At 67.5% G+C, this 57,060-nt stretch carries 53 protein-coding genes and 1 tRNA gene (2 of these 54 cut by a window edge); 6 read left to right on the top strand and 48 right to left on the bottom strand.

The features are described 5' to 3' along the window. The 9 genes in view from WEA80_10535 to WEA80_10495 are tightly spaced (at most 25 nt apart) and all read right to left on the bottom strand, a layout consistent with a single transcriptional unit that may run on beyond the window. Positions 1-601, bottom strand: partial view of an FMN-binding protein gene (locus tag WEA80_10535; protein MEX1187014.1) — the 5' portion only. It extends 65 nt beyond the left edge of the window; the window shows 601 of its 666 coding nt (coding positions 1-601); it begins with the start codon at positions 599-601; its stop codon lies off the left edge, out of view. A 25-nt stretch (positions 602-626) separates the two neighbouring features. Next, entirely contained in the window at positions 627-2,030 is a 1,404-nt protein-coding gene (locus tag WEA80_10530) for a hypothetical protein (GenBank protein MEX1187013.1), read from the bottom strand. 17 nt (positions 2,031-2,047) lie between these two features. Then, the gene (locus WEA80_10525; protein ID MEX1187012.1) at positions 2,048-3,043 is read right to left on the bottom strand and encodes an RnfABCDGE type electron transport complex subunit D; all 996 of its coding nucleotides are present in this window, start codon (positions 3,041-3,043) and stop codon (positions 2,048-2,050) included. Further along, the gene (gene rsxC / locus WEA80_10520; protein ID MEX1187011.1) at positions 3,040-4,383 is read right to left on the bottom strand and encodes an electron transport complex subunit RsxC; all 1,344 of its coding nucleotides are present in this window, start codon (positions 4,381-4,383) and stop codon (positions 3,040-3,042) included. The genes WEA80_10525 and rsxC overlap by 4 nt, the downstream gene beginning before the upstream one ends. Before the next feature lie 4 nt (positions 4,384-4,387). Then, a complete protein-coding gene (locus WEA80_10515) occupies positions 4,388-9,412 on the bottom strand; it encodes a 2-oxoacid:acceptor oxidoreductase family protein (protein ID MEX1187010.1) in 5,025 nt (1,674 codons plus the stop codon). Continuing rightward, positions 9,409-10,251 (bottom strand): (Fe-S)-binding protein, encoded by an 843-nt coding sequence (locus WEA80_10510; GenBank protein MEX1187009.1) that lies wholly within the window; start codon positions 10,249-10,251, stop codon positions 9,409-9,411. The genes WEA80_10515 and WEA80_10510 overlap by 4 nt, the downstream gene beginning before the upstream one ends. 6 nt (positions 10,252-10,257) lie before the next feature. Beyond that, positions 10,258-11,241 carry a hypothetical protein gene (locus WEA80_10505; GenBank protein MEX1187008.1) on the bottom strand — a complete coding sequence of 328 codons (984 nt, stop codon included), beginning with the start codon at positions 11,239-11,241 and terminating at the stop codon, positions 10,258-10,260. Continuing rightward, on the bottom strand, positions 11,231-12,181 hold the full coding sequence (locus WEA80_10500; protein ID MEX1187007.1) for a thiamine pyrophosphate-dependent enzyme: 951 nt from the start codon (positions 12,179-12,181) through the stop codon (positions 11,231-11,233). The genes WEA80_10505 and WEA80_10500 overlap by 11 nt, the downstream gene beginning before the upstream one ends. Then, positions 12,178-14,082: a 2-oxoacid:acceptor oxidoreductase subunit alpha gene (locus tag WEA80_10495; GenBank protein ID MEX1187006.1), complete on the bottom strand. Its 1,905-nt coding sequence runs from the start codon at positions 14,080-14,082 to the stop codon at positions 12,178-12,180. The genes WEA80_10500 and WEA80_10495 overlap by 4 nt, the downstream gene beginning before the upstream one ends. Before the next feature lie 234 nt (positions 14,083-14,316). On the opposite strand from WEA80_10495, the gene WEA80_10490 reads away from it, so the two are divergent. Continuing rightward, positions 14,317-15,303, top strand: coding sequence for an alpha/beta fold hydrolase (locus WEA80_10490; protein ID MEX1187005.1), 987 nt, complete (start codon positions 14,317-14,319; stop codon positions 15,301-15,303). Positions 15,304-15,332: 29 nt separating this feature from the next. Here the strand turns inward: WEA80_10490 and WEA80_10485 are convergent, their stop codons facing one another. From WEA80_10485 to icd, 28 genes are all read right to left on the bottom strand, one after another. Beyond that, complete coding sequence (locus WEA80_10485) at positions 15,333-15,830, bottom strand: hypothetical protein (protein MEX1187004.1); 498 nt, start codon at positions 15,828-15,830, stop codon at positions 15,333-15,335. Positions 15,831-15,980: 150 nt separating this feature from the next. Beyond that, complete coding sequence (locus WEA80_10480) at positions 15,981-16,751, bottom strand: glucose 1-dehydrogenase (protein MEX1187003.1); 771 nt, start codon at positions 16,749-16,751, stop codon at positions 15,981-15,983. Positions 16,752-16,754: 3 nt separating this feature from the next. Then, on the bottom strand, positions 16,755-19,118 hold the full coding sequence (gene ppsA / locus WEA80_10475) for a phosphoenolpyruvate synthase (GenBank protein ID MEX1187002.1): 2,364 nt from the start codon (positions 19,116-19,118) through the stop codon (positions 16,755-16,757). A gap of 167 nt (positions 19,119-19,285) precedes the next feature. Then, positions 19,286-20,215, bottom strand: a complete 930-nt coding sequence (mdh, locus tag WEA80_10470; GenBank protein ID MEX1187001.1) for a malate dehydrogenase — start codon at positions 20,213-20,215, stop codon at positions 19,286-19,288. Between the two features lie 121 nt (positions 20,216-20,336). Continuing rightward, a complete protein-coding gene (gene moaA, locus WEA80_10465; GenBank protein MEX1187000.1) occupies positions 20,337-21,308 on the bottom strand; it encodes a GTP 3',8-cyclase MoaA in 972 nt (323 codons plus the stop codon). Further along, positions 21,305-21,754, bottom strand: coding sequence for a molybdenum cofactor biosynthesis protein MoaE (locus WEA80_10460; protein ID MEX1186999.1), 450 nt, complete (start codon positions 21,752-21,754; stop codon positions 21,305-21,307). Before WEA80_10460 ends, moaA begins: the two co-directional genes overlap by 4 nt. 15 nt (positions 21,755-21,769) lie before the next feature. After that, a complete protein-coding gene (locus WEA80_10455; GenBank protein MEX1186998.1) occupies positions 21,770-22,021 on the bottom strand; it encodes a MoaD/ThiS family protein in 252 nt (83 codons plus the stop codon). Positions 22,022-22,028: 7 nt separating this feature from the next. Beyond that, on the bottom strand, positions 22,029-22,355 hold the full coding sequence (locus WEA80_10450) for an HU family DNA-binding protein (protein MEX1186997.1): 327 nt from the start codon (positions 22,353-22,355) through the stop codon (positions 22,029-22,031). Positions 22,356-22,437: 82 nt separating this feature from the next. After that, positions 22,438-23,559 carry a glutamine-hydrolyzing carbamoyl-phosphate synthase small subunit gene (carA, locus tag WEA80_10445; protein MEX1186996.1) on the bottom strand — a complete coding sequence of 374 codons (1,122 nt, stop codon included), beginning with the start codon at positions 23,557-23,559 and terminating at the stop codon, positions 22,438-22,440. A 7-nt stretch (positions 23,560-23,566) separates the two neighbouring features. Beyond that, entirely contained in the window at positions 23,567-23,968 is a 402-nt protein-coding gene (gene secG / locus WEA80_10440; protein ID MEX1186995.1) for a preprotein translocase subunit SecG, read from the bottom strand. 84 nt (positions 23,969-24,052) lie between these two features. Beyond that, on the bottom strand, positions 24,053-24,844 hold the full coding sequence (tpiA, locus tag WEA80_10435) for a triose-phosphate isomerase (GenBank protein MEX1186994.1): 792 nt from the start codon (positions 24,842-24,844) through the stop codon (positions 24,053-24,055). After that, the gene (locus WEA80_10430; protein MEX1186993.1) at positions 24,841-26,040 is read right to left on the bottom strand and encodes a phosphoglycerate kinase; all 1,200 of its coding nucleotides are present in this window, start codon (positions 26,038-26,040) and stop codon (positions 24,841-24,843) included. The genes tpiA and WEA80_10430 overlap by 4 nt, the downstream gene beginning before the upstream one ends. A gap of 15 nt (positions 26,041-26,055) precedes the next feature. After that, the gene (gap, locus tag WEA80_10425; protein MEX1186992.1) at positions 26,056-27,069 is read right to left on the bottom strand and encodes a type I glyceraldehyde-3-phosphate dehydrogenase; all 1,014 of its coding nucleotides are present in this window, start codon (positions 27,067-27,069) and stop codon (positions 26,056-26,058) included. A 32-nt stretch (positions 27,070-27,101) separates the two neighbouring features. Beyond that, complete coding sequence (locus WEA80_10420; protein ID MEX1186991.1) at positions 27,102-27,812, bottom strand: phosphoribosyltransferase family protein; 711 nt, start codon at positions 27,810-27,812, stop codon at positions 27,102-27,104. A 13-nt stretch (positions 27,813-27,825) separates the two neighbouring features. Beyond that, complete coding sequence (gene aroE, locus WEA80_10415; protein MEX1186990.1) at positions 27,826-28,638, bottom strand: shikimate dehydrogenase; 813 nt, start codon at positions 28,636-28,638, stop codon at positions 27,826-27,828. Positions 28,639-28,642: 4 nt separating this feature from the next. After that, positions 28,643-29,107 (bottom strand): hypothetical protein, encoded by a 465-nt coding sequence (locus tag WEA80_10410; protein ID MEX1186989.1) that lies wholly within the window; start codon positions 29,105-29,107, stop codon positions 28,643-28,645. Beyond that, positions 29,104-29,778: an L-threonylcarbamoyladenylate synthase gene (locus WEA80_10405; GenBank protein MEX1186988.1), complete on the bottom strand. Its 675-nt coding sequence runs from the start codon at positions 29,776-29,778 to the stop codon at positions 29,104-29,106. The genes WEA80_10410 and WEA80_10405 overlap by 4 nt, the downstream gene beginning before the upstream one ends. Beyond that, complete coding sequence (gene ispD / locus WEA80_10400) at positions 29,775-30,473, bottom strand: 2-C-methyl-D-erythritol 4-phosphate cytidylyltransferase (GenBank protein MEX1186987.1); 699 nt, start codon at positions 30,471-30,473, stop codon at positions 29,775-29,777. The genes WEA80_10405 and ispD overlap by 4 nt, the downstream gene beginning before the upstream one ends. Beyond that, on the bottom strand, positions 30,470-31,843 hold the full coding sequence (radA, locus tag WEA80_10395; GenBank protein MEX1186986.1) for a DNA repair protein RadA: 1,374 nt from the start codon (positions 31,841-31,843) through the stop codon (positions 30,470-30,472). Before radA ends, ispD begins: the two co-directional genes overlap by 4 nt. 151 nt (positions 31,844-31,994) lie before the next feature. Next, the gene (gene dnaB / locus WEA80_10390; protein MEX1186985.1) at positions 31,995-33,419 is read right to left on the bottom strand and encodes a replicative DNA helicase; all 1,425 of its coding nucleotides are present in this window, start codon (positions 33,417-33,419) and stop codon (positions 31,995-31,997) included. Beyond that, positions 33,370-34,416 carry a uracil-DNA glycosylase gene (locus WEA80_10385; protein MEX1186984.1) on the bottom strand — a complete coding sequence of 349 codons (1,047 nt, stop codon included), beginning with the start codon at positions 34,414-34,416 and terminating at the stop codon, positions 33,370-33,372. The genes dnaB and WEA80_10385 overlap by 50 nt, the downstream gene beginning before the upstream one ends. Beyond that, positions 34,406-35,584 carry a bifunctional phosphopantothenoylcysteine decarboxylase/phosphopantothenate--cysteine ligase CoaBC gene (gene coaBC / locus WEA80_10380; GenBank protein ID MEX1186983.1) on the bottom strand — a complete coding sequence of 393 codons (1,179 nt, stop codon included), beginning with the start codon at positions 35,582-35,584 and terminating at the stop codon, positions 34,406-34,408. The genes WEA80_10385 and coaBC overlap by 11 nt, the downstream gene beginning before the upstream one ends. A 33-nt stretch (positions 35,585-35,617) precedes the next feature. Then, a complete protein-coding gene (locus tag WEA80_10375) occupies positions 35,618-35,821 on the bottom strand; it encodes a DNA-directed RNA polymerase subunit omega (protein MEX1186982.1) in 204 nt (67 codons plus the stop codon). Then, positions 35,822-36,472, bottom strand: a complete 651-nt coding sequence (gmk, locus tag WEA80_10370; protein ID MEX1186981.1) for a guanylate kinase — start codon at positions 36,470-36,472, stop codon at positions 35,822-35,824. Beyond that, on the bottom strand, positions 36,469-37,344 hold the full coding sequence (locus tag WEA80_10365; protein MEX1186980.1) for a YicC/YloC family endoribonuclease: 876 nt from the start codon (positions 37,342-37,344) through the stop codon (positions 36,469-36,471). The genes gmk and WEA80_10365 overlap by 4 nt, the downstream gene beginning before the upstream one ends. Positions 37,345-37,380: 36 nt before the next feature. Further along, positions 37,381-39,201: a hypothetical protein gene (locus WEA80_10360; GenBank protein MEX1186979.1), complete on the bottom strand. Its 1,821-nt coding sequence runs from the start codon at positions 39,199-39,201 to the stop codon at positions 37,381-37,383. Positions 39,202-39,211: 10 nt separating this feature from the next. Then, complete coding sequence (locus WEA80_10355) at positions 39,212-40,690, bottom strand: leucyl aminopeptidase (protein ID MEX1186978.1); 1,479 nt, start codon at positions 40,688-40,690, stop codon at positions 39,212-39,214. Next, on the bottom strand, positions 40,687-41,928 hold the full coding sequence (gene icd / locus WEA80_10350) for an isocitrate dehydrogenase (NADP(+)) (GenBank protein MEX1186977.1): 1,242 nt from the start codon (positions 41,926-41,928) through the stop codon (positions 40,687-40,689). The genes WEA80_10355 and icd overlap by 4 nt, the downstream gene beginning before the upstream one ends. A 193-nt stretch (positions 41,929-42,121) precedes the next feature. On the opposite strand from icd, the gene WEA80_10345 reads away from it, so the two are divergent. Continuing rightward, positions 42,122-42,679: a Uma2 family endonuclease gene (locus WEA80_10345; GenBank protein MEX1186976.1), complete on the top strand. Its 558-nt coding sequence runs from the start codon at positions 42,122-42,124 to the stop codon at positions 42,677-42,679. Positions 42,680-42,734: 55 nt separating this feature from the next. Here the strand turns inward: WEA80_10345 and WEA80_10340 are convergent. The 4 genes from WEA80_10340 to WEA80_10325 all read right to left on the bottom strand — a co-directional run bounded on the left by WEA80_10340 (position 42,735) and on the right by WEA80_10325 (position 44,564). Next, positions 42,735-42,818, bottom strand: a tRNA-Leu gene (locus WEA80_10340). Between the two features lie 51 nt (positions 42,819-42,869). Then, complete coding sequence (locus WEA80_10335; GenBank protein ID MEX1186975.1) at positions 42,870-43,427, bottom strand: hypothetical protein; 558 nt, start codon at positions 43,425-43,427, stop codon at positions 42,870-42,872. Next, positions 43,427-44,017 (bottom strand): zf-HC2 domain-containing protein, encoded by a 591-nt coding sequence (locus WEA80_10330; protein MEX1186974.1) that lies wholly within the window; start codon positions 44,015-44,017, stop codon positions 43,427-43,429. Before WEA80_10330 ends, WEA80_10335 begins: the two co-directional genes overlap by 1 nt. Next, positions 44,010-44,564: an RNA polymerase sigma factor gene (locus tag WEA80_10325; protein ID MEX1186973.1), complete on the bottom strand. Its 555-nt coding sequence runs from the start codon at positions 44,562-44,564 to the stop codon at positions 44,010-44,012. Before WEA80_10325 ends, WEA80_10330 begins: the two co-directional genes overlap by 8 nt. Positions 44,565-44,711: 147 nt before the next feature. Here WEA80_10325 and WEA80_10320 point away from each other — a divergent pair, with 147 nt between their 5' ends. The 3 genes from WEA80_10320 to WEA80_10310 all read left to right on the top strand — a co-directional run bounded on the left by WEA80_10320 (position 44,712) and on the right by WEA80_10310 (position 48,227). Further along, positions 44,712-45,407, top strand: coding sequence for a glycerophosphodiester phosphodiesterase family protein (locus tag WEA80_10320; GenBank protein MEX1186972.1), 696 nt, complete (start codon positions 44,712-44,714; stop codon positions 45,405-45,407). Positions 45,408-45,495: 88 nt separating this feature from the next. Continuing rightward, positions 45,496-46,929, top strand: a complete 1,434-nt coding sequence (locus WEA80_10315) for an amidohydrolase (GenBank protein MEX1186971.1) — start codon at positions 45,496-45,498, stop codon at positions 46,927-46,929. Further along, complete coding sequence (locus WEA80_10310) at positions 46,926-48,227, top strand: amidohydrolase family protein (GenBank protein MEX1186970.1); 1,302 nt, start codon at positions 46,926-46,928, stop codon at positions 48,225-48,227. Before WEA80_10315 ends, WEA80_10310 begins: the two co-directional genes overlap by 4 nt. A 71-nt stretch (positions 48,228-48,298) precedes the next feature. Here the strand turns inward: WEA80_10310 and WEA80_10305 are convergent, their stop codons facing one another. The 3 genes from WEA80_10305 to WEA80_10295 form a co-directional block, all read right to left on the bottom strand. Beyond that, on the bottom strand, positions 48,299-50,632 hold the full coding sequence (locus tag WEA80_10305; protein MEX1186969.1) for a protein kinase: 2,334 nt from the start codon (positions 50,630-50,632) through the stop codon (positions 48,299-48,301). A gap of 161 nt (positions 50,633-50,793) precedes the next feature. Continuing rightward, on the bottom strand, positions 50,794-51,135 hold the full coding sequence (locus WEA80_10300) for a hypothetical protein (GenBank protein ID MEX1186968.1): 342 nt from the start codon (positions 51,133-51,135) through the stop codon (positions 50,794-50,796). An 85-nt stretch (positions 51,136-51,220) separates the two neighbouring features. After that, positions 51,221-52,033: an energy transducer TonB gene (locus WEA80_10295; protein ID MEX1186967.1), complete on the bottom strand. Its 813-nt coding sequence runs from the start codon at positions 52,031-52,033 to the stop codon at positions 51,221-51,223. A 228-nt stretch (positions 52,034-52,261) separates the two neighbouring features. Between WEA80_10295 and WEA80_10290 the strand changes: the two genes are divergently transcribed. Then, positions 52,262-53,905, top strand: coding sequence for an alanine/glycine:cation symporter family protein (locus WEA80_10290; GenBank protein ID MEX1186966.1), 1,644 nt, complete (start codon positions 52,262-52,264; stop codon positions 53,903-53,905). 66 nt (positions 53,906-53,971) lie between these two features. Here WEA80_10290 and rpmA read toward each other — a convergent pair whose 3' ends face one another. The 4 genes from rpmA to WEA80_10270 form a co-directional block, all read right to left on the bottom strand. Further along, positions 53,972-54,241, bottom strand: coding sequence for a 50S ribosomal protein L27 (gene rpmA, locus WEA80_10285; protein MEX1186965.1), 270 nt, complete (start codon positions 54,239-54,241; stop codon positions 53,972-53,974). 12 nt (positions 54,242-54,253) lie between these two features. Then, on the bottom strand, positions 54,254-54,571 hold the full coding sequence (gene rplU, locus WEA80_10280) for a 50S ribosomal protein L21 (GenBank protein ID MEX1186964.1): 318 nt from the start codon (positions 54,569-54,571) through the stop codon (positions 54,254-54,256). Between the two features lie 219 nt (positions 54,572-54,790). Then, positions 54,791-56,068 (bottom strand): amidohydrolase family protein, encoded by a 1,278-nt coding sequence (locus tag WEA80_10275; protein ID MEX1186963.1) that lies wholly within the window; start codon positions 56,066-56,068, stop codon positions 54,791-54,793. Between the two features lie 124 nt (positions 56,069-56,192). Next, positions 56,193-57,060 carry the 3' portion of an Rne/Rng family ribonuclease gene (locus WEA80_10270; protein MEX1186962.1) on the bottom strand. 734 nt of this gene lie beyond the right edge of the window, so the window shows 868 of its 1,602 coding nt (coding positions 735-1,602); its start codon lies beyond the right edge, outside the window; its stop codon occupies positions 56,193-56,195.

Raw genomic sequence — 57,060 nt, 5'->3', positions numbered from 1 at the left:
TGATCTGGATGACCGCGCGCGAGGAGATCGTCGCGCCGGTGATCGTCCGCACCGTGCTGGCGTCGGCGGTCTCGCTCTTCGCGCCCCTGAGCGGAGCGACCTTGCCGTGGAACTGACTCACGAAAGAGCTGTCGCGCTTGATCTTGTCGCCGAGCCCCGGAGTTTCCTTTTGGCCCAGCACGACGAAGCCGGTGATGGCGCGCGTATCGGGGTTGAAGCCGACCATCAGCAGCACCAGGTCGGCGAACCCGGGCTCGGCGGCTTCGACCGCGACGCCGGTGCGAGCTCCCTTCTCGTCGAAGCCGACGAACGCCCGCGAGACGTTGCGAGCCCCGGCGCCGGGAGACGTTCTGGTGAGCTTGTCTCCGACGAGATACAGCGTATCCAGCCTGGCGGGCGCGCCCAGCACTTCGCGCACCGCGCCCGAGATCTTGGCGCCGGCGTACCGCTCGATCGAGGGCAGCGTCATCTGATACACGAGCGCGATGAGCGCGCCGGCAAAAGCTCCGGCGAGCGTCAGCGTTCCGAGTAGCCGCCACGCGGGAGTCGACGACCCCGGAGGAGCGGCGGCCGGCACCGAGATCGCGCCCTGGCCGTTCACGTGCAGGCTCCAGGCATGCGGTTCGTCACCGACGCGGGCCGGCGGTGGTGTCCGTCAGCGACACCGTAGACACTTTTGCCGGTGTGGTGACGACTGCCTCCGGCGCGGGGCGCCGGGCAGCAGCCTGGCTGTTCCTCGGCACGCTCCCCGGATTGAAGCCGAGCAGGAGCACGACGACGAAGAACCCCGCCACGTACGCCACCGGAACGTACCACGCCTGCCGCAGCCAGCGGCCCGCGTAGCGCGCATCCGGGTACATGCTCGAGAGCGCCACGCCGGCCGACGATCCGAACCAGATCATCGAGCCGCCGAAGCCGACGGCGTACGCCAGGACACCCCAGTCGTAGCCGCCCTGCTTGAGCGCGAGCGCCGTGAGCGGGATGTTGTCGAACACCGCCGACGCGAACCCGAGCCCGAGCGCCGAGAGCCAGGACGCGGCCGGCAGGCGCTCCACGGGCATCATCGACGCGATCAATACGAGGGAGAGCAGAAACGCCGAGCTCTTCAGCGCGTTCGGCACCAGGCTCCATTGGGGCGTGCGCAGTCCGGCCGTCAGCAGCAGCGCGCCCCATACGGCCGCGCCCAGGAACGGAAAACTGTCCGACAGCTCGGTGAAGCGGGTGTTGATCAGGACGTTCATCCCGACCGCGGCCGCCAGGATCGCGCCGACCGTGCCGACACGCATCCAGTCTACCCGGGCATCGGGGGAGGCGTGCTGTTGAATGGGTGAGTACCGCTGCTGCGTCAGCGATGCCGGCACGCCGAAGATCAGCAGCGCGACGATCGAGCCGGCGGCGGCATGCGCCACCTCCAGCGGCGCGATACCGGCGATCCACATCATCGTGGTGGTGGTATCTCCGATCACGCTGCCGGCGCCGCCCGCGTTCGCCGCCGCGACGAGACCGGCCAGATACGCGATATGGACCTTGCCCTTGAACACGGTGTGAGCGATGGCACCGCCGATCATCGCCGCCGCGATGTTGTCCAGGAAGCTCGACAGGACGAAGACCAACGCCAGCAGCACGAAGCAGCCCAGCCAGCCGTCGGGCAGGAACCGCGGCAGGACGGCGGGCAGCTGGCTCGCCTCGAAGTGCCTCGCGAGGAGCACGAAGCCGACCAGCAGCAGCAGCAGGTTGATGAGGATCACCCACTCGTGCGCCAGATGCAGACCGAAGCCGCCGACACCTCCCCCGGTGCCGAACGGCGACGCGATGATCTTGTACAGCGCGATGCCGATGGCGCCGAAGAGCGCGATGCGGAGCGTGTGCAGATGGAACGCGGCGACGCCCGCGAGGACGATCCCGAAGAGGATGAACTCGATCGGGACCGGACCGATGCACGCGCCGGTAAAGCCGGTGGTGCCGTCGTGGGCGGACGCCGGGCTTGGCAGGATAACGGCGAGAAGCAGTGCAATGCGCAATGAAGGCATGGGTTTGGTTGGCTTGATCATGTAGCGGTGCGAAGCCGCGTCCCGAACACGCGCGGCTGTGTTGCCCTGTTGATGAACGGCGTGAGGGCGTTCATGAAGAGAATCGCGTACATCACGCCTTCTGCGAGCCCGCCCCATAGCCGGATAACGACCACGAGGATTCCGATGCCCGCGCCGAAGACCCATCTGCCGGCATTCGTGATGGGCGCGGTGACGATGTCGGTCGCCATATACACGGCGCCGAGCATCAGCCCGCCGGAGAAGACCATGAACCACGGATCCGGCGCGCTCGCGTCGAGCAGGCGCACGACCGCGCTGACCGCGGCGACCGTGGCTATGACGCTGACCGGAATCCGCCAGTTGAGGTAGCCGCGCCAAGCGAGGTAGATGCCGCCCGCGAGAATTACCAGCGCCGCGGTCTCGCCGAGCGAGCCGCCGGTATTGCCGATGACGAGATTGCCGAGCGACGTCCCTTCGCCCTCGAACTTGAACAGTCCGAGGGGAGTCGCGGATGTCTCCGCGTACGGCTGCGGACGGGCGAACGGGAGCGCAAACAAGTCGCCGCGGAGAGTGAAGAATCCTCCGCCGGCCGACGGCCAGGTGGTTATCGCCACCGGGAATGCGCCCTGCAGGAACGCGCGGCCGACGAGCGCCGGGTTGAACGCGTTCTGTCCGAGGCCGCCCCAAACCTGCTTGCCGAACACGATGGCGAACGCGGCGCCGAGCGCCGTCATCCACAGCGGAAAACCGGCGGGCAGCGAAAGCCCGAGCAGGATCCCGGTGATGGTGGCCGATCCGTCGGCGATCGCTCCACCCTTCCCCGTCGCGCGCTCCGTCACCAGCGAGACCAGGACCGCGGTAGCGACCTGGAGCAGCGCGCTCACCCCGAAGAACCACGCTGCGGCGAGGATCACCGGGACGAGGCTCCCCACCACGTGCCACATGATGCGCGGCGTGGAATCGGCCGACCGCACGTGCGGCGAGGCGGTGACGACGAGCTTGTCGGTGCTCACGCGACAGCCGCCGCGGCGCGCCGCAGCGCGACCTTGCTCGCCTGGAAGAGCTGCGCGAGCGGGATGTTCGACGGGCAGACGTACGCGCACGAGCCGCAGAGCATGCAGTCGGCCAGGTGGAGAGCGGCCATCTCTTCGTACCGCTGCACGCGCGCGAGATCGCCGAGCAGCGACGGATTGAGAAAGACCGGGCATGCGTCCGCGCACTTCCCGCAATGCACGCACGGATACACCTTCGCGCTGCGCGTCTCGGATTTCTCCAGCACGACGACGCCGGACGTCCCTTTGACTACCGGCGCGTCGAGATTGGCCTGCGCCAGACCCATCATCGGTCCGCCGACGATCACCTCGGCGGCGTCCGCGGTCATTCCGTCGCAGAACGCGAGCACGTCGCGCAGCCTGGTGCCCACGGGAACGATGAGGTTCGCGGGCTTTCTCAGCCCGTGGCCCGATATCGTGACGATCCTCTCCACCAGCGGCAGCCCCGTCTCGAACACCTCCGCGATGGCCGCGACCGAGCCGACGTTCTGCACCACGACTCCCGCGGTGACGGGCAGCTTCCCCGACGCTACCTCGACGCCGGTCACGGCGTGGATGAGCATCTTCTCCGCGCCCTGCGGATACTTGACCGTGAGCGGGAGAATCGTCACGTCCAGGTCGGTCGGCACGGTTCGCCGGAGCGCTTCGATCGCGTCCGGCTTGTTGCGCTCGACTCCGATCACGCACCGCCGCACGCCGATCGCGTGCATCATCACCCGCACGCCGAAGTGGACCCGCTCCGGATACTCGACCATCGTCCGGTGATCGGAGGTGAGATACGGCTCGCACTCGGCGCCGTTGATGATCAGCGTGTGCACCGGAAATTCCTTGGGCGGCGCCAGCTTCACGTGCGTGGGAAACGCCGCGCCTCCGAGCCCTACCACTCCCGCCTGCTGCACCGCCGACACGACCTGCTCCGGCGTCAGTCCCTCCCAATGCGGCACGAGCCGGGGACGTGGAACGTGCGGAGCGTACTGCGCCACCTCGATGCGCACCGCCTCCGCCATCGATCCGTCGGGGTGCGGCCACAGCTCAACGCCAACCACGGTGCCCGCCGCCGACGCATGAACCGGGACCGACATGTAGCCGTCGGCTTCCGCGATCTTGTCGCCGCGCTCGACTATGTCCCCGACCTTGACGCACAGCTTCGCCGGCTTGCCCGCGTGCTGCCGCAGAGGGAGGATCAGCTCGGCCGGATAGGGCATGCGCCGGATGGGGAGATGGCTCGTGAGCCCCTTCTCCTCGGCCGGGTGCACCCCGTGCCGGAATCCAGTCCGGAGCGCGGTCCGGAAGCCGGTCATGGGCTCAGTTGAACTTCTCGGCGCGCTTCACCCACTTCGCGAGATCCTTCTCCTTCGCGTTGAGCGGCGTGCCGGGATGGATGATGGCCACGGGGCAGCGCTCGGCCGCGGTGACGAGCTGCTGGAACGTGCCGGCAGTGACGTCCTTGATGTACGCCTGCTTGTCGGCGTTGTACGCGAACAACCTGTTGTTCAGGTCCGTGCACTCGTTGCACGTCGTGCAGCTGGCGGAATCGATATACGCCTCGAGCACGAGCGGCTCGTCGTCGGCCACTGCGGCCGCGGCCGCCGCAGGCGCGGCGACTGGTGCCGGCGTGGCGACCGGCGCTGGGGCCGCGGCGACGACCGGCGCGGAGCCGTTGCCCGACGACTTACCGGGAGGTGGCAGCGAGGCAAGCAGGTCGGCCACCGCGGCCGAGCTGCCCGCGCTCCTGACCAACCCTTCCGCCATCCGGCGCGCGATCTTGGCCGGAAGGCTGCTCTGCAGCTCCGCCATCTTCGCCTCGTATTCGAGCCGCAGCGCGTCGGCGCGCCGCTCGAACTCCGATTCCATCTCGGCCACGACGGTGTCGTGCACTGTCACCGGGATCTCGAGGCCGGCGAGCTGCCGGAGCTGCGACCAGAACTGCAGCCGCTCCTGGGCGAGCCCGACCATCTCGCCCGACACCTTCAGTCGCCGGAGCTTCCGGTCCTTAGTTAGCGCCCAGATGAAGGGAGTGCGTTCGGCGCGGTCGTCCGCACCGGCGGCGAGATACTCGTGGAACGGCATCTCGTCGCCCGAGTCGGACGCGGGCAGCTCGGAGAAGTGTTGCTTGAACCGCGTCTCGGTGGCGGCCCAGTCGGCGATGGTGAGTGGAAGCTCCATCGTCTGCTCGGCGCCGGCCTCGTCCAGGTACTTGAGCGCGTACGACGGCCACTCGCCATCGGGCGACGGATTACCGTCGAGACTCAGGCAGTCGGCGAAGCTCGGGCCGCCGTCGGGGTCGTACGTGAGGAACGGGAACGCGCGGCTCTCGAGCGCGAGGCGCGCCGCGTGCTGCGCCCAGTCGTCGGCGAGTCCGTGCTCCACCGGACACGGCGTGTACACGTTGATGAGCACGGGGCGCCGCTTCTGCAGCCCGCGCAGCACCCCCGAGATGAGGTGCGAGGCCGCGGCCTGTGAACTCTGGTGCACGTACACGCCGCGATGCGCGATCGCGAGCAACGCCAGCTCCTTGCGCGTCTCGGTTTTTCCGTGCTGCGACTTGCCCCACGCCGACATGTCCGCGACCTGGCCGGTGTACCCCGACGTGCACGCCTGGCCGCCGGTGTTCGAGTACACCTGCGTGTCGAGCACCACCACGCGAATCGGCTTCCCCGATGCGAGCAGGCGCGAAAGGTTCTGGAATCCGATGTCGAGCATCGCTCCGTCGCCGCCCATGGCGACGATCGGCGGGCAGAGCGCGAACTCCTCGTCGGTGAACCGGGTCCATTCGAGATCACCGATCAACGGCTCGTCGCGCGCCGCGTCGTATTCGCCCGACGCGAGCAGCGCCGCCCGCCGGACCGCGGTGAAGTTGTCCGCCATCTTGCGCATGTGGGCGTCGAACAGGCCTATGGCGACTGACGGCGAATCCTGGAAGAGGTGGTTGACCCAGGGGAACGGATACGGGTTGTACGGATACGTGCTCCCCCACACCGAGGAGCAGCCCGTGCTGTTCGTCATTCCGAGCGACGCGCGGCCCTTGCCACTGGGTCCCTCGACGTAGCGCCACTTGATGTCGCGCAGATCGCGGAGCGCGGAATTGAGCAGGCGCAGCCGCTCGGCCCTGGCCGCGTCGATCGGAACCGCGACCGAGCCGCTCGCGGACGCCGCGGCGTCGAGATCGGCCGCCGACGACACCAGATCACGCGCCTGCTTATCCAGCGCGGCGATGAGCTCGGTGAGGCGCGCGACGTGCTTCGCCACGTGCGGCTGCATCCACGCATGGATCGCGGAGACGATGAGGTGGACGGCCGTCTTCTCGCCGCAGCCCATGCAGGCTCCGTCACCGCCGACCATGGAGCGATAGGTGGCCTTCTTGAGCAGCAGCGACGACAGCACGCCGATCCCCTCGTCCACGCTCGACACGTTCACGTACCTGTCGTCGGTGTCGGGCAGCCTGTTCCAGATGCTCCAGTTGCGGCGCAATCTCTCGAGGCCGGGCTCGTCCTGCTTCACGGTCAGCAGCGCGCCGTCGGGGCAGACCTCCACGCACAGATTGCAGCCCTTGCACGCCTCGGGGTTGACCGTGATGGAGAGCAGCCCGCCCGTGCCTTTCGCCTTTCCTTCGAGCGCGTCGTAGAACGGCTTGGTTCGGGCGAGCGGGAATTCGGCGAGCCGGGCATTGGCCGCGAGGAACTCCGGCTCTGCGGCTGCTTTCCGGTCTGCGTCCCACCCGAGCTTGTCCACGACCGTGCGGTAGGACTGCTCCCACGCGTCGGCGACCGGTGCCGCGGGATTCTGATCGATGATCTTCCGCGCTTCGCGGGCCCAGTGCTTGACGATGGGTCGAACGCGATCCATGCGCAGCCCGTTCACCGACGCGTCTATCGCGGCGACCAGCACATCCTCCACGCTGTTGACGAGTCCGGGAATCGCCGAGTCCGGACACTGCACCCAGCACTGGCCGCAGCCGCTGCATTTATCGGCGATGAACTCGGGGACCTCGAGCCGCACGCCGCTCATGTCGCGCACGGCACCCGTCACGGCCGGCACGGTGCTGATGGCCGCGAAGGGGTCGGCGATTCCGTCCTGGCCCAACTGGCACGGCGCGCACACCTGCTCCCAGAACCGGCCCTGGTTGCCGGGGCCCCGCTCGGCGCCGGGCGAATCGAGCAGCGCCGGCATCCGCGGCACCTTTCCCGGCTCGTCGGGCACGTCGCCCGCGGCGATTTCCACCGCGCGGACTTCGTCGAACCCGCGACGTATGACCCGGACGTTGTCTTCCACTACGCGCTCGCCCTTCGACCCGAACTTCTTGGTGAGCTGCTTGCGGATCCCCTCGAAGAGCGAGGCTTCGCTCGAGCCTTCGCTGGCGAGCAGCGACGAGGTCGCGAAGAACGCGCCCATGAACGCGGCGCCCTGCATCCGGAAGCGCAGATCGGCGTCGGACGCTTCCTGCCGCGCGATCACGAACGCGTCGAGGACGTACAGCTTGATGCCGCGATCGCGAATCGTGTGACGCGCCTTGGCCGGCAGCGTCTGCCAGAACGATTCGGGCGCGAGATCGCTCTGCACCACGAACACGCCGCCTTCGGCCAGCCCTTCGAGCGGATCGCTGTGGCGGAACACGTTCGGATCCGGCGAGAGCACGACGTCCACGTGGCGCAGCTCGCAGTTGAGCCGGACCGGCTCGTGCGCGAGCACCGCGTAGAACGTCGTCGGCTGTCCTTTCTTTTCCGAGCCGTACTTTGGATTCGCCTTGATGCTCAGGCCGAGCAGCTCGAACGCCGTCATCGCGAGGGTCTTGCCCATCGTGATCGCGCCCCAGCCGCCCACCGAATGGATGCGCAGCGCAGTGGAGCCGGGCGGCAGCAGGTTTACTTCGCTCGATGACTCGACCGCGAGGTCGGCGAGGAGCGGATAGCTCTCGAGCAGCTGCTCCTGCCAGATCTGCAGCTTGGGCAGTCGCGTGCGCGGCCGCACGAAGTCGATCCCGAGGTAGAACTGCCGCGTGCGCGCGCTGCCCGGGAGCATGTTCTCCACGGCCGCGATGATGTGACCAGGCTGCAGGTCGCGGCTGCCGAGCCCGAAGCACGCGGTGAAGAAATCGGGCACCAGCTCCGCGGCCAGCGGCGCGATCCCGGCGTACGGCGGCGGCGCGCCGGGAGCGGCGCGTCCGTTCTCCACCGCCTTCGACATGGCCGCGCGGATCTCGCGCAGCAGTGGAGGATCCACCGCCAGCGGCTGGTCGGTGCGCTCCATCACCACGACGCCTTTCTTGCCGGCGAGCAAATCGACCAGCAGGTCCGTGGGAAACGGCCGGAACATCGTGAGATTGACGACGCCGACTTTGAGTCCGCGCGTCGCGCGCAGGTGATCGGCGACGGCTTCGGCGTTGGACACGACCGAGCCCTGTCCGACTATCAGCCATTCGGCGTCGTCGGCCCGGTAACCGCGGGCGCGCGCGTAGCGCCGCCCGGTGAGCGCGGCAAGCTCGTCGAAGGCGCGGTCCGTCAGCTCGGCGATGTGGTCGAAGTAGAACGGCCGCTGCGCGGCCACGCCCTGCGCGTAGCTGTCCTGGTTCTGCACGACGCCGAGCATCGCCGGATAGTCGAGATCGAACGCTTCCGGTATCCGGCGGCGCGTGTCGCCGAATACCATGCGCTGAGCGGGCGTCGGTGACTCGATCAGGTCCGCGGGGTCGCCGAGATAGGTCTTGATGAGCTCGCGCTCGGGAAGCCGCAGCGACTCGATCACGTGGCTCGTGAGGAATCCGTCCTGCGCGATGATGCCCGGGTTGAGCGACAGCTCGGCCACGCGATGCGCGACGAGATTGAGGTCGGCGCATTCCTGTACGTCTTTCGCGAAGAGCTGAAAGAAGCCGGTGTCGTCCACGGCGTGGTAGTCGTCGTGGCCGGCGTGCACGTTCAGCGCGTGCTTGGTGATCGCGCGGGCGGCGATGTTCAGCACATAGGTGAGTCGCTTGCCGACCGCGGCGTACAGCGACTCGTGCATGTACACGATTCCCTGCCCACTCGAGAAGTTCGTCGCGCGCAGGCCGGCCATCGACATGCCCGCGGTGACGGCCGCCGCGGCGTGCTCGCCCTCGGGCTCGAAGAAAAGGAGGCGCCGGCCGTGCACGTTGCGCTTGCCGTCCGCGACCGCTACCGCCCACCCTTCGCCCATCTGGGTGGAGGGCGTGATCGGATAAGCGCCCGCCGCCTCGCTTGCCGCGATTTCCATCTCCACGACGGCGCTCCCGCCGTCGAGCGCCCGCAGCTCGCCCGGGTAGGGGTACGAGGCCGGGGGAGTGGACTTGCTCCTCGACTTGGGCCAGAGCTTCATTGGAGCTGCCTCGCGGCCATGGGCTCGTGCGTGAACTGCGCTCCCGCGAGCCACACTATGGCTCCGGTCGGACACCGCTCGATCGCGCGCGGCTCGGCCAGCGCGATCCTGTCGTAGTTGATCACCGCGACTCCGCTGGCTACGCTGATCAGCCCTTCGACCGCGTCCTGCACGCACTTGGCGCATGCGGTACAAGCGACCGTGCACTGCTCGAGCGCTTCGTCGCCGGCGACGAGGTTCTTGCACTGCACCAGGAGCCCCGCGCTCAACGGCCGCAGCTCGAACAGCGCCTTGGGGCACGCGTCCACGCAGTCGCCGCATGCCGTGCACTTCTCGACGTCCACGACCGGCAGTCCCGTCTCGCTCATGTGGATCGCGTCGAAGTCGCACACCCGCTCGCAGTCCGCGAGTCCGAGGCAGCCCCAGACGCAGCCCTTGCCTCCGCCCGCGACGGCCGCCGCGGCCGCGCAGGTCGGGAGTCCGCGGTACTCCGCCTGATAGCCCGCGACGTCGAGCCCGCCGGCGCACAGCAGCCGCGCGACGTTCTTCACGGCTTCTCCCGCTTCCACGCCGAGGTAGCCGGCGATCTGCTGGCGGGCCTCCTCGCCGGCGACCGTGCACTGTGCTGGAGTCACCTTGCCCTGCACGGCCTGCTCGGCAAACGCGCGGCACCCGGGAAGGCCGCAGGCGCCGCAGTTCGCGCTGGGCAGCATCTGCGTGACGACGTCGACGCGCGGATCTTCCCACACCCAGAGCCGCTTGTTGGCGGTCGCTATGAGGGTGCCGAACACGAGCCCGACGCCGCCGAGGGTGAAGACCGCGATCAGGATGTCAGCCATCGGTGATCATGCAACGCCTGCCTGGCCCGATTGCTCGATCAGCCAGGCCGTGAGACGATCGGTTGGATCGGCGTGGCCATTGCCGGCGCCGGCCGCGGAATGCGCGAGGCTCGGCGGCTCGACGAGCGCCTTGAGGTGGGCCAGATCGTCACGCTGTTGCCATGCGGTCCGCGAGCCGAGCGTCTTTCGCGGCGGCACCGCTGGCATGCGGTCCACCCGGATGCGCTGCCACGGCGCGGTCCCCGCGCGCGGATCGTGAACGAAGCGGGCTTCCTGGCCCTGCATCACCGCGATGACGGCGGGCCCGTCGAACTCAGCCAGCCCGGCGAGCAAGCTCGCGTCGTCCACCTGCGCGATCAGAGTGCCGGGCGATACGAGTCGCGCCAGGGGCGCCGGCGCGGCGGGCCCATCCACGATGAGCACCAGTCGCACGCAGCCATCGACAAGCGGCGCGAGCTCGAGCGCGTCGAGAGCGGAGCCGTCGAGCCGGACGACCAGCGGCGGCGCGAGCGCGCGCTCGGCCGCGGTCCATCGCTCGAAAGGATATCCGTCCGAGGGTGATCCGTGCCGCAGGAGATCGTAGCCGTGCCGCTTCACCAGGTCGAGAATCCGCGCGGCCGCGTGCGCGGCGCCCAGTCCGGCGAGTCTCGCGCGGATCGTCTCGGCCGCATTGCCGGCCTGACCGACGGGAATGAAGAACTGCTCATCGCGCGCGCCGAGGATGTCCTCGATCACCTCCACGACGTGCTCGACCACTTCGCGTCCGGTCATGTCGAGAGGATCCGTGCCGGCCGACACCAGCGCGAAGCGCTCCGGGTCTATGCGGCCGCCGGCGAACTCGCCGAGTGCCGCGCGCGTCCGCCCCGGGCCGGGCTCGAAGGCGAGCATCGCTCGCGCCCGCTCCAGCGTGCCGGACGCCGCGAGGCGGTAGCGATCGATTGCCGGGCGCAGACCCGACAGGGCCGAGAGCACCCGCTCGTCAGACGGCATAGTGGTCGAACTCCTCGTTGAGGAGAGCGATTCGCTCGCTGCTCGTGACTTTGGGCGGGCGCATCAGCAGGTCGTACCGCGCGCGGCTCTCGTTCCGGTAGAACAAACCCAGCCGTACGCGGTCCGAATCCTCGGCGTGCCTGCGGGCTGAATCGAGATCGGCGGGATCGTGGGTGATCCGGTTGGTGTAGATCTTGTCGATCTCCGGCGGCACAATGCCGTCGTCGTGCACCAGCAGCTCGACCATTCCCGGGTTCTTGACGGTCTCGTTGTACAGCCCTTCCGTGTACATGGGGCAGCGCTGGAGAATCCGAACGAAGGCGAATCCGGGGTGGCGGTAGGCCGCTCGGATCGTGGCGTACAGGTGCGTGGGAATCCACTCCGCCGTCTGCGCGACGAACGACACGTTCGTGGTGCCGAGCGTGGTCGTCAGCGGATTCAGCGGCGGCAACGGAGTTCCGAACGGCTGCGTGTTCGTCTTGAATCCCTGCGGCGTCGTCGGCGATGTCTGCTTCTTGGTGAGGCCGTAAATGCTGTTGTCGAGCAGCAGCACGACCATCCGCATGTTGTAGCGGATCGCGTGAATCCAGTGCGCGGCGCCTATCGAGCAGCAGTCCCCGTCTCCCATCACGACGAACACTTCCAGCTCGGGACGATGCAGCTTCACGCCGGTGGCGACGGGCAACGCGCGCCCGTGCAGCCCGTGGAACCCGTACGTCTTGAGGTAGTGCGGGAACCGGCTCGAGCACCCGATTCCCGACACGAACACGGTTTGCTCCGGCTTGAGCTGCTCGGCGACCAGGAGCTTCTCTACGGCCGTGAGAACCGAGTGGTCGCCGCAGCCGGGACACCAGCGCGGAATTCCCTTCTCGTAATCGGTGAGCGCGAACTCGCGCTCGTCGTCGTCGAAGATCGGAAGGATGGCGCAGTGCCCGCTCATGCGAGGCCTCCGGCCAGTCCGACGGTGGCGTCGCGAATCGCGGCGTGGATGAGTCCGGGGCGGAGCGGCTCACCGGGCACGCGCGTCCAGCAGTCCACGTCACAGAGCGTCTGCGCGCGGAGCAGCATCGCGAGCTGCCCGCGGCGCCTGTTCTCGTCGGTGATGAACGGCTCTCCCGGCGGGTCGCTGTAGTTGATCTCGACCGTCATGACCTTCCGGAAGCGCGAGAAGATCTCCTTCAGCCCCGGTTGGAGCGGCGAGAGGAAAGTCAGATGCGTCGACGAAGCGTGCAGCCCCTCGGCGCGCGCCCGGTCGATCGCCTCTTCGATGGCGCCCTTCGTGCTGCCCCAGCCGACGACGAGCAAGTCGCCCTCATGGTCGCCATAAATGGCGGGCCGGAGCAGCGTCTGTTGAAGGACTGCGATCTTGCGGCTGCGCATGGTGGTGGAGTGCTGATGAATGCCCGCGCCGTACGCGACCTTGCTTGATTCGTCGTGTGACAGGCCGGTCAGCGTGTACATCCCGCCGGGCTGGCCCGGTACCGGTCTCGCGGACGTGCCCATGCGCGGATCCCACTCGTAGGGCCGCCGCCCTTCGTCCACGGGCGAGAGGTCGAGCTCGGCCGCCAGCCATTCCTTCCTGAGCTGCGGCCGCGGAAAGGGTTGAACGCCCGTCGAGAGATTTGCGTCGGACAGGATGACGACGACAGTGTGAAACGTCTCCGCTATCTGCCGCGCGGTGACGACCGAGTGGAAACATTCTTCGATCGTCGCCGGCGCCAGCACCACATGCGGAGTGTCGCCCGGCTGTCCGACCAGCGCCGCGAGCAGATCGGATTGCTCGACTTTCGTGGGGAGGCCCGTGCTCGGCCCGCCGCGCTGCACGTCGATGACGACCAGCGGAGTCTCCGTCATCACGGCCAGCCCGATGAACTCCGTCTTCAGCGCGAGGCCGGGGCCGGAGGTGATGGTGAACGCGACCTTGCCCGCGTACGACGCGCCGATCGCGACGCCCGCCGCGGCGATCTCGTCCTCGGCCTGGTGCAGTATTCCGCCAAACTTGCGGAAGACCTCCGCGAGATAGTGGGAGACGGAGGTGGCGGGCGTGATCGGGTACATCGCGCACAGCTCCATCCCCGACGCCAGCGCGCCCATGCCGAGCGCCTCGTTCCCGTTCATCACGACGAGGGCCTGCTGCGGCGGATTGGTGGGAATCTCGACGCGGAAATCGAGATTGGCGGCGGCCCAGTCGTAGCCCAGCCGCATCAGCGCGACGTTCTTCGCGTACACCGCTTCCGACTTCCGGCGGAACGCGTGCGCTATCTGCTCTTCGATCCGCTCGAGATTCCGGTCGTAGATGTACGCCAGCATTCCGAGCGCGAACATGTTCTTGCCTTTGCGCGGATTGTCGTCCACGGTGAGACACTGCTCTTCCATCGGTACTTCGATGATCCGGTACCCGTGCCCGGCGAGCTCGGCGAGCGCCGTGTCCCAGGCGGCCTTGATGTCCGGGTTGGAGCTGGATGCCCAGGAGTTCTCGAGGAGAATGATCGCGTCGCTCGCGAGCGCCCCGAGCCGGTGGCGGCCGACGAGCACCTGCTCGTTAAAGGCGACGACGAGGTCGGTCTGATCGCCCCAGTTGGTGACGGGTCCGGTGGCGAAGCGGATGCGGTTCCCGCTGGCGCCTTCCGCGATTCTGGGCGGCGGCTGGATCTCGGCGGGAATGATCTCCACCGTCCACACTCCGTTGCCCATCTTGGCGCAGACGGCGCCGAAGATCTGGCCGCATTTCTGTGCCCCTTCGCCGGAGTCGGAAACGATCTCGATCGTGTGCTCGGGGAGCTTGAGCACGCGGGTTGCGACGGGGACGTCGCGTTCGAGGAGCGCGGCAGCAGCGGTCATTGCCAGGGCCGTTCAGATGTTGGGAAACCCGCAGGTACCCCAATTCTCGCTTCCGCCCCGGAGGTGTCAGTCGGCGTTAAGGAGTGTTTATGTCAGGGTTTCCCCGCTGTACCGGGGCGGAAGCAGCGCCGGCGAGGCTTGACATTCAGGGGGAACCGGCCTCATACTTAGACAGTTAGCTAAGTATCTAACTGCTCGCCGGCGAGCCAACTTTCTCTCACGCACGAGCTTCCGATGAAAAGCTCCCGCTCCGCGCTCACAGCACTCGTCCTGATCGTGGCGTGCGCGCCGCCGGCTCCGGTCGTGGTCGATCCCCCGCACATCCCCGGGAGCTTTCCCGATGCGCTCGTCGCGGGATCTGTTACGCTGCACGGCACGCTGCTGGTGCCCGCCAACCGCGGTGCTCCGGTCGCGCTGATTATCGCCGGTTCGGGCCCCACCGACCGCGACGGGAATACGCCGCTGCTCCCGGGCAAGAACAACTCGCTGCGCTACCTCGCCGAGGCGCTGGCGGAGCGCGGGATCGCTTCCCTTCGGTACGACAAGCGCGGCGTCGGCGCGAGCCGCGCGACCATAGCCGGACTGACCGAGGCGGATCTACGCTTCGACCATTTCGTCGACGACGCCACCGCGTGGGGACGCAGGCTGGCGGCGGACCGGCGCTTCTCTTCCGTGGTGGTGATCGGGCACAGCGAGGGCTCGCTCATCGGAATGCTCGCCGCGCCGGCGATACCCGCATCCAAAGTGGTGTCGATCGCCGGTGCGGGCGCTCCCGCGGGCGACGTGATCATCCGGCAGCTCTCGGCTCAGCTCCCGCCGCCGCTCCTGGCCCAGGCGACCGCCGCGGTCCACAGGATCGAGCGCGGCGAGCTGCTCGACACCGTTCCACCGGGGCTGGCCGCGCTGTTCCGGCCGAGCGTGCAGCCTTACCTGATCTCGTGGTTCAAGCACAATCCGGCGGCGGTCGCGGGACGGCTCGGCGTTCCCCTCTTGGTCGTGCAGGGGACGCACGACATTCAGGCGCTGGAGGAGGACGCGCGGGCCATCGCGGCTGGGCACCCGGGCGCGACGCTCAGGCTGATTCAGGGGATGAACCACGTTCTCAAACAGACACCGGCCGGCAGGCTGGAGCAGCTGCCCGCCTACGGCGATTCCACCCTCGCGGTCGACCCCACGCTCGTTGACGCCATTGCCGGCTTCGTTCTGCGCCCGCGGAACTAGGCATTCGCGCGGCTACGCCGAAAAAGCGGTTACCGCAAGCGGCGCACGTAGATCGACTGCGGTACCCCGTCAACCTGCAATCGCCAGCCGCTTCCGGTCGCCACTAGCGTGACCTTCGGCGATCGCTGGAAATGGTACAGCGTGCCGAACGACGCCTGCCGCCATAGCTGGCCGTTGGTGAACTGGAACACGGTGCTCCCGTCCCAGCCCGTGAAGTCACCGGCCATCCGGGTCTCTATCGTGCCCGGGTTGTCCGATGGCGCCGGTTCCGGATTGAGCGCCGCCGTTCGCGCCAGCTCCGCCACGTGCAGCGAGTGCGCGCGGACCCACTCCGACAGCGCGCGCAGCTCGGCCGGCGTCAGCTTGTTCAAGCCGGAGGCCGTGAATTGCTGCGCCGACATCAAGCTCAGAACAGAAACGTCAGGGGCGAACACCGTTGCTTCGCCCGTCCCCGGGACACCGCCCTGCGCTTCCGCAACCACCGGCACCATGATCAGCACTACTGCCGCCATCCAGATGCTTCTCATCACCTGCCCCTCCACCACGTGAGCGACTACAGTGCCCCCGCCGTCCCCAAAAACTCACGATACGTGAGCACCCCTGAAAACGCCACACCAAAGAGGCTGAGCGCGAAAATCCATTGCAATGCGCGCTTCATGGACATACGTGGTCTCCGGTTATTGCGCCGTGTAGCCTCCGTCGATCACGAGCTCGGACCCGGTGACGAACGTGGATTCGTCGGACGCGAGGTAGAGCACCCCGTACGCGATGTCGTTCGGCTCACCCAGGTGCCCCACAGGGTGAAGCGCCTCGACCGCACGCTGCATCTCGGCGGCATTCCCTGAAGCTTCCAGCGCGTGCCGCACCATCGGGGTCCAGATGTAGCCGGGATGCACCGAGTTGACGCGGATTTTCATGCCCGCGCGCGCGCAGTACAGCGCCGCCGATTTCGTGAGCAGTCGCACCGCGCCCTTGCTCGCGTTGTAGGCTGCGAGCCCGGGATCACCGACCAATCCTTCGATCGACGACAGGTTGACGATCGATCCGCCACCGGACGCGCGCATTGCGGGGATCGCGTGCTTGATGCCGAGGAAGACTCCGTCGAGGTTGACGCCCATCAGCTTGTGCCAGTCCTCGAGCGTGGTGTGCTCGACGTCTCCGAACCAACCCACGCCGGCATTGTTGACCAGAATGTCGAGCTTGCCGTATGTCTTGACCACGCCATCCACAACGCCTTGCCAGCCATTCTCCAGGCTGACGTCGTGTTCCAGGAAAATCGCGCGGTGACCCCGCGCGACGAGAGCATCGACGACCTTTCCGCCGGCGTCACGTTCGCGATCGGTCACGGCCACCGCGGCTCCCTCCGCCGCCAAAAGCTCCGCGCAGGCCTGGCCGATTCCCATGGCACCGCCGGTCACGATCGCGACCTTGCCTGCGACTCTACCCATGATTCATTCGGTAGCGCCCGCCCGGCGCGCCTGCGCCAGGACGAGCTTCTGCTCCGCAACGGCGATGTTGCGACGGGTCCGCTCTATCGCGTCGGGACTGACCGAGATCGAATCGATTCCCCACTCGACGAGCCGTTCGGCGTACTCGGGATGCACCGACGGGGCCTGGCCGCATATCGAGCATGTGAGTCCGAGCCGGCGGCATTCGGTGATGATCGACCGGATCATGTCGAGTACGGCGGGATCGCGCTCGTCGTACGACACGCCCAACAGCTCGCTGTCCCGATCCACTCCGAGCACGAGTTGCGTGAGGTCGTTGGAGCCGATCGACACGCCCGAGATACCGAGCGACGCATACGTCGGCAGCCAGTAGACGACCGATGGCACTTCCGCCATGATCCACCGCTCGAGACGGGCATCGCCCGCGAGCGGACTCGCATCCACGAGCTGGAGACACGTCTCGAGCTCGCGCGCCGTGCGCACGAACGGGATCATGAGATGGAGATTCCCGTGCTCGCGGCGGACTTCGGCTATCGCGCGCAGCTCGAGCGCGAAGAGATCGGGCTCACGCGTATAGCGAAAACAGCCCCGGTAGCCGATCATCGGGTTGGCTTCCGTCGGCTCGAACGCATCACCGCCGGTCAGGTTGCGAAATTCGTTCGAGCGAAAATCCATCGTGCGATAAACAACCGGACGCGGCGCAAACGCCCGCGCGAACACCCGAAGGCTCTCGGCCATCCGCCGCACGAACTCATCGCCGCTGCGCTGCGCCAAGAACGCACGGGGGTGCATGTGCTCGAGCGCCTCTAGGAGCATGAACTCCGCGCGCAGCAAACCCACGCCATCGACGTCGCGCGCGGCGACCTCGGCGACGCGCGCGGGCTCCCCGAGGTTGACGTACAGCCGGGTAGCGGTGATCGGCGTGGCGCTCGGGCCGCGACCGTCTCGAGCCCCTTCGGGCGCCGTTGCCGCCGGCTGTCCGGCGCCGGCGTCTCCGGCCACGACCGTCCCGGCGCTTCCGTCGACGGTCACGAGAGTGCCCGTGGCGAGCACTCGCGTCGCGTCGTGCGCGCCGACGATGCACGGCAGGCCAAGCTCGCGGGCCACGATAGCCGCATGCGACGTCATGCCGCCCGAGTCGGTCACGATAGCCGCCGCCCGCCGCATGATCGGCACCCAATCGGGGGACGTCATGCGCGTTACCAGGATCTCTCCAGTTTGCATTGACGATTGCTCGTCGGTCGCATTCAGCACGCGCACCGCGCCCGTGGCACGACCTGGGCTGGCGCCCAGTCCCTGCACCAGCGCCTTCACCGTCGGCTCGCCACCGGCCGCACTGGTCGCCGCCGGATGCAGCGTTGTGATGGGCCGGCTCTGCGTCAGATAGATCTCGTCCCCCTCGATCGCGAACTCGAGGTCCTGCGGCACCCCGTAATGCTCTTCCGCCCGGCGCGCGAGCGTGCCGAGCGTCTCGAGCTCGCTCGGCGTGAGCACCGGCGCTTGCTCGCGCGGGTCACTGCCAAGCTCGACGCGGACAGTCGCCTCCTTGTCCTGTCGCCAGGTGAGCAGGAATTCTTTTTTCGCGATGTTGGTGGTGATGACGGAGAGCGACTGCTTGTCGAGTACGTGGCGGTCGGGCGTCACGGCTCCCTGTACCACCGACTCGCCCAGCCCCCAGGCCGCCTCGATCACCATGCGAGAAGGATCCCGTGAGGCAGGATCGGAAGTGAAGATGACGCCCGATTTCTCCGAATCGACCATCAGCTGCACGATGACCGCGACCGGCATCTCGGCGGGCATCCCCTGCTTCAGGCGATAGAAGAGCACCCGCGCACCGAATGTGGACGCCCAGCATGCCTTCACCGCGTCGAGGAGCGCGGTATTGCCGGACACGTTCAGGAAGCTCTCGAACATTCCGGCGAACGAGAATTGAGCCGTATCCTCCGCCGTCGCCGAGGAGCGGACCGCAACCCGGCCGCCGTCCGGTCGATCCTTGGACAGGGCCGCATACGCCTGTTCGACCGCAAAGCGCAGATCCTCAGGCACGGGCGCGTCGAGGATTATCCGGCGCAGCGCCGTCGCGTTTCTATCGAGCGCGACGGGATCATCCGGGTCGATGCGCTTCAGCTCGGATTCGATCCGCGGCGCGAGCTCGTTGGCGTCGCAGAACTGGCGGTACGCTTCGATCGTGAGAACGAAGCCGGGGGGAACCGGCAAGCCGGCGGCGATCATCTCGCCGAGGTTCGCGCCCTTGCCACCGACGGTCGCTACGTCCGCGCGGCGGACGTTCGCGAACGGTACCACCACGCCCGCAAAGCGCGGTCCCGAAGCCGCCTCGGAAGTTTGCTGGGCGAGCGCTGCAGTCATCGTATTGTCGGCGGTATGTCCCCGCATCAATACTGGCTTGCCGTCTGACGCAAGTCTGTCAGGAGGACCGCGCGCGACTATCAGGGTTCCCCCGACCACAAGCGGGACATCCCGACTGATCTTTCGCGCCATCACAGGCGCGGACAGAAGCGGCGAAGGTGTGATTTTTAGAGCTTGATCGCTCCCATCGGCTCACGCACGGCTTCCGCGCTCTTCTCCAGCGCCGACTTCTCGTCGGGGGTGAGCTCGACCTCGATGATCTGCTCGAGCCCTTTCCGTCCCAGCTTGCACGGCACGCCGAGGAACAGCCCCGACATCCCATATTCACCTTCGAGCCACGCCGCGCAAGGTAGAATCCGCTTCTGGTCGAGGACGATCGCCTCGCACATCTGCACCGCAGCGGCCGAGGGCGCGTAATACGCCGACCCCGTCTTGAGAAAGCCGACGATCTCGGCGCCGCCGCCGCGCGTGCGCTCGACGATCGCCTTGAGCTTGTCGGCGGCGAGCAGCTGCCGCACGGGAATCCCGCTGACGCTCGTGTAGCTGACGAGCGGCACCATCGTGTCGCCGTGGCCGCCGAGCACCATCGCCTGGATGTCGCGCGTGGAGACGTCCATCGCCTCGGCCAGGAACGCGCGGTAGCGCGCGGTGTCGAGCACGCCGGCCATGCCGAGCACGCGCTCCCGCGGGAAGCCGGTGACCTGCTTGGCGACCCACGACATCACGTCGAGCGGATTCGACACCATGATGATGATCGCGTCCGGCGACGTCCGCTTGACGTTCTCCGAGACCTGCTTGACGATCCCGGCGTTGGTGTTGAGCAGATCGTCGCGCGACATCCCGGGCTTGCGCGCGATCCCGGCGGTGATGACGACGATGTCCGAGCCGGCTGTCTCCTCGTAGCCGTTCGTGCCGACGATTCGCGAGTCGAAGCCTTCGATCGGCGCCGACTGCCATTGATCGAGGCCCTTTCCCTGCGGAATTCCTTCGACGACGTCCACAAGCACGACTGTGCGCGCGAGCTCTTTTTCCGCGAGACGCTGCGCCGCGGTGGCACCGACGTTGCCGGCACCGACGACCGTAATCTTGTTGACCATTTTTGTGGGAGCTATTGGCTGTTGGCTGTTGGCTGTTAGCTAATCGCGAACAACCAACGCGTTGGTTCGAGAACTCTCAGCGCAAGTTAATCGGCTTTCCGGACCGACGGGAACGAGAGCGCTACCCGCCGACCTGGGAGAGCGCGCGCAATCCGCCGATCTTCATCTGGAGAAGGGCATGCTCCTCCGGTTTTTCCGCCAGCGCTCGAACGAACAGCGGCTCGAGCGGCTCGCCCGCGCGCAGCGAGTCGCGAAGGTTCACCTCGGCGTCGCCGAACAGGCACGTGCGCAGCCGGCCGTCCGCGGTGAGGCGGACACGGTTGCACGACGCGCAGTAGGTGTGCGTCATCGGCGTGATCACGCCCACCGTGCCCGGCGCGCCGGCGTACCGGTGATACACGGCCGGTCCGTTGCCGCGGGCCGGACCGTTGCACGGAGTCATTGCGCCCAACGCGGACAGGCGATCCAGTATCTCGTCGCTGGGAACCACGTGCTCCCAGGTCGCGCCGCGCATGTCGCCCACCGGCATCAGCTCGATGAATCGCACGTGCCACTCGTGCTCGAGCGTGAGCCGCGCGAAGTCCACCAGCTCGTCGTCGTTGATGCCGCGCATCACCACCACGTTCACCTTGACCGGCGAGAGCCCCGCGCGCGTGGCGGCTCGCAGCGCGTCCACCGGCGCGGTCGTAACCGTCCGGCGCGCGATGTCGCGCACGCGTCCCGGACGAAGGCTGTCCGCGCTGATGTTGACCCGGTCGAGCCCCGCCGCACTGAGACGCGGCGCCAGCTCGGGAAAGCGGGACCCGTTCGTCGACAGCGCGATGTCCTCGATTCCCGGGATGGCGCGCAGCATGGCCACGAGCTTGTACAGCTCCGGGCGGATAGTCGGCTCACCTCCGGTCAGCCGCAGCCGGCGCAAGCCGAGCGGCGCGAGCTGGCGGACTACCTCGCCGATCTCCTCGTAAGACAGGATCTCGCTCCGCGGCAGCCACTCCAGACCTTCTTCCGGCATGCAGTAAAGGCAGCGGAAGTTGCACCTGTCGGTAACGGAGATTCTGAGGTACTCGATGCTCCGGCCGAAGGCGTCCTTCACCCGACCTCCTCCGCGACGTGCGCGGGCGGCTGCACCAGAGCCGCGCCCCGCGTGGGATCGACCCATTCGCGGGTACCGTCGGCGTAGTGCTCGAGCTTCCAGATCGGCACGGTCTTCTTTATCTCCTCGATCGTGTAGCGGGTCGCGTCCATGGCCTCTCGTCTGTGCGGGTGCGCCGCGACGATGGCGACGCTCACGTCGCCGAGCTCCAGCCGGCCGAGTCGGTGCTCCACCACAATATGCTCGACGGCGAACTGCTCGCGCGCTCGCAGGAGGATCGCCTCGAGCTCCCGCACCGCCATCGACTCATACGCCGTGTACTCCATTCCCGTCACGGCCTTCCCTTCGTCCACGTTGCGAACGGTGCCGAGGAAGATCGACACCGCGCCGCAGGAATGGTCGACCACCTCCGCGATCAGCGCAGCGGGATCGATCGGACGTTTCACTAGAGCCGCGCGCATCTAACCGCCTGCGACCGGCGGAATTACGGCGACCTCGTCGCCCTGGGCGAGGACTTCGTCGTAGCGGGCGTAGCGCTCGTTGAGCGCAACGAGCGGGCGCGCGGGGACTGCCGCAGGGAATTTGGCGCGGAGCGCTGCAACCGCGTCGCCGACGGTGGAACCTACTACCAGTAGTAATGGCACCTCGGCTGAGCCGAAGGCATCGGCGTAGGAGGCGAACAGGAGCGCCTTCACCTGTATCTCCCCCGCCACGGGCCGGCTACTCGGGGAGGGCGTGCATCTCCGCGTCGGTCAGGTTCGCGACGAGAGCGCGGAGCTCCTTGGATGGTTTGAACACCGGGACCGGGCGCGCAGAAACCTCTACAGGAGCACCAGTTCGGGGATTCCGCGCCATGCGCGTCTTTCGCTGTCGGATCTTGAAAGTGCCGAACCCGCGGACCTCGATGTTCTTCTGTTCCTTCAGTGCGTCCTTGATCGCTTCCAGGAAAGCGTCGACGACCCGAGCACAGTCCTTCTTGGAGATCATCGGACCGGCCGTCTTGGCAATCTCGGCGGTCACGTGCTCGACAAGGTCGGCCTTCGTCATGTCGGGGCCTCAGTTGAAAGACGGCGCGGAAAGCGCTGTCATACAATCGAAGCTAGGACCTTAGTTGTTGTGTGTCAAGCGTTTAAAGGACTTTGGCGGCTCCAGTGACGGCGGCCAGAAACTCCTGAAAAAGCGGCCTGGCGTCGTGCGGACCGGGTGCGGCCTCGGGGTGATACTGTACCGCGAAGACGGGCAGCTCGCGGTGGCGCATGCCTTCGATCGTCCCGTCATTGAGGTTCAGATGGGTCACCTCGAGCTCCGGAGCGCCGGGAATCCCGGCCTCGCTCCCCTCGACGGCGAAGCCGTGGTTCTGGGACGTGATCAGCACCCTCCCCGTGGAAAGCTCCCGTACGGGGTGATTTCCACCCCTGTGCCCGTACGGCATCTTCACGGTCGACGCGCCGAAGGAGAGCCCTATGAGCTGATGCCCCAGGCAGATGCCGAACATCGGAATGCCCTGGCTGGCCAGGCGGTTGATCGTGTTCGGCGCGTAGGTCACGGCCGCTGGGTCGCCCGGGCCGTTGGCCAGAAAGATTCCGTCCGGCGCCAGCTCCAGCGCCGCTTCCGGCGGCGTGTTCGCGGGAACCACGGTGACGCGGCACCCGTTCTCGTCGAACAGGCGCAGAATGTTGCGCTTGATTCCGAAGTCGTACGCAACGATGTGGTGCGGCGCCTGAGGGTTACCCCACTTATAGACTTTTTTCGTCGACACGACCGACGCCAGGTCCTGGCCTTCCATGGACGGGCAGGCATCCAGAATGGCGAGAGTCTCCGCGGTCGGCTCGGCTCCCTCCGCCACAACTCCGCGCATCACACCCGCGGACCTCAAGTGGCGCGTCAGCCGACGCGTGTCAACTTCTTCCAGTACGGGTATTTGCGCATCGAGCAGCCAGCCGCGCAGGTCACCCGTCGCGCGCCAGTTGGAGTACGTGCGCGACAGCTCGCGAACGACCACGCCCGACACCTGCGGAGCGGCCGACTCGGGGTCCTCGGTGTTGATGCCGTAGTTCCCGATCTGGGGCGCGGTCATCACGACGATCTGTCCCTTGTACGAGGGGTCGGTGAAGACCTCCTGGTACCCGGTCATATTGGTCGTGAAAACGACCTCCGCGGCGGCGCCCGGCGGGTGCCCGTGAACGCGGCCGTGAAAAAGGGTTCCGTCCTCGAGGAGGAGGAACCCCGGATTGGACGATGCGGCCGACACCGCCAAGCTAGGGCGTGCCCCCCGGCGGCTGTGTCGGGGTTCCCTGCGGCGTGCCGGCGGGCGGCGTCGTCGGAGCCGGCTCGAGCGGCACCGCGGGCGCGGGACCCGTGGGTGCCGGCGCGGACTGGACCGGCGCGGACAGCGGACGGTCGAGCACCGATTCGGGCGTGCGCGGGCGCGACGACATCAGCTGCAGGATGAACGCGAGCGCGAGGAAAACCCCGCCCAGCCACCAACTCGCCTTGGTCAGGACGTTGCCGGCCTGGCGGGTTCCGATGATGGAGTCGGAGGATGAGCTCGCGCCTCCGAAGCTGGCGGCCATGCCGCCGCCCTTTCCAGCCTGCATCAGCACCACTCCGACGAGGAGCAGCGCGTCGATTATCAGAATGACGAGCAGAAATGTGTACATCGATTCCGGGTGGGGATTGTTGGTGCGTCAATATCGCGGATACGGGCGCGTTATCCAAGGCCGCGAGCGCGATCGCCCGGTCACTTAGTCCGAGGCCAGCTCCCCCGGAGGGATCTCGGCGGTCAGGCGCGTGCGGACTATCGACGTCCAGCTGCCGGTATCCAGACTCGCGCCGCCGACTAGCACTCCGTCAACGTCAGGCGCGGACAGCAGCGCGGGCGCGTTGCCCGCATTCACGCTTCCGCCATACAGCACGGGGATCGCGCGGGCCCGGTCGCCGACAATCTTCTTCAGCTCGGCGCGGATCACGCCGTGAATCGAGCTGGCATCGTCGGATGTCGCGTTGCGGCCGGTCCCGATCGCCCAGACCGGCTCGTACGCGACGATCGGATTGAACGCGTCGATCTGCGCCAGCTTGGAGAACCCGGCCCTCAACTGCCGGAGAACGACCTTCTCGGTCTTCCCCGCTTCACGCTCCTCGAGCTTCTCGCCGACGCACAGCATCGGACGCAGTCCGGCGCGCTCCGCGGCGGCGCATTTGCGCGCGGTGTCTTCGTCCGTCTCCCCGAAGACGTGCCGCCGCTCCGAGTGGCCGACGAGCACGAGCGTGGCACCGGCATCGCGCGCGATCTGCCCCGATATCTCGCCGGTGAACGCGCCCTGGCTCTCCCAGTGGATGTTCTGCGCGCCGACGAGGATGTCGGCGCGGCCCTCCACCAGCTGATCGACCGCCTCGATGGAGGCGGACGGCGGGAAGAAGATCACGGTGCGGTCGTAGTGCCGCGTGTATTGCGTGAGAAACCTCTTGATGAACGACCGCGCCTCGCTGGGCCCGTGGTTCATCTTCCAGTTCGCGGCGAAGATCGGATGATTCATGCCGCGCGGTCCTCGAGCGCGGCCACTCCGGGCAGAACTTTTCCTTCGAGGAACTCCAGCGACGCACCGCCGCCGGTGGACACGTGGCTCATCCGCGCGGTCAGCCCGGCCTCGGCCACCGCCGCGGCCGAATCTCCCCCGCCCACGATCGTGACCGCGCCCTTGTCCGTCGCGGCTGCCATCGCCTTCGCGATCGCCTGCGTCCCGCCGGCGAACGCGGGCGTCTCCGCCACGCCCATCGGCCCGTTCCAGATCACCGTCTTTGCCGTCGCGATGGCGCGCGAATACGATTCTGCCGTCTTCGGCCCGATGTCGAACATCCCCTCGCCCGCGGGAATGGCCGCGCGGGTGACGGCGTGCGCGCTCTCCGGCCGGTCGATCGCCTGCGCGACGATCGCGTCGTGCGGCAGAATCAGCTTGGTGCCCGCGCGGTCGAGAATGTCCTTCGCCATGTCCACGCGGTCCTCCTCGACCAGCGACTTGCCCGTCTCGAGCCCCATCGCGCGGAAGAAGGTGCACGCCATCGCCCCGCCGATCAGCAGCGCGTCCACCTTCGGAAGGAGCTGCTCGATCACGTCGATCTTGCCCGAGATCTTCGCGCCGCCGAGTATCGCCACAAACGGGCGCTTGGGATTGGCAAGCGCCTTGCCGAGGTAGTCCAGCTCCTTCTCGAGGAGGAGGCCGGCGACGGCGGGCTTGAGATGCTCCGCTACGCCGGCGGTGGACGAGTGCGCCCGGTGAGCGGCGCCGAACGCGTCGTTCACATAGAGATCGCCCAGCTCGGCCAGCGCGCGCGACAGCCGCGGCTCGTTCTCCTCCTCGCCGCCGAGAAAGCGCGTGTTCTCGAGCAGCAGCACTTCGCCGTCCTTCAGGGAGTGCGTCGCCTTGATCGCTTCGTCGGTGTCGGTGCTCTCGACGAATTGCACGGGCCTGCCGAGCAGTTCCTCGAGCCTCATGGCCACCGGCAGCAGCGAGTACTTCGCGTCGGGCTTGCCCTTCGGCCGGCCGAGGTGCGACAGCAGCACGACGCGCGCGCCCCTGTCCACCAGGTTCCTGATCGTCGGCAGCGACGCCGTGATGCGCGAGTCGTCGGTGATCCGCGCGCCCTCGAGCGGCACGTTGAAATCACTGCGCACGAGCGCGCGCTTCCCGCGCACCTCCTCGTCGCGCAGGTCTTTGACCGTCTTCTTGTTCATCGGGTGCCGCGCGTCTTACAGCCGCGCGCCGACGAACCGCAGCAGGTCCACGCAGCGCGAAGCGTAACCCCACTCGTTGTCGTACCAGCCGGACACGGCCACCATCGTCCCGTCGATCACGTTGGTGCTCTTCGCGTCGAGGATGCACGAGTGCGGGTTGCCTATGTAGTCCACCGACACGAGCTCTTCCTCGGTGTACGCCAGAATCCCCTCGAGCGGTCCGCTCTCGGAAGCTGTGCGAAACGCGGCGTTCACTTCGTCCCGCGTAGTTGCCCGCTCGACCTCCACCGTCAGCGCCGTGAGCGACACGTCGGGAGTCGGCACGCGGATCGCCGTGCCGTCGATCTTCCCCTTGAGCTCCGGGATGACCAGCGAGGTGGCCTTGGCCGCGCCCGTCGTGGTGGGAATCATAGAAACGGCGGCCGCCCGCGCGCGCCGCAGGTCCTTGTGCGGCAGGTCGAGGATCGACTGGTCGTTGGTGTAGCTGTGGATCGTGACCATCGAGCCATGCTTGAAGCCGAACTTGTCGCGGATCACCTTGACCATCGGCACCAGGCAGTTGGTCGTGCACGACGCGTTGGAGATGATCGAGTGCTTCGCCGGATCGTACTTGTCGGCGTTGACGCCGAGCACCACGGTCAGATCCTCGCCCTTGGCCGGCGCCGAGATGATGACCTTCTTCGCGCCGCCGGCGATGTGCTTGCGGGCGTCTTTGACGTCGGTGAAGCGGCCCGTGGACTCGAGCACGATGTCCACGCCGAGGTCCTTCCACGGGAGCGCCGCTGGGTCCTTCTCGGAGAGCACTTTCACCTCGTCGCCGTCGATGACGACGGCGCCTGCCTTCGACTCCACCGTGCCGTCGAACATGCCGTGCACGGAGTCGTACTTGAACAGGTGGGCGAGGGTGCGCGTGTCGGTGAGGTCGTTCACGGCCACGAAATCGAGATCGGACACGCCGGTCTCCTTCGCGGCGCGGAGCACCTGCCGTCCAATGCGGCCGAAGCCGTTGATGCCTACGCGAATTGTCATTCGAGAGCGTTCTTTGGTGGGTGATTGCCTGGTCAGACCGCGTCGCTTCCGGAGCGCGCGCGGCCGAAGGTAACGTAACTAATTATTCGCGCTCCGGCGTCGTACAGGGCGCCGGCGCAGGAGTTGAGCGTGGCCGCGGTGGTGACCACGTCGTCGACCAGCACGACGTGGGCGCCGCGCAGCCGCGAGGCGCCGCCCGCCGCCACCGAGAACGCGCCGGCCACGTTGGCGAGCCGCTCGCCGGGAGTGAGGCGGGTCTGGGTCCGCGTTTTCCGCCGGCGCTCGAGGACGTCCGTCCAGACCGGGACCGACCAGCTTCGCGCGATCACCCGCGCCAGCAACTCGCTCTGATTGTAGCCGCGCTCGCGCCGGCGGTCGCGCGCGAGCGGCACCGGGATCAGCGCGGCGCGCTCGGCGATCACATCGGCCGGCCAGTCGGTCCGCGCCATTCGCGCGCCCATGGGCTCCGCCACCTTCCGCCACCCGCCGTACTTGAGCGCGTGGACGATCGCCCCGCCGGATCCTTCGGGCACCCAGCACACCGACCGGCATGCGCGCACGAACTGCGGCAGCAGCTCGCACCAGGTGCACGCCTCGCCGGCGTTCGGGTGACCGCACCGCCCGCAGCGGGGGTGCGGCGGCCGGCGCACCCGCGACCAGCAGCGCGCACAAACCAGGTCCCGCTCGCTCTGGCCCGCCCCGGTCAGCTGGTCGCAGGCGACGCACACGACCGGGAGGAGCAGCGCGGCTACGTCGCTAAGTAACCGCCGCCCACATTGCCTGGCGGTTCGGCTCGCGTCCGAACCAGCGCTGAAACGAGAGCGCGGCCTGCTCGACGAGCATGGCGAGTCCGTCGCCGGCGCGGAGTCCCCGCTCGCGCGCGGCTCGCACCCAGGGAGTGTCTCCCTGGCGATAGACGAGGTCGATGACCGCCGCGCGCTCGGGAATCCGTTCGACCGCCACGGGAAACCCTTCGTCCAGAAGCCCGATGGGGGTCGCATTAACCACGATCGTTGCACCGGCCAGCGCCTCTTCCATCACCAACTCGGCTCGCGCGACATCGGAATGCCGCGAGCAAAGGCGGAGCGCGCGGGCGGGATCGCGGTTGAACACGCGCACCCGCGACTCCGGCCAGTCGCCCACCGCGGTGAGCACCGCCGAAGCGGCGCCCCCCGCGCCGATGAGCGCCACGCGCTCGCAGCTCGGAGCGCAGCCGAGCACCCGCCGGGCCAGCGCGTGAAATCCGGCGACGTCGGTGTTGTCCCCGACCAGCTCTCCATCCTCGACCCACCACACGTTCACTGCCTCCGCGAGGCCGGCCGTGGGCGTCAGACGATCACACAGCGCGGCCAGCGCTTCCTTGTGCGGAATCGTCGCGTTCCCGGCTGCGCCCTCGGCGACGAGACCCTTGATCTCGTGCTCGAGTAGCTGCGGCGTGACGTCGATCACTTCGTACGCTAGTTCCAGCCCCGCGCTCGCGAGCGCCGCGCCCTGCAGCACCGGCGACAGCGAGTGCGAAACGGGATGGCCGAGCAGCACCAACCGCCCCGGCCGGGACACGTGCTTCACGGTCTCACGGTGGAAGCCCGCCGGCAGCGAGCCGCTCGACCGCCAGCGCGACGTGGCGGTCGATGTCGTCCGCGGCGTTCCGGTACGCCTCGATGTGCTGCCCGAATGGATCTGCCACGGAGCCCGACGTCTTTCCGCTCGACGCGTACTCGTCCAGGAGAAAGGTCTTCCCCTCTCCTCCCAGTGCGCTCGCGCTCGCGACGTGATGCTCCGACATGCAGAGGATCAGGTCGCTCCCGCCGACCAGCTCGGCAGTAACCGGCTGGGCCTGATGCGACGAAAGATCGAGACCGCGCTCGAGCGCGACCAGCATCGCGCCCTCGGACGCGGCGGCGCCTCCGAGCGCGCCGATCCCGGCGCTGGCGAACGTCACGTCCTTCAGCCCTTTCTCCTCGGCGAGCTTGCGCGCCGCCGCCTCGGCGAGCGGACTCCGGCAGGTGTTACCCGTGCACACGAACAGGACCTTCACGGCGCCTCGCCTATCAGGTCGGGAACCACTTCCCGCAGCGCGGACGAAGCGACCGCGCCGGGGCGGATCACGCGCGGCTGGCGCGCGGTGCAGTCAACGACGGTCGAGGGTGCCGAGCTGGTGAGCTGGCCGCCGTCGAGCACCCGCAGCTTTCCTCCGGCCGCCGCGGCCGTCCATTGCGCCACGATCTCTCCCGCGGAAGTCGCGGGCGGTGAGCCCGGCCTGTTTGCGCTCGTGGAAGTAATTGGATCGCCGTACGCGCGAATGAGGCGACTGGTGGCGGGGTGAGGAGTCCACCGCACCGCGATCCCGCCCTCGGGACCGCGCAGCTCGGACGGGACGCGCTTCTCGCCGCCGGGCAAAACGAGTGTCAGGGGACCGGGCCAGAATCGCGCGGCGAGTCTCGAGGCTGCGGGAGTAAGATGCAGGTCCAACCGGCCGAGCATCTCACTGCCGGCGATGAGCAGCAGGAACGGCTTGCCTTGCGGGCGTCCCTTGAAGCGGATCAGCTCCTGCACGGACTCCTGGTCCACCGCGCCACCGAAGCCGTACACGGTCTCGGTCGGATACGCGAGCACGCGCCGCGCGTTGAGATGCTCGATCGTGCCGGGAATCGCGGCCTCGACCTCTTTGTCCGACCAGAACGGGATCGGGCGAACTTCAGCAGTCATTCATGCAAGCTATACAGTGCTTCCGCCCGGGCGAAATCGGCTTCTTCGGTGATCTTGAGCGCCCGCTCGCTCCCGGGCACGATCACCACCGGCAGGCCCAGCCGCTCGCACAGCGACGCGTCGTCGGTGGCCGCGATGCCGTTCGCGCGCGCGTGCGTGTACGCCTGCTCGATCATCTCGCGCGGAAAGGCTTGCGGCGTCTGCGCCCGCCAGAGTCCCGAGCGATCGACGGTCTCGCTGATTGCGCCCGAGCGGGTCACGCGCTTGAGCGTGTCGGCAACCGGCAGCGCGGGCACGGCTCCGTTTCCGCGCCGCGCTTCGGCGATGACGCTCTCGATCACCGAAGCCGGGACGAACGGGCGCGCGGCGTCGTGCACGACGATTATCCCGCACTCGGGCGGGAGATCCTCGATGCCGTTCGCGACGGAATCCGACCGCTCGCGTCCGCCCACAGAGATCAGCAGCCGCTCCACGTCGCACTGAAACAGCCAGGCCGGCGGATCGCCCGCGTGCTCGCGCGGGAGCACGCACACCACGAGCGCCACGTCGTCGCGCTCGTGGAACGCCTGCACGCTGTGCAGGAGCATCGGCTTGCCGGCCACCCAGCGAAACTGCTTGAGCTCGCTCGATCCCGTGCGGCTCCCTTTCCCCGCCGCGACGATGACGACGCCTACGTCACGCGCCTGTGCGCTCACGCGAAAACAGTCTCGAACAGCTCCTGCACCGTCGCGGTCCCGCGCACCGTCACGCCCCTGACCGGCCGCTGCGGCACGCCGCGCGTGGCTACGTACGCGCGGGTGATGCCGAGCTTGGCGCCCTCCGCGAGCCGGCGCTCCACCTGCGCCACGGGCCTGATCTCGCCGCCGAGCCCGACTTCGCCGATGAACATCGCGTCGGTGGGAAGCGCGCGGTCGAACACGCTCGACGCCAGCGCCGTGGCGACCGCGAGATCGCCCGCCGGTTCCTGCATCCTGATGCCGCCAGCGATGTTGAGGAATACGTCCATCTGCGAGAAGGACAGCCCCGCGCGCCGCTCGAGCACGGCTAGCAGCAGCGCGAGACGCTTGGAGTCGTAGCCGGTCGCCACCCGCTGCGGCGTCCCGTAGCCGGACTTCGCCGCGAGCCCCTGCACTTCCACGAGCAACGGCCGCGAGCCTTCCATCAGCGCCGTCACCGCGCTGCCCGACGTGTCGCGCGAGCGATCGCCGAGGAACAGCTCCGACGGATTGCCGACCGCGACCAGCCCTTCGCCGCTCATGCGGAACACGCCGATCTCGTCCACGCTGCCGAACCGGTTCTTGGTCGCGCGCAGCACGCGGTGCTCGGCGGTGCCCTCGCCCTCGAAATAGAGAACGGTGTCCACGATGTGCTCGAGCGTCTTCGGTCCCGCGATTCCGCCCGACTTGGTCACGTGCCCGACCACGAGCACCGCGGTCCCGCTGTCCTTGGCGAAGCGCATGAGCCGCGCGGCGCACTCGCGCACCTGGCCGACACTGCCGGGCGCGCCTTCCAGCTCCTCCGTGTACACGGTCTGAATCGAGTCCACGAACATCACGTCGTAGCGTCCGGCCTCGGCCGTGGCGATGATCGTCTCCAGCGACGTCTCGTTCAGTAGCTCGACGTCGCCCGCGCCGTCGGTGAGCCGGTCGGAGCGGAGCTTCACCTGGAGCGCCGACTCCTCACCTGAGACGTACAGCGAGCGAAGCGGCCGAGCCTGCAGCCGCGCGGCGACCTGGAGCAGCAGCGTGGACTTGCCGATCCCCGGCTCGCCGCCGACGAGCACCATAGAGCCCGGCACGACTCCCCCGCCGAGGACGAAATCGAACTCGTTGATGCCGGTGGTCCAGCGGGCGCTCTCGGCGCCGGTCACGTCGCGGAGAACCGCTGTCCGGCCCGCGGCGTGGCCGGCCTTCCGGGCGCGGGCGAGGCTCTTCCCCGTCTTGCGCGCGGCCATCGGCTCTTCCACGAGCGTGTTCCACTCGCCGCACACATCGCACCGGCCGGCCCACTTCGGATGATCGGCCCCGCAACCCGTGCAGCGGTGGATGGTGACGGCTTTCGGCAAACGACGAGCTCCTAGCCAGGGAAAGGGAATCCAAGTTCGGAGTGTGGCAGTCGGGAGTTTGCAGTGCGGAGTAACTGCAACGATCTGTAATGACTCCTAACTGCGCGACTCCTTACTGCCACACTCCAAACTTGGATTCCAGTGCAACCGGTCACCCAGTCCGTACTATTTCCGGCCCTGTCGACCTCGCCGAAAAGTTGTCAAACCGAGTGTATGCCTTGTTGAAGTACAGGTTCACCAATCCCGTCGGCCCGTTGCGCTGCTTGCCGACGATGATCTCGGCGCGGCCCTCGAGCGAGTTGCCGTCCTTGTCGGTCGGGCCGTCGTACACTTCCTGGCGATAGATGAACATGACGAGATCGGCATCCTGCTCGATCGCGCCCGACTCGCGCAGGTCGGAGAGCTGCGGCCGCTTCCCTTCGCCGGTGCGCTGCTCGGGCGCGCGAGAGAGCTGCGACAGCGCGACGACGGGCACGTTGAGCTCGCGCGCCAGCGCCTTGAGCGAGCGGGAGATGTAGCTGATCTCCTGCTGCCTGCTCTCCACGTTCGTCGGGCCCTGCATGAGCTGCAGGTAGTCCACGATCACCATTTGCACGTCGCTCTCCATCTTGAGCCGCCTCGCCTTGGAGCGAAGCTCGAGCAGCGTGAGTCCCGGCGTGTCATCGATCCATATCGGGGCGTGGCTAAGCAGCCCGGCCGCGCGCCCGAGCCGCACGAACTCCTCGTCCTGCAGCTTCCCCTTGCGCAGCCGCTGGGCGTCCACGCGCCCCTCGGCGGTGAGCAGCCGCTGCACGATCGCTTCCTTGCTCATCTCCATCGAGAAGATGCAGATCGGGATGTTGTTGTCGAGCGCGGAGTTCTGCGCGATGTTCAGCGCGAACGCGGTCTTTCCCATCGACGGACGGGCCGCGATGATGACTAGATCGCTCGGCTGGAATCCAGCGGTGATCTCGTCGAGATCCTTGAAGCCGCTGCCGACACCCGTGAGCGACGCGCCGCTGCTCTGGAGCTTCTCGATCCGCTCCATCGTGGGCCAGAGCAGCTCCTTGATGCGCGTGAACGCCTCGCGCCCGCGCGACTTGTTGATCTGGAAGATCTTGTGCTCGGCTTCGTCGAGGAGCTCCGGCGCGGCGAGCGGAGAATCGAACGCGTCGCCGACGATGCCGGTCGACACCTCGATGAGCCGGCGACGGAGCGCCTTCTCCCGCACGATCTTGGCGTGGTACTCGACGTTGGCCGCGGTCGGCACCATGTCGAGCAGCTCGGAGATGTAGTCCTTCCCGCCGGCGGCCTGGAGATCGCCGCGTCGCGACAGCTCCTCCGAGAGCGTGAGCGGATCGATGACGTCGCCGCGCTCGGCCAGAGCGAGGATGGCGCGGATGATCCTGCGGTGCGCCTCGCGATGGAACATCGAGTCGTCCACGAACTCCGTCGCACGGAGCACCGCGTCCGAGTCGAGCAGCATCGCGGAGATTACCGCTTGTTCGGCATCCTCCGAATACGGCGGCTGCCGGTCGCGGAAGGGATCACGACCCTTGCCGGGCGTTATCGAGAACTCTACGGGCGAGCTGGACATCGTTCCACGTTGGCCGCTTCCACGCTGGATTGCGCAGCAGCGCGGCCGGGTGATAGGTGACGATCAGTGGCGTTCCGTAATATCTGTGCACGAACCCGCGGAGCTGGCTCAGCGAGGATTTCGTGTTGAGCAACGTTTGAGCTGCGAATGTGCCGAATGCGACGATGACCTTTGGCTGGATCAGCTCCAGCTGGCGAACGAGATACGGCGAGCACGCTTCGACCTCTCCCGGCAGCGGATTCCGATTTCCGGGCGGCCGATGCTTAAGCACGTTACAGATAAAAACTTCTTCCCGTGAGAGCTTGATAGCCTCGAGAATTTTCGTTAGGAGTTTTCCGGCCTCCCCCACAAACGGACGGCCAGTCACGTCCTCGTTGGCACCCGGCGCCTCCCCGACGCACACCAGATCCGCGGTCGGAGAGCCTTCGCCCGGAACCGACTGCGTAGCGGTGGCGTAGAGCGGGCAGCGGGTGCAGCCGCGCACGGCCTCGGCGATCGCCTCGAGCGATTCCAGGTGCGCGAACGGACTGTGGAACAGCTCGGAGTCGGCGGCGCCGACGACGATCCCGGTCCTGAACTCCCCGGGCGTGGGCGGAGCTCCGGCTTCGTGCCCCGGCTGCGGGAACGCGAGCCGCGGTATCGCGGTCGGCTTCGGCGCTTCGGCTGCCGGCGGCGGAGCATCGATCCGCGGTGGAGCTTCCATTTTCGGCGCCGGCGCGGGGCCGGCGGGCTTCACGCCCGAGGTGGGCTGAGGCACTCCGGCTTCGCGCAGCGCCTCGCGCCAGTCGGCGCTACCTGGCTCGGCGGCGCGAGCGCTCGTCGGATGCTCCCTCTCGGCGGCCGCCGCGGCGGCCACCGCCGTCCCGCGCGCCGAAGATGCCTGCCCGGCGATGATCCGCAGCACCTCGTCGATCGAGAGCTTGTCGAGCACCAGCTCGGTTTCGCCGGTCTCGCGCCGCTGCTCCAGGTAAATCCGGAGCTGCTCTCTAGGATCCATTCAGCATGGCTCCGATGCGGTCCAGCAGCTCTTCCGCCAGCTCCGTCTTCAGCATCAGCGGCAACTCTTCCCGCTTGCCGTCGCGCGACAGCAGCGTGACCCGATTCGTGTCCCCGCCGAATCCGGCGCCCTCCTCGTTCTGATCGTTCACGACCATCATGTCGACGCTCTTCGCGCGCAGCTTCTCCGCACCGCGTTCCGCGGCGTTCCCCGTCTCGAGCGCGAAGCCGACGACCACCGATCCCTTCTTCCTCGCGGCCGACGCCGCCTGCAGGATGTCGGCGGTCCGGACGAGATCGAGCGACGCCGTGCCGCCCTCTCTTTTCATCTTGCCGGCGCTTGGAGTCTTGACGGTGAAGTCCGCGGGCGCGGCGGCCATGATCAACGCGTCGGCCGCGGCGATCTCGGCGGCCACCGCGTGGGCCATCGCTTCGGTCGTATCCGCCCGGATCACGCGCGGCCCGCCGGGGAGCGGGACGTCAGTGTGTCCCGCTATCAGCGTCACGTCGGCGCCACGCCGCCACGCGGCGGCCGCGATCGCCGCGCCCATCTTCCCCGTGCTGTGGTTCGAGATGAACCGCACCGGGTCCACCGGCTCCCGCGTGGCGCCGGTCGTGACGAGGACGCACCGGCCTCGGAGCGTGTTGTCGGATTCCAGGATGCGGCCGAGGTGGGCGAAGATCGTGTCGGGCTCGGGCATGCGCCCCGGGCCGCTGCCCTCGCCGATCGCCAGCGGGCCGTCGTCGGGGTCGAGCACGCGGTAGCCGATCTCGCGCAGGTGCGCGACGTTGCGCGCGGTCTGCGGGTGCGCCCACATATGGTCGTTCATCGCGGGAACGAACAGCACCGGCGAGCTGGTCGCGAGCAGGCTCGCGGTCAACAGATCGTTCGCGTGGCCGTGCGCGGCGCGCGCGATGAGGTCGGCCGTCGCGGGAGCGATCACTACGACGTCCGCTTCTCGCGCCAGCCGTATGTGGTCGAGAGCGTGTCCGGGCTCGAATATCTCGGCGAGCGCCTGTCTGCCGGTCACCGCCTCGAACGTGATCGCGCCGACAAACTCCAGCGCGGCCCGGGTCAGTACAACGTCAACCTGCGCGCCCGCCTGCGTGAGAAGTCTGGCAAGCGCTACCGACTTGTAGGCGGCGATCCCACCCGATACGCCGAGCAGGACCCGCCGCGAGTCGTACGGGCGCGCGGGAAACTACTCCGCCTTGCGGCGCGGAATGACCTTGTACTCGATCGTTCCGCTCGACAGCTCCTCCATCGCGCGCGTCGTCAGCTTGACCTCGCGCGACATACCGGCCGGGAACTCGTTGAGCACGCGCGCGTATTTGGCGGCAACCAGCACCGCGAGATACTTGTTGGTGGCGCTGCGCGCCGCCTCTTCCGGGGTGAAAACTCGCATCTATCCGATCTCCTGTTGTTTTCTGATTTCGATCTGCAGCTGCTCGATGAGCGCGCCGACCTCGGCTTCCGCCGACTGGTCTCTGCGCCCCCGGCTTACCGCCTCCGCGTCGATGATCGACGAGACGCGGGCGACCGCGACGTCCAGGCGGTCGTTCGTGACCATGTAATGATACATGGAAACCGCCTTTAATTCTTCTACCGCGGTCTCCAGGCGCTGGATCAGCGCTTCCGGGCCCTCGCTCCGACGGTTGCGGAGCCGCTCCACCAGCACTTCCGCCGACGGCGGAAGCAGGAAGATCAGCGCCGAGCTCGGGAACGCGTCCGCCAGCTTCCGCGCGCCCTGGACGTCGATGTCCATGATCACGTGCTTTCCCGAAGACAGCACCCGCTCCACTTCCCGCCTGAGTGTGCCGTAGCGCTGCCCATGAACCACCGCCCACTCCGCGAACTCGCCGCGATCGGCGGCCAGCGCGAACTCGGCGGTGGTCAGAAAAAAATAGTCCACCCCGTCGACCTCACCCTCCCTCGGGCGGCGCGTCGTACAGGAGATCGAGTAGCCCACATCGCGCCGCTGATTGAGCAACGCGCGCGCGATCGTCGTCTTTCCGCCGCCCGACGGCGACGACAGGATGACCGGAAACGGGGTCACTCGAGGTTCTCGACCTGCTCGCGGATCCGTTCCAGCTCTTCCTTGATCGACACGACCTCGGCGAGCATGGCGGCGTCGCTGGCCTTGCTGCCGGTGGTGTTCGCTTCCCGGAGCATCTCCTGCAGCACAAACGAGAGCCGCTTCCCGACCGCGTCGCCGCTCTCGTCGTCGAGCGTGTCCCTGAAGGACCGCAGGTGCGACTGAAACCGGTCCAGCTCCTCCGCGACGTCCAGCCGGTCGGCCATGATGGCGATCTCCTGTGCCAGCCTCTGGGGATCCACCGCGACCCCGCCGGCCAGCTCAGCCACCGCGCGCTCGAGCCTGGTCTTCTGCTCCGCCAGCCTGAGCGGGGAGCGCGCGGCCAGCCGCTCGAGCGCGTACTCGATGACGTCGAGCCGCTCGCGAATCGACTGCGCGAGCCTGCCGCCTTCCTCCCGGCGCATCTGCGTCAGAGCCTGCGCCGCCTGGTCGACGATGGCCACCAGTTCCGCGGGAGTACCGCCTGCTTCCTCCACCGTCCCGGTTACGATCACGCCGGGGAGGCGGAGCACCGTCGCGAGATCCAGCCCGGAGGCGAGGCCGTGACGCTCGCCCAGCTCCTTCAGCTGGGCCACGTAGGCCGCGAACCGTGCTTCGTCGATCTGAATCGGCGACTCTTCCGCCCGCTCGATCCGGGCGCTCAGCGAAACGTGGCCCCGCGCGATGTGCCGGCGCAGCGCCTCCCGCACGTCACCCTCCCACGCGCTGAAAGCCGACGGGAGCTTGATGCTGGAGTTGAAGAAGCGGTGGTTCACGGTGCGCACCTCCACCGCGACTCGCGCCTGTCCGACCGTCCCTTCGGCACTGCCGAAGCCGGTCATGCTATTTATCATTAGTGAAGCCCTAAGTTGCTATGATACATACAGTTATTAGTTCCAGAAGTCCCACCGCACGCCATATATCTGGACCTGGCGCACGAGATAGCCCGGTACGATGTCGTGCTGGAATCCGAACATGTTCCGCGTCTGGTAAGTGATAGCCGCCCGCATGATCCGGATCTCCAGCAGGCCGGAGAAGACGTGACTCGGGACCGTGATCTCCGCCGTGCCGCTCCGGGTCGGGAAAGACACGGACGGCCGGTAGTCGTACGCTATCCAGCTGCGCACGCCAAAGTCCCCGCGGGGAAACCGCGACAGCCATTTCGTGGCAAAGTTCAGCTCGACGTGGGTCTGGTACTCCGGGAGATAGCCCTGTCCCGCCTCCCACCGGGTGTAGTACGCATCGACGCCCAATCCGCGCCAGATGGCACCGCGGACCCCGCCGTACGTAGCGGTTCTCGACCGCGCTCCGGAAGCCACGTACGCGGTGTCGTACACGGATGGCGGACGGGTGTGGACCGTGTCGGATCGCACCAGCCCCGCGTACACCCACGGGCCGAGGAGCCGCAGCGCGGCCTCGCCCCGCGCCGAGCGTGAGTCGGGCACGGCCGCGCGGGGTCCTTCGGCCGTCTGCTCCGATACACCTCCGGCGAAGGCGATGAAGGGCAGCGGCGTGAAGCGCAGATTGCCGTCCGTCCGCCGCACGTCGCGCTCGTCGTCGTATTCGGCGAAGACTCCCGCGGCGAGCAGCCTGGTGTTGATCTCCGCTCTCCCGCTGAAGGCGTTGAACGCTTCCCCCTCGTACCGTCGCAGCCGCTCGGTCAGCGTGATCGACGCGCCCCAGCGGTTGAACCCCGCGGTCGCGACGAGCTGCGTCCGCGACCGCGTGGTGTCGGCGGTGTCGGCCACGAAGCCGCGCGATGCGATCTGCTGCGCTGTCGGAGCCGGGCTGGATTCCTTGATCTCGTGCGACGCCGCGATCAGCTCGATCCACGGTCCCGAGCCCACGGCGCCGAACGAACCGCGCAGGTACGCGACGGTGTGCATGGCGTCGTAGGGCGGGATCCCCTGGCCGGGCACGAACGCGTCCTGCGGGTCGCGTCCAAAATGGGTCCGGTTGGCCGTGGCGTCCACGCTCCAGAGCCGGCGGCCGATGCCCACACGCCCGAACAGCGACAGCCCGCCGCCGCCGCCGCCGAAGCGCTGATTCTGCGTGCTCGACTGTTGCGCCGCGAGCTGGAGAGCCTGGCCGCCGTTGTATCGCTTGCCGTAGAACCCGCGATAGATGTCGGTCTCTTCGCTGCCGGTGACCACGTCGGTGCGGGTGTACGGCGTCGTGCGGTCTACGCGCCAGCTGCGCATGTGCACGCGTATCTCCCCGGCCGCGCGCTCGATGGCCAGCTCCTCCAGCGTCCAGATCTGGATCGCCGCGAGGTCGTGCAGACCCGGGTGCCGCGGATCCATGGGATCGAGCTCCACGCCGTCGTAGAAAAAGCGGATCCGCTCGAAGCTGCCGTTGTGCGCCACGGACTGCGGCGTCGCGATCCATCCCGACCGGAAGACGGTGAGCTCGGGGATTCGCGCCAGGAGATCGGTCACGGTGAGCGCGCCGCTGGCGAACAGCTCCTCCCTGTCCCAGCGGTACTGCGGGCCGATGTCGTATGTAGCCGGCGTTCGCAGCCGGCCGATCCCCGCCTTGATCGTGTCGCGCTTCACCGTGTCCGGCGGCATGGTGTCCGGCAGCTCCTTGGGCGGGATCGGCTGCTCGCTCGCGGGCGGCGGCACCACCTGCGCGCGCAGCTGTCCGGGCGCGAGGGCTGTCAAAACGAGCATGAGGGCCCCGGCGAGCGCGCCGAGGCGAACAGGCGTCATGCTTTGCGCTTCAGCTCGCCCGGCCCCGGACGAACTCGACGAACGTTCCAACCGGAACGCCCGTGGGACCCTTCGGCAGGGCGACCAGGTCTGTCTCGGAGTACGCGGTGCCGGCGATGTCGAGGTGGATCCACGGCATTCCTTCCGTGAACTCCTGGAGGAAGAGCGCGGCAGAGGTCGAGCCCGCCGCGCGCCCGCCCGCGTTCTTCATGTCGGCCACGTCCGACTTGATCAGTTCCTTGTACTCGTCCCACAGCGGCAGCGGCCAGCCGGGCTCGCCCGCGCGTTTGCCCGCGTCGATCACCTCGGTGGCAAGCGCGTCGTCGCTGCTGAACACGCCCGTCGCGGTGTGCCCGAGCGCGATCACCACGGCGCCCGTGAGCGTGGCGGCATCCACCGTGACGGCGGGGTTGAATCGCCGCACGTACGACAACAGGTCGGCGAGCACCATGCGACCCTCGGCGTCGGTGTTCACGACCTCGATGTACTTGCCGAGGTGGCTGCGCACGACGTCGCCGGGCTTGAACGCGGTGCCCGAAGGCATGTTCGTCGTCGCGCCGATGACACCGACGACGTTCACCTCCAGCTTCATCCGGCCGATCGCCTCGAGCGCGCCGAGCACACCGGCCGCGCCGCACATGTCGAACTTCATCAACTCCATGTTCTGCGGCGGCTTGATCGATATTCCGCCGGTATCGAAGCAGAGCCCTTTCCCTACGAGCGCGATCGGAGCGGCACCGCTCTTCCCGCCGTTGTACTTCAGCACGATCAGCTTCGGGTCCTGCGGCGTGCCCTGCGCGACGGCGAGGAAGGAGCCCATTCCTTCCTCCTGCATCTCCGTTCTGCCCCACACGGTGATTTCCATCCCGTGCCGGCCTGCGATCTCACCCGCCGTTTCGGCGAGATAGTCCGGTGTGCACAGGTTGCCGGGCATCATCGCCAGGCGCCGCGCGAGCGAATGTCCTTCGCCGAGGGCGAGTCCGTTGGCGAGCCCTCGCTGGGTCGCGGCGGAGTCCGCCGTGGCGATCGCGGCGGTTGCCAGTTGCGCGCGCCGCTCGTTCTCAGGCGGCTGCGTCCGGGTCTCGGTGTAATCCCACGCACCGGCCGCCAGGCCGAGAGCGACGGCTTCTACCTCGCGCTCGCTCAGCTCCCCGCCGTACCACGTCAGCTCCGGAATGCCGAGCTTGTTGGCCTGTCTCGCGGCGATCGCGGCGGCCCGGCGGAGCGCGCCCGTTCGGTCGGACACGGCGCCCAGACCGACGAGGAGGACCATGCGCGGGCCCGTCGCTCCGCCGGAGAGCAGCATCGTCTCGTCCCGCGCGCCGCGGAAGTCGCGGTTGCCCGTCGCGCGCGCGATCGCGCCGCCGAGCGCGCCGTCCAGCTCCCTGGCCTGCTCCGTGAGCTCGGTGGTGTCGTCGAGCGCGAGCGCCAGCAGCGGCGCCTTGTGGGAGGCGAGGCCCCCGCCGGCGAGGGAGATCGCGGGAATCAAGCTTTCATCCCCGCGACGATCGCCTCACCGAAGTCGGAGGTCGAGACTTCGGTCGAGCCCGGCATCTGCCGCGCGAGGTCGTACGTAACGCGCTTCCGCTTGATGGCGTTCTCCACTCCGCTGACGATCAGCGCCGCCGCTTCGTTCCATCCCATGTAGTCGAACATCATCACACCCGAGAGGATCACCGAGCCGGGGTTGATCTTGTTCTTGTTGGCGTACTTGGGCGCCGTGCCGTGGGTCGCCTCGAAGACGGCCAGCCCGTCGCCGACGTTGCCGCCCGGCGCGATTCCCAGTCCGCCCACCTGCGCGGCCGCGGCGTCGGAGATGTAATCGCCGTTGAGATTGGGCGTCGCGAGCACCGCGTACTCCGACGGCCTGAGCAGCAGCTGCTGAAACATCGAGTCGGCGATCCGGTCCTTGACGATCACGCAGTCCGCCCGCGTAGCGTCGCCCTTCAGGTCCGCCTCGGCGCACGCCAGTCCGGCGAACTCGTCCTTCGCGAGCTCGTAACCCCAATCGCGGAACGCGCCCTCGGTGAACTTCATGATGTTGCCCTTGTGCACGAGCGTCACTGACTCGCGGGCTTTCTCGATGGCGTACCGGATGGCCATGCGGATGAGGCGCTTGGAGCCGAACTCCGACATCGGCTTGATGCCAATCGCGGAATTCTCGCGCATGTCCTTCTTCAATTCCTTCTTGATGAAATCGCGCAGCTTGTTCGCCTCGTCGCTGCCCGCCTTCCACTCGATGCCGGCATACACGTCCTCCGTGTTCTCCCGGAAGATCACGATGTTGATCTTCTCCGGCTCTTTCACCGGCGCGCCCACGCCCTCGAAGTAGCGCACCGGCCGAATGCAGGCGTACAGGTCGAGCACCTGCCGGAGTGTGACGTTGAGGGAGCGGATGCCGCCGCCGACCGGCGTTGTCAGCGGTCCCTTTATTGAAACACGGAATTCCTGGAGAGCGTCCACCGTTTCCTGCGGCAGCCAGTCTTTGTGTTGCGTGAACGCTTTCTCGCCGGCGAACACTTCCATCCAGGCGATCTTCCGCTCCCCGCCGTAGGCCCTCTCGATCGCGGCGTCGAACACGCGCTGCGACGCCCGCCAGATGTCGGGGCCCGTGCCATCGCCCTCGATGAAGGGGATGATGGGGTTGGACGGGACGGAAAGCTTGCCGTCGCGCCAGCCGATCTTTTCGCCGCCGGTGGGGACGGTCGAGAGCTTGTACGTGGCCATGATCCGTGTGCTGATGGGACGATTTGCGGGACTGATCCGTGGCGCCAAAGCTAGCCGCGGAATGCAACTCACGCCACGCGGGTCACGGCAACTGGGCGTGTATGCGCGTCGGCGAACGATGAGTCCAGGGAAGCTGCGCTGCGCTACGGTCGGGCATGCCGAGTTGCCACGATGAGCCGAGGAGGGTGATACTATGGGCATGCCAGCAACCGCTGGATGGACTGTCGAGGAGCTATGGAAGATTCCCGACGACGGCGAACGCCGGGAGATCATCGACGGCGAGCTTTTCGTGAGCCCGTCGCCGGCCTGGTCGCACCAGTACATCGCGGACGACTTGGCGCGCTCGCTTCACGATTATCTGCGGCGGCACCGAATCGGGAAGGTTCTGACGGCACCGGCTGACGTCGTGTTCGGACCGCGCACGCTGGTACAGCCCGACATTCTCGTGGTGCCGCTCGTCGAAGGGCGGCCGCCGCGCGATTATCAGGACGCCGGCCGGCTCCTTGTTGCGGCCGAAGTGTTGTCGCCGGGGACAGCGAGACGCGACCGCGGGGTGAAGCGATTGCTCTATCAACGCGAGAACGTCGCGGAATACTGGATCGTGGACGGCGACGCGCGGCTGATCGAGCGCTGGCTCCCCGGCGACGAGCGGCCTGAGGTCATCACCGGTCGGCTGGAATGGCATCCGTCGGGAGCCGTTGACCCGTTCGTCCTGGAAGTCCAGGAATTGTTCGCGTCGGCCGGAGAGTAATCGCCGCGCTTTCCCAGGCTGCGTGCTACGCAGGCGAGGCCCGCGATTGTTGAAGTACCCGGGACGAGAATCGAACTCGTAAGGCCCAAGGGCCGCGGGATTTTGAGTCCCGTGCGTCTGCCAGTTCCGCCACCCGGGCGACGTACTGCAATCTACAACAGCCAGCTAGCAGCTAGCAGCGAACTACCAGTTACGGCTGCGGTGGACGCCCGGGTCGGCGCTGCGGCGGGCGCACGACGCCGCGCTGCCGCATCGCCTCGCCGCGCTGGCGCATCCCCTCGATCCGGCTGCGCAGCTCCCCCTGCAGCCCGAGGTACTTCGCGCGCTGCACCGGCGTCAGGAATCGCGCGAGATCCCGCTGCTCCTGCTCGGTTATGGCCACGCGCTCGCGGTGCACGGCCATGATCTGGTCGAGCAGCGACGCCACGCGCTGCTGGTCCGCCGCGGCACCGGGCGAGAGCTGTTGCCGCAGATCGCGCCGCAGGCGCATCTCGCGCTGCAGCAGATCCCGCCGGCGCAGCTCGAACCGGCCTTCGGTTTCCTGTAGCTGCTGCGCCTGCGCGTCGCTCAGCTGCAGCCGCTCCTTCACGACGGCGGCAATCCGCTGGCGAACCTGACTCTCGAGCGCCGCGCGGCGCTGCGCGGCGACGCTGTCTCCCGCCGGACGCTGCCGCGGGACCTGCGCGCTCGCGGCGGAAGCCGCGGAGAGCAGGCCGGCGAAAACGATTGCTCCAAGCTTCGACGACATCACAGGTCCTCCTGCTCGACAGGCAGTATAGGCTCGATCGCCAAAGACGCCGGCTCCTCGCCGGGCATGGCCTCGAGCGCGGAGACTTCGCTCAGGAGCGCCAGCAGGTCGTCGTCCCCGAGCTGGCTCATGTCGCCGCCGAGCGCGAGCTGCACCGGAGCCCCCACTCCCCGCGATTCGACGGCCCGAGCCGGCGCGATCGCGCCGGCCTGATCGGGGGCCGTGACGGCGACCGCCGCGGGCGCTTCGGTCGTGGCCGGCGATGACCCTCGCAGCGACCAGATGCCGAGCGCACCGATCACAGCCACCAGCGACAGACTTCCGATCCTGGCAACCCGCGTCGCCGGCGCCCTGCGCGCGGCGAGCCGCTGCGCGGTGGATGCCTGCACCGCGGCGGCGATGCGCGCCGTGTCCATCGCCGGCGCCAGCCGCATCGCCGCCCGCGCGGTGCGCAAAAGCTCCACCTCGGCGGCGCACTCGGCGCATGCACGCACGTGCTCCTGCACGCGCGCGACCTCGCCGGCCGGGAGCGTCCCGCTCACCAGCTCGGGCAGCACGTCTCTGATCTCGCCGTTCACGCAGTCATTCATCGCTCAAGTACTCCTTTACCGCACGCATCGCGTTGTGGTAATGCACCCGCGCGGCGCCCTCGGTAGTTCCGACGACCTCCGCAATCTCCCTGTACGTCAGCCCCTCCGAGACGCGCAGGGTGAAAACCTCGCGCTGAGTCGGAGACAGTCGCTCAATCGCTTCCCTCACTTGCTGCTCGGTCTCGGCCGCAACCATCGTGTCCAAGGCCGTGAACTCGGTCGCCGCGCTCGAATCCGTGACCGGCACCGACGCGGGCGCCCGCCTAGCGGCGCGCCGGCGATCCAGCACCAGCCGCCGCTCGATCGTGAACAGCCAGGTGCGCAGCGCGCTGTCGCCGCGAAACGAGTGCAGCGATCCGAACGCGCGCACGAACGTGTCCTGCACCAGCTCCTCGACGTCGTCGCTCTCGCCGAGGTTTACCGCGAAACGGGCGAGGGCATCGCTGTGGCGGCTGACGATGGCCGTGGCCGCCGTCGGATCGCCGCGCTTCCACCTGTCGATGAGGTCGCGATCGCCAGCCTCCGCCGGCAGGTATGCCTCGCTCATTAGCGGACAACTTATAGACGGAGCCATTTGGTCGGTGTTAGGCGGAGCGAGCTATTGGCTATTGGCTGTTGGCTATTAGCTGTGTCCCATGGGACGCTGGTGTCCCGTGATTGTTAAGGGTCTGCGCGCGTAAGTATGTTCGGCCGTATGATCGAGGCCATTGCCCACCGCGGATCTCACTCTGTACACCCGGAAAACACCATCGGCGCCGTGCTGGCGGCCGTGGATGAGGGCGCCGACGGCGTGGAGATAGACGTGCACGCGACGCGCGACGGGGTCGTAAGCGTGCACCACGATTTCTTTCCGCGGGGCAGGAGCGGCGACCGGCGGCTCGCGTCCCGGCCGATCGCGGATCTCTCCTTCGCTGAGCTCCAGACGTTCGATCTCGGCGGCGGCGAGCGCATTCCTTCGCTGCAGGGTCTCCTCGAGGCGCTGGCCGGGCGGGCGCGACTGTACGTCGAGATCAAGGGCCGCGGCTGCGAGGAGCTGCTCGCGGCCATCCTTTCCGTGGATTCCAACGCGGCGGTCCACAGCTTCGATCACCGGGCGGTCTCCCGCATGGCGGAGCTCGCTCCGTCGATCAGGCGCGGCGTGCTCCAGGGGAGCTACATGGTGGACAACTGTGTCGGCCTCCGGTCGGCCTCGGCTACCGATCTCTGGCAGCACTTCGAGCTGATCGATGCGGGGCTCGTGGGAGAGGTGCACGGCTGCGGCGGGCGCGTGATCGCCTGGACGGCCAACGAGGAGCGGGATTGGGAGCGGCTCGCCGAGGCGGGCGTGGACGCCATCTGCACCGACCACGTCGCGCGCTTGGTGCGCTGGCGCGATCGCGGCCGGTCCTAGCTCGCACCGCCCCGCACCCCTGCGTATTATCCCAGTGCGGTCGCCCGTCTGCGGCCGCGCCACCGTCCAACCTCCAGGAGACGTCTTAGTGAGGCAATTACTTCTTGGCGCGTGCGCCGCGCTGACGTTGGCATGCGCGGGGCGCACTCCGCCCCCCGCGACGACGCCGGGGACGCGTACGGCGGGCGACACCGGCCAGCGCAGCGTGGCGACCACGCTGTCCGCGCCGAACGCGAATCCGTTCCCCAGCACGTACGTGCCGTTCCCCTCACGCCCGACCGTGATCCGGAACGCGACCATCATGACGGCTGCGGGACCGACCATCCGCAACGGCTCGATCCTGCTGCGGGACGGCAAGATCGTCGAGGTTGGAGCCACCGTGAACGCGCCCGCCGACGCCGTGGTGATCGACGGCTCGGGCAAGTACGTCACGCCCGGGCTCATAGACACGCACTCGCACATCGGCGCGGGCGGCGCTCCCGGCGGACAGGGTGTTCTGCTCAACGACGTCAACGAAGCCACGTCGCCGGTGACGGCGCACGTCTGGATCGAGCACAGCATCTGGCCGCAGGATCCACAGCTGCCGCGCGTGCTCGAGGGCGGAGTCACGACGATTCAGGTGCTGCCGGGCTCGGCCAACCTGATCGGCGGACGGAGCGCCGTGATCAAGCTCGTGCCATCGCGCACGGTCCAGGGGATGAAGTTCCCGGGCGCGAAGTACGGGCTCAAGATGGCGTGCGGTGAAAACCCGAAGCGCGTGTATGCGTCGCGCGGGCCCTCTACGCGAATGGGGAACGTCGCCGGGTATCGCGCGGCGTGGATCGGCGCGGAGCGGTATCGCCGCACGTGGGACAACTGGCTTGCCAAACGCACGGGCGACGCGCCCAATCGCGATCTCGGCAACGAGACGCTCGCCGAAGTGCTGCGCGGCAACATCCTGGTGCACAACCACTGTTACCGCGCGGACGAGATGGCGCAGATGATCGACATCGCGAAGGAGTTCGGCTACAGCATCCGCTCCTTCCACCACGGCGTGGAGGCGTACAAGATCGCCGACATCCTGGCGCGCGAAGGGATCGCGGCCTCGCTCTGGGCCGACTGGGGCCTGTTCAAGGTAGAGGCGATGGATGCGGTGAAGGCCAACATCGCGCTGGTGGACCGCGCGGGCGCGCGGGCGATCGTGCACTCGGACGACGCGTCCGGGTCGCAGCGGCTCAATCAGGAAGCGGCGAAGGCGATGGCCGCCGGCAACCAGGCGGGCATCCCCGTCACCGAGGACCAGGCAATCAAGTGGGTCACGATCAACGCCGCCTGGGCGCTCGGGCTCGAGGACCGCGTCGGCTCCCTCGAGCAGGGCAAGAACGCGGACGTAGTCCTGTGGTCCGGAAATCCGTTCAGCGTGTACTCGAGGCCGGAGAAAGTGTGGATCGACGGCGCGATGCTGTTCGACCGGCTCGATCCGAACCAGCAATGGCGCACCGATTTCGAGCTCGGGTACGTGCCGCGGAGGGAACTGCGATGACCAGCACCAACATTGCGAGATTGGCGCGCGGCGTCGCCGCGGCGGCATTGCTTACGGCCGCCGGCATGGCGGGCGCGCAGACCATTGCGATCACAGGCGGCAGGGTCTTCCCTGTCAGCGGCCCGGTGATCGAAAACGGAACGGTAGTGATTCGTGACGGAAAGATCGTCGCGGTCGGAGCCGGAGTCGCGGTCCCCGCGGGCGCGCGCGTCATCGACGCCACCGGCAAGTGGGTGACGCCGGGACTCATCAATTCCGCGAGCCAGCTCGGTCTGAGCGAGATCGGCTCAGTGCAGGCCACGCGCGACGCTTCGGCGCGCTCCGAGAACCAGATCGCCGCCGCGTTCACCGCGTGGGAAGGATTCGACCCGCAATCGGTGCTGCTCGCCCCCGCGCGTGACGAAGGCATTACCAGCGTGATGGTGTTCCCCACCGGTGGCCTCATCTGGGGCCAGGGCGCTTTCGTGACTCTGACCGGCGGCTCCCTCACCGATCACATCACCCGCGCGCCGGTGGCGATGTTAGCACAGATCGGGAACGCCGGTCAGGCGGGAACCGGCGCGAGAGCGCAGCACCTCCTGCGGCTGCGCGAGCTGTTCGAGGATGTGCGCGCTTATCGCGACAACCGCCGCGCGTACGATCGGGCGGAGACGCGGGAGTTCGCGGCGAGCAGGAAGGATCTGGAAGCGATGATCCCCGTCCTCGAAGGGCGTCTCCCTCTGATAGTGGCGACGCACAAAGCCAGCGACATCGAGGCCACGCTCCGGCTCGGCCGCGAGTACGGCCTGCGGCTGATGCTGGCCGGCGCGGACGAGGGTTGGAAGGTCGCGAGCCAGATCGCGGCCGCGGGCGTGCCGGTGTTCACCGGCGCGATGAACAACATTCCCGGCAGCTTTTCCTCGCTGGGGAGACGGCAGGACAACGCCGCGCTGCTCCGGCGCGCCGGCGTCGAAGTGCTGTTGATCGGCAATGCGGGCGGCGGTGGCGCCGACGAGCCGTTCAACGTCCGCAACATCAAGCAGGAGGCGGGCAACGCAGTCGCGTACGGCATGTCGTGGGACGATGCCCTGCGCGCTGTGACGTTGGCGCCCGCGCAGGTGTTCGGCGTGGCAGAGCGGACCGGATCGCTGCAGGCCGGCCGCGACGCCGACGTCGTTGTCTGGAGCGGCGACCCGTTCGAGTTCACGACACGTGCGGAGCACGTGTTCGTGCGCGGCGTGGAGCACGACGTCAGGACGAGGCAGGAGCTGTTGACGGAGCGGTACAAGACGCTGCCGCCGGCGAGGTGGGAGCCGTAGGGGGGTGACTAGTGACTAGTAACCGCAGGACCCTGGGTTGAAACGGCGCGTCTTCGGACGCGCCGTTTTTCTTACCTGCCGTCGAAGGCCGACGCTGGCATGTTCATCGGTCGCAGTATCTCTCTGAAACGCGGGTCCTTCCGAGCCGCTTCGAATATCGGGTCGCTCGCAACTGTGGTTGCGGTAAGGCCGATGACGCGCTTTTTCACGGCGCGATCGAGGAACGCGAGGGCGTTGTCGATCTCGCCCAGGCCGGCGTAAGCGACAGCCAGAGGAAACAGCACGCGGTCGTCGTCTATGCGGCTGCGCAGCGAGGCCACGTCGGCGCGCGCCGCCTGTCCCCTGCCGCACAACGCGTAGATCCGCGCTCTCTCCCCGATGTTCGTCGGGTTGGAGCTGTCGTTGGCCACGGCGGCATCGGAATGACGCAGCGCCGTAGCGCAATCGCCGAGTGATTGCGCGGACACCGCGATGACGCGGTGAACGATCGAGAGATCCGACCCGAGCTCCAGCGCCCTCCTGCTTTCGGTCAGCGACTCGGTCGTGCGGCCGGCCGCGTACAGCGCGTATGCGTAGGCGATCGCCGGAATCGGCGCGAGCGGATCCAACGCCGTCGCCGCGCGCATCTGCGCGAGTGATTCGTCCATCCGGCCCGTGTGATACAGGTACTCGCCGTACCACTGATGCGCGGTCGAGTTGCGCGGGTCGAGTATCGTCGCGCGCCGATATGCCTCCTCGGCTTCCGCCCAGCGCCACGAATGCACCCGGGACAGCCCCAGCGCCGAATACGCTTCGGCAATGGTGCTGTCGAGCGCGAGGGCGCGGCTCGCGGCCTGCTCGGTCCGGCGGCGCGCCTCGTCCAGAGGAAAGTCCACGTACTCCGGCAGCAGGGCGTAGGTGATCGCGATTCCGGCGTACGCCCGGGCGAAGGTCGGGTCCTTGGCCGCGGCCTGCTCGAACAGCTCGCCCGCGGCCGGGAGATTACGCCGGTGCCACTGATACCTGCCGCGCAGATACAGGTCGTACGCCAGCAGGTCCTGCGTTCCCGCGTCCGCCACGACGGGAGTCGATCCCCCACCGCCCAACCGCACGCGCAACGCAGTCGCGATCGCGCGAGCGACGTCCTCCTGCACCGCGAATACGTCCTTGACCTCACGCTCGTAGCTCTCCGACCAGAGACTGAGCCCGTCCGCGACGTTGGTCAGCTGCACGAACAGCCTGAGCCGGTTGCCCGAGCGGCGCACCCGGCCCTCGAGCACGGCGTCCACCTTCAGCTTGTCGCCGATCGCTCGCACGTCGGTGCTCTCGGCGCCCTTGAACGTGAACGTCGACGTGCGGGACGCGACCTGCAGACCGGGTATCTTGCCGAGAGCGGTGCTCAGCTCGTCGCTCATCCCGTCGGAGAAGTATTCATCCTGCTGGTCGCCACCGGCGTTGAGGAATGGAAGCACGGCGATGGACCGCACGGCCTGCGGCTCGCTCGCGCCGAAGCCAAAATCGAGCTGCGGCGCCAACAGCAGCGCCGCGCCGAGAAGCACCGCGGAGATCACGGCGACGGTGGCGACCCACGGCTGCGCCTTGCGCCACTGCGTCTTCCTGCCTGCCGGAATGTCCGCTCCGCTGGTGAGGCCGGAAGCGAGCAGCGCGTCGAGCGTGTTCACCAGCTCCTCCGCCGTCTGCGGCCGGTCCGCCGGCCGCTTGGCCAGACAGCAGGTGACCAGCGCGGCGAGGGTGTGCGGAGTCGTCGGACGCCTGCGCTCGATGGGCTCGGGCGTCTCCGCGATCTGGGCGGCGATGAGCGCGCCCGCCCCACGACCTACGAACGGGGGCTGCCCCGCGATCATCTCGTACGCCAGGATGCCCCAGGAGTAGATGTCGGTCCGCGCGTCGATGCCCGGATCCGCGGCGGCCTGCTCCGGAGACATGTACGCGGGCGTCCCCACGGCCATGCCGCGCGTTGTGAGATTCTCGGCCCCCGGCTGGGTGGTCGATGCGCTCAACGCCTTGGCCACGCCGAAGTCGGTGACGACGGCCGAGCCGCTCGTGAGCAGCACGTTCTCGGGCTTGATGTCCCGGTGCACTACGCCCTGCCGGTGGGCGTACGCCAGCGCGGTCGCTACGTCGCGCAGAATGCGGATGCATTCCGCCAGCGGCAGCTCGCCCTTCTTCGTGAGATACTCGCGCAGCGATTCCCCGTCCACGAACGGCATCGTGAAGAACGGGAGTCCGGATATCTCGCCGGTGGCGTGCAGCGGAACGATGTGCGGGTGCTGCAGCCGCGCGGCGAGCTGGATCTCGCGGTTGAAGCGCTGCACGCTGACGGCCGCGGCCATGTCCGGCGGAAGGACCTTCACCACGACGTCGCGCCCGAGCGACAGGTCGTGGGCCACGAACACGCGGGACATCCCCGCGCCCGACAGCTCGCGGTCTATGCGGTAGGAGTCGCCGAGCGTGGTCTGAAGTTGTTCCTTTAGATCTTGCGGCAGGCTCTCGGCTCCGTGGGTGTCGCTTAAGTGTAGGCGACGAATCGCTGTGAAGCCAAGACTACTTCGACCGACTCAAGCCACTAGACCGCCGGAGGTGGCTCCGCGCTGTCGGCCGGCGGCGTCGCCGTTCTGGACAGCTGCGCTTCGAGTCGCGCGGCCTCGGCCTCGCGCTCGGCCAGCGTCGCGGTCAGGCGCGCCTTCGTGTCGGCGTCGAGCTGCGAGCCGCTCTGCTCGGCGCGGAAGATGGCGTAGCCGAGCGCCTGCGCCGCGCGGTCGGCCAGCTGCCGCTCGCGAAACGCGTCCACGCGGACCTTCCCTTCCTCGAGCGCGCCCTGCGTCGCCTTTCCGGCCTTCTCGAGCACGTCCTGCATCGCCTTGCCGGCGCTGTCGAGCTCACGCTTCAGGTTATCCCAGACTGCCATGGATGGATCCTCTGTGGGGAGATGAGGGGAGTACGCTGAAACACCGGGGAAAGTTACAGAGTGGTGACTAGTGACCAGTGACTAGTCACTGGTCACCACTTGCCGACGAATCCAGCCTGAACACAAACGGCTGCTGCACGATCTGCCGCACCGCCTTCCCGCCGATCTTCGCGGGCGAGAACCGGTGACGCGGAAGCACCTCGCGAACGGCTGCCGCGAATGCCGAGTTGGTCGATTCCATGATCTTGATGCTGCCCGGCTCGACGCGGCCGTTCGCGCCGACGACGAACTGCACCACTACGCGCCCGGTCATCCCCAACGCGCGCATCGAATTGGGATATTCCGGCGTGGGGTTTCCGCCCGACGGCGACGCCGCCTGCTCGACCTGGAATTCGAAATACGGCTGGTTGCTTAGTCCGCCGACCGTGCCCTTGCTGTCAGCGTCGCCGGTTCCGCCCGCGACGCCCCTGGAGCTGCCGCCGGCCACGCCCTTGCCGCTGAAGTCAGCCTCGTTGGTCACGGCCGCGGAGAGATCGACCTTCGGTATGGAGATGGGGATGTTCACCGGCGCCTGGACGATCTGAAACCCCTTGGGCGGGGCGGGCGCTTCGACGCGCGCCGCCGCAGGGGCCTTTGGCGAAGCAGCCTTCACGGGCTCCGGCGCCTTCGGCTTGGGCTCCTCCGGCTTCGGCTTGGGCTCCTCCGGCTTCGGCTCCTCCTTCTTCACCTCGACGTAATTCAGCTTCTCCTCGCGCGCCTTCTCCATCGCGTCGGAGCGCGCGTTGGCGGTGGCTACGACGGCAAAAAACAGCAATGCGAGATGCAGCGTCACACTCACGGCGGTCCCCGCGGTTTTTCGCTGCTTTTTTGGCTTCGATTCGAGCAGAGTGGTGAACATTCCCCCCCCTTTGGGCCCCCGGGTCACCCTGCAATACGATCCAGTGAGCACCCCCTCATAACGCACTATCGGTGCCAAAATCGGCTGAAAAAAAAGCCCCCCGGGGTGCTACCTAAATCGAGGTACGGGGCCGACTTTGTGTCAATCGAAAACCCCGGTGGAAGCGGCGCTCCGCCGCTATCACTGATTCGCTCACCGATCGCTCCGGCGACACACACCTTCCCGATCATGATGCTTCGCTCGAAGGCACGTGTACTGTTGGTCCTGTCCGCCCTGTTGGCGCTCACCGCCATCGCGCCCGCGACGGCGGGAAGTTGGAGCTCGCTGTCGGCCCAGGAGACCACCGCGGTCGACGCAGGCTCGCTGCCCGCCCCGCTCCCCATCGAGGGTCAGCAACCGGAAGCGGCCACCGAGCCGGCGACAGGCTTCATGGCAGCGGCGGACCGCGCCATGGGCCGGGTGAACTCCGTCATCGGCGCCGTGTTCTTCTACGACATCCTGTTCTGGGACGACACGCACACGCTGCCGCTGGTCGTGTTCTGGCTGGTGGTCGCGGCGGTGTTCCTCACGTTCCGGATGGGGTTCATCAACTTCCGCGCGTTCGGGCACGCGCTGACCGTGACCGCCGGGAAATACACCGATCCACGGCAGACCGGCGAGGTCTCGCACTTTCAGGCGCTGACCACGGCGCTGTCCGCTACCGTCGGCCTCGGAAACATCGCCGGCGTCGCGATCGCCATCAGCATCGGCGGTCCGGGCGCCACGTTCTGGATGATCATCGCGGGGCTGATCGGCATGACCTCGAAGTTCACGGAGGTCACGCTCGGCCAGCAATATCGTGAAGTCCGCCCCGACGGCCGGATCATGGGCGGCGCGATGTTCTATCTGTCGAAGGGCCTCGCGGAAAAAGGCATGGCGAAGTTCGGCAAGGTGCTGGCCGTCATGTTCGCGATCCTCTGCATCGGCGGCTCATTCGGCGGCGGCAACGCGTTCCAGGTCAACCAGTCGCTGAACGCGATCCAGGAGCAGGCGCCGTTCCTCGCGGCGAACCCGTGGATATACGGGCTGTTCATGGCCGTGCTGGTCGGGATCGTGATCATCGGCGGCATCCGGCGCATCGCCCATGTGACCGAGAAGCTCGTTCCGTTCATGATCGGCATCTACGTACTCGCCTCGATCTACATTCTGATCGTGAATGCCGGGGCAATTCCGGCGGCGTTCGGCGCGATCGTGCAGCAGGCGTTCTCGCCCGATGCGGCGTATGGCGGAATCATCGGAACGCTCGTGGTGGGGTTCCAGAGAGCGGCATTCTCCAACGAAGCAGGCGCCGGTTCGGCCGCGATCGCGCACTCGGCGGCGAAGACCGAGTACCCGGTACGGGAAGGAATCGTCTCGCTGCTCGAGCCGTTCATCGACACGGTGGTCGTCTGCACCATGACCGCCCTGGTCATCGTCATCACGGGCGCCTACAACAATCCCGCCTACGCCGATCTCGTCGCCAACAGCAAGGGCGCGGCGCTGACATCACGCGCCATGGGCGAGCACCTGAGCTGGTTCCCGTACATCCTCTCCGCGTCGGTCATGATGTTCGCGTACTCGACGATGATCTCCTGGTCGTACTACGGGGAGCGGTGCTGGGCGTGGATGTTCGGCGACGGGACGTCGCAGATCTACCGCATCCTGTTCTGCATCTTCGTCTTCCTCGGCTCGATCATAACGTCCACCCAGGTCCTGAACTTCGGCGACCTGATGATTCTGGGAATGGCGTTTCCCAACCTGCTGGGTGTGTACTTCCTGCACGGCAAGGTGAAGGACGAGCTGGATGTGTACTGGGGCAAGTACAAGCGGGGGGAGCTCGCCCGATACAGGTAACCGCCGGATAGCAGTCAACAAAAAGCCCCCGCCGATGCCGGCGGGGGCTTTTTTGTTCGCTCGCTTTTACGCGGCGGTCTCTTTCTCGGGGTACACGCTCACCTTGAAGCGCGTCTTGTTCTTGTGCTCGAACTTCACCACGCCGTCGATCAGCGAGTAAATCGTGAAGTCGGTGCCTAGGCCGACGTTGCGTCCCGGGTGCCACTTCGTGCCGCACTGGCGCACGATGATGTTCCCCGCGACGACGCGCTCGCCGCCGAACTTCTTGATCCCGCGGTACTGCGGATTGCTGTCGCGTCCGTTGCGGGACGAGCCTACGCCCTTTTTATGTGCCATATGTTCGCTCGATCAGCCGAGTTTGATGTCGTTGATGCGGACTTCGGTGAAGCCCTGCCTGTGTCCCTGCTTGCGCGCGTAGTTCTTCCGGCGCTTGAACTTGAAGACGACGATCTTGTCGGCGCGACCGTGCTTGACGATCTCGCCCGTGACGGCCGCGCCCTTGAGCGCCGGCGTGCCGAGCTTGACGGTGTCGCCGTCGGTGCCGAGGATCACGTCATCGAACTTTATCTTGCTTCCCGGCTCGCCTTCGACGGTCGGGATGCGAATGCTCTTGCCCGGCTCGGCACGGAACTGCTTGCCGCCGGTGCGGATGATTGCGTAAGACATGAGGCCAGTTGCGGTTAGGAAATCGTGCAGCCTTTAAAAATAGTGAGGTTTTGGGTTTTGCACAACGGGGATGGGTGACTGGTTGTAGGTGATGGGTTCTGGTCAACGACGGGCAACGGGTGACCGGTTGTTGGTTACCCGAAACCCTTCACCGATCACAGGGTTGTTAACTATCACGTACGACCTAAGACCAGTCACCATCCCCTGTGGTGCCGGCAGTCACCGTTTGTAAATCCGCCCTCCCTTCATCACGAATGTCACGCGCTCCAGCGCCTGAATGTCCGCCAGCGGGTTGCCGGGGACCGCGATTATGTCGGCCAGGAGTCCGGGCGTGAGTCTGCCGCGGTCGGTCGTGCCGAGCAGATCGGCCGCGTTGATAGTTCCTGCCTGGATAGCGCCGAGCGGGGTCATCCCGCGGTCAACGAGCGTCTTGAACTCCCGGATGGCATGCTCGTGCGGGATGACGGCAGCGTCCGTGCCAAAGGCGATCTTGACTCCCGCCCTGATCGCGCGCGTGACGTTCGCCCGCGCAATCGGCAGGATCGACTCCGCCTTCGATCGGAGCAGCGGCGGAAGAATTCGCAGATCAATCGAATCCGCCAGGTAGGTCGTCGGCACCAGGTAGGTCCCGCGCTGCTTCATCAGGCTGATCGCTTCGTCGTCGAGCATCGAGCCGTGCTCGATCGACGCTACGCCGGCACGCACCGCGGCGATGATTCCCTGCGTCCCGTGCGCGTGCGCCGCGACCTTCACGCCGTGGCGGGCGGCTTCCTCGACGATCGCGCGCATCTCCGCGTCGGAGAACTGCTGCGCCCCGACGCTCTCCTCGAAGGACAGGACTCCGGCTGTCGCGCAGATCTTGATGACCTTGGCGCCGTACTTGAGCTGCTGGCGTACCGCTTCCACGGCTTCGTCCGGGCCGTCGGCGATTCCCGTCACGGTCGAGCCCTCGAGCACGCCGGGCTTCCATCCGGTATGGTCGCAATGTCCGCCGGTAATCCCGAGCGAGTGTCCGGCGGGAACGATCCGCGGCGCGTCGATCCACCCGGCGTCCGACGCCCGCATGAGCGCGACGTCGGCGAAGCCCGCTGATCCGACGTCTCGTACCGTGGTGAACCCGGACTGAAGCATGAGCCGCGCGTTCCTGACGCCGCGCACGGTGACGTCGGCGTCGGTCTCGCGCGCGGGCCGCACGTACGAGCCCGCCTCGAGGTTGCTCGTCAGGTGCGTGTGCGCGTCGATCAGCCCGGGCAGCAGAGTCACGTCGCCGAGGTCGATCACGCGCGCGCCGACGGGAACGGCCGAGTTGGTCACGGAGCTGATCCGGTCGCCGGTGACCGTGATGACCGGGTTCTGGACGATGTTGCCGGTGCCTACGTCGAGCATGCGGGCGGCCCGGATGACCGTCACCGAGTCCCGGAAGGCTTGGGCATCCACGCCGGCGGCGGTTACCGCCAGGCAGGCAGCAAGAGCGGCGATTTTGCTGAACGAGGGCATCAGGAATTCGCTGGATTGAGTGAGCGCCAAAGATCGTCAAGCGCGGCCCGCCCGGCAACTTCAGGCCCTGGTCACTAGTGACTCGTCACTAGTCACTAGTCACTAGTCACCAGCCAGTCGAGCTCTACGCCAGCGCGTACAGCTCCGTCACATCCCGCCCCTGCGCCTTCATCACGATCTTGAACTCATCCGGCTTGAGCAGCGGATCGTCCCGCAGCTCGAGGGCGAACCGCGCGTTCTTCTCCATCTTCTTGAGCAGGTCCTTCTCCTCCTTCAGCACGTACAGCGCGACGTCGGGGTGCAGCTTCACCACCACGTTCTCGCGCTTCCCTTCCAGCACCATCCGCTTCACCGAGCGCTCCATCCGCCGCACGATCGTCTCGGGCGTGAACACGCGGCCCGTACCGTCACAGGTGGGACACGCCTCGGTCATGCTCTGATAGTGTGATTGCCGCACCCGCTGCCGCGTCATCTCGATCAAGCCGAGGTCACTGACCGCGAACGCCTTGGTGCGCGCGCGATCCCGCGCAAGCTGCTGCCGCAGCTCCTGCAGCACGCGCTCGCGGTTCGACTTCGTCTCCATGTCGATGAAGTCGCACACGATGATCCCGCCCACGTCCCGCAGCCGGATCTGCCGCGCGATCTCCCGCGCGGCCTCGGTATTCGTCTTCAGGATCGTCTTCTCCGGGTCCTTCTTCCCGGTGTAGCGCCCCGAATTCACGTCGATCGAGACCAGCGCCTCGGTGGGCTCGATGATGATGTAGCCCCCCGACTTCAGGTCGCACCGCCGCTTGAACAGGTTCCGGATCTCAGCCTCGATCTTCATCTGATCGAACAGCGGCACCTTGTCCTCGTACAGCTTCACGCGCTCGACCAGCTCCGGCGACATCCCCTTCAGGTACTCGACGATCTCGTTGTACACCTGCCGCGAGTCAACCGTCAGGCTGTCCACCTTCGCGCTGAACACGTCCCGCACCAGCCCGCGCGTCAGC

It is taken from the genome of Gemmatimonadaceae bacterium (genome assembly GCA_040882285.1).
In the GTDB taxonomy this organism is placed as follows: Bacteria; Gemmatimonadota; Gemmatimonadetes; order Gemmatimonadales; family Gemmatimonadaceae; genus JACDCY01.
This window is presented reverse-complemented; position numbering and strand designations above follow the sequence as displayed.

What these genes read in the sequence shown, in the direction of transcription:
- WEA80_10325 (MEX1186973.1), bottom strand. Translation starts at nt 44,564, where the DNA reads ATGAGCGAGGCATACCTGCCGGCGGAGGCTGGCGATCGCGACCTCATC.
- rplU (MEX1186964.1), bottom strand. Translation starts at nt 54,571, where the DNA reads ATGTCTTACGCAATCATCCGCACCGGCGGCAAGCAGTTCCGTGCCGAG.
- WEA80_10295 (MEX1186967.1), bottom strand. Translation starts at nt 52,033, where the DNA reads ATGTTCACCACTCTGCTCGAATCGAAGCCAAAAAAGCAGCGAAAAACC.
- dnaB (MEX1186985.1), bottom strand. Translation starts at nt 33,419, where the DNA reads ATGTCCAGCTCGCCCGTAGAGTTCTCGATAACGCCCGGCAAGGGTCGT.
- WEA80_10490 (MEX1187005.1), top strand. Translation starts at nt 14,317, where the DNA reads ATGAAAAGCTCCCGCTCCGCGCTCACAGCACTCGTCCTGATCGTGGCG.
- WEA80_10310 (MEX1186970.1), top strand. Translation starts at nt 46,926, where the DNA reads ATGACCAGCACCAACATTGCGAGATTGGCGCGCGGCGTCGCCGCGGCG.
- WEA80_10530 (MEX1187013.1), bottom strand. Translation starts at nt 2,030, where the DNA reads ATGCCTTCATTGCGCATTGCACTGCTTCTCGCCGTTATCCTGCCAAGC.
- secG (MEX1186995.1), bottom strand. Translation starts at nt 23,968, where the DNA reads ATGTACACATTTCTGCTCGTCATTCTGATAATCGACGCGCTGCTCCTC.
- WEA80_10430 (MEX1186993.1), bottom strand. Translation starts at nt 26,040, where the DNA reads ATGAACAAGAAGACGGTCAAAGACCTGCGCGACGAGGAGGTGCGCGGG.
- ppsA (MEX1187002.1), bottom strand. Translation starts at nt 19,118, where the DNA reads ATGACTGCAGCGCTCGCCCAGCAAACTTCCGAGGCGGCTTCGGGACCG.
- WEA80_10385 (MEX1186984.1), bottom strand. Translation starts at nt 34,416, where the DNA reads ATGGATCCTAGAGAGCAGCTCCGGATTTACCTGGAGCAGCGGCGCGAG.
- WEA80_10480 (MEX1187003.1), bottom strand. Translation starts at nt 16,751, where the DNA reads ATGGGTAGAGTCGCAGGCAAGGTCGCGATCGTGACCGGCGGTGCCATG.
- WEA80_10330 (MEX1186974.1), bottom strand. Translation starts at nt 44,017, where the DNA reads ATGAATGACTGCGTGAACGGCGAGATCAGAGACGTGCTGCCCGAGCTG.
- WEA80_10505 (MEX1187008.1), bottom strand. Translation starts at nt 11,241, where the DNA reads ATGCCGTCTGACGAGCGGGTGCTCTCGGCCCTGTCGGGTCTGCGCCCG.
- WEA80_10500 (MEX1187007.1), bottom strand. Translation starts at nt 12,181, where the DNA reads ATGAGCGGGCACTGCGCCATCCTTCCGATCTTCGACGACGACGAGCGC.
- WEA80_10360 (MEX1186979.1), bottom strand. Translation starts at nt 39,201, where the DNA reads ATGACGCCTGTTCGCCTCGGCGCGCTCGCCGGGGCCCTCATGCTCGTT.
- WEA80_10405 (MEX1186988.1), bottom strand. Translation starts at nt 29,778, where the DNA reads ATGACTGCTGAAGTTCGCCCGATCCCGTTCTGGTCGGACAAAGAGGTC.
- WEA80_10290 (MEX1186966.1), top strand. Translation starts at nt 52,262, where the DNA reads ATGATGCTTCGCTCGAAGGCACGTGTACTGTTGGTCCTGTCCGCCCTG.
- icd (MEX1186977.1), bottom strand. Translation starts at nt 41,928, where the DNA reads ATGGCCACGTACAAGCTCTCGACCGTCCCCACCGGCGGCGAAAAGATC.
- WEA80_10485 (MEX1187004.1), bottom strand. Translation starts at nt 15,830, where the DNA reads ATGAGAAGCATCTGGATGGCGGCAGTAGTGCTGATCATGGTGCCGGTG.
- WEA80_10335 (MEX1186975.1), bottom strand. Translation starts at nt 43,427, where the DNA reads ATGTCGTCGAAGCTTGGAGCAATCGTTTTCGCCGGCCTGCTCTCCGCG.
- rpmA (MEX1186965.1), bottom strand. Translation starts at nt 54,241, where the DNA reads ATGGCACATAAAAAGGGCGTAGGCTCGTCCCGCAACGGACGCGACAGC.
- WEA80_10495 (MEX1187006.1), bottom strand. Translation starts at nt 14,082, where the DNA reads ATGACCGCTGCTGCCGCGCTCCTCGAACGCGACGTCCCCGTCGCAACC.
- WEA80_10345 (MEX1186976.1), top strand. Translation starts at nt 42,122, where the DNA reads ATGGGCATGCCAGCAACCGCTGGATGGACTGTCGAGGAGCTATGGAAG.
- WEA80_10510 (MEX1187009.1), bottom strand. Translation starts at nt 10,251, where the DNA reads ATGGCTGACATCCTGATCGCGGTCTTCACCCTCGGCGGCGTCGGGCTC.
- WEA80_10300 (MEX1186968.1), bottom strand. Translation starts at nt 51,135, where the DNA reads ATGGCAGTCTGGGATAACCTGAAGCGTGAGCTCGACAGCGCCGGCAAG.
- WEA80_10375 (MEX1186982.1), bottom strand. Translation starts at nt 35,821, where the DNA reads ATGCGAGTTTTCACCCCGGAAGAGGCGGCGCGCAGCGCCACCAACAAG.
- WEA80_10305 (MEX1186969.1), bottom strand. Translation starts at nt 50,632, where the DNA reads ATGTCCCGCGTGTTCGTGGCCCACGACCTGTCGCTCGGGCGCGACGTC.
- WEA80_10450 (MEX1186997.1), bottom strand. Translation starts at nt 22,355, where the DNA reads ATGACGAAGGCCGACCTTGTCGAGCACGTGACCGCCGAGATTGCCAAG.
- rsxC (MEX1187011.1), bottom strand. Translation starts at nt 4,383, where the DNA reads ATGACCGGCTTCCGGACCGCGCTCCGGACTGGATTCCGGCACGGGGTG.
- gap (MEX1186992.1), bottom strand. Translation starts at nt 27,069, where the DNA reads ATGACAATTCGCGTAGGCATCAACGGCTTCGGCCGCATTGGACGGCAG.
- WEA80_10275 (MEX1186963.1), bottom strand. Translation starts at nt 56,068, where the DNA reads ATGCCCTCGTTCAGCAAAATCGCCGCTCTTGCTGCCTGCCTGGCGGTA.
- tpiA (MEX1186994.1), bottom strand. Translation starts at nt 24,844, where the DNA reads ATGAATCATCCGATCTTCGCCGCGAACTGGAAGATGAACCACGGGCCC.
- WEA80_10515 (MEX1187010.1), bottom strand. Translation starts at nt 9,412, where the DNA reads ATGAAGCTCTGGCCCAAGTCGAGGAGCAAGTCCACTCCCCCGGCCTCG.
- mdh (MEX1187001.1), bottom strand. Translation starts at nt 20,215, where the DNA reads ATGGTCAACAAGATTACGGTCGTCGGTGCCGGCAACGTCGGTGCCACC.
- WEA80_10320 (MEX1186972.1), top strand. Translation starts at nt 44,712, where the DNA reads ATGATCGAGGCCATTGCCCACCGCGGATCTCACTCTGTACACCCGGAA.
- WEA80_10365 (MEX1186980.1), bottom strand. Translation starts at nt 37,344, where the DNA reads ATGATAAATAGCATGACCGGCTTCGGCAGTGCCGAAGGGACGGTCGGA.